This is a genomic window from Paenibacillus sp. FSL P2-0136 (assembly GCF_037975325.1).
GTDB classification, from domain to species: Bacteria; Bacillota; Bacilli; order Paenibacillales; family Paenibacillaceae; genus Paenibacillus_AQ; species Paenibacillus_AQ silagei.
Window position 1 is genome coordinate 3,516,482 of the sequence record NZ_CP150244.1, and the last position, 57,671, is coordinate 3,574,152.

Sequence of the window (57,671 nt, forward strand, 5' to 3'; positions counted from 1 at the left end):
ATCATTGATCCCGGTGCGGGTCAAGAACCTGCTCCCGGCTTGCAAGAACATATCCATGACCCAGATTGCGAACGGCTGCTACCGCCTGCATCCCACAGAATGGAATATCGGCGAAGCGGCGGGCACCCTCGCGGCCTATGCCATCAGGCAACAGGTCGAACCATCGGCAGTCAGAGAATCAGCGGAACATCTAAGGGCCTATCAGCAGCAACTGATCGAGCTCGGCGTTCAGCTGCACTGGACCCCGGAGGAGCTGGAGACTTAAGCGCACCTTCTCCGGCCATCCAGTATAGCTCAAACGTCTATAATTATATATCCAAGGTAAGGTGCCTCGTCAGCGGGGTGCCTTTTTGGTATGGGCTACCTAGTTGTCGATGTTACCTGGCAGCAAGTAGGTGGATAAACGTATCTTGTTCAGTTGGTTTTGGCAGAAACGGAGGAAGCAAGTGGAAATTGTACAACTAAATTGCTTCAGTCTCGCTCCTTAGTAGAAAATGCGAAAAATTAAGTGCCTTTTCTCCAACTGCTATCCTACTATGGCCTAATCGTCCATCAGCAAGTGTAGAAAATCCAACTGTTTCCCTGATCCATAGAAAACAAGTTCTAATCTATAAAATAAAGTATTAGACTGACATTGTATATTTGAGCTAAGGGGAAGGGATAACATGCAATTACTTGATTGGCTAAACCGCAATCGAATATGTAAATGTGAAACCTGTATAACTGAGCTTAATGTTTATGCATATGGCTCTGGTGAATCGCTGATTTTGTACTGTGTTGCATGTAATGAGTATTTTTTCAGAGCAGATCCTAGCTCACCTGTAAATAAGCATGATGTTCCTGAAGGACTTTTAAAACTATGGGGAATGGATCCTTATAATATTTATTATAAAGGGATTCCAATTAGCCAAGCATACGAGCCCAAGTGGATTAGATTGCTTCGAAAATTTTTGAGAAAATGCAAAACGTTAGTCAAATAACAGCGGCAGTCTGAGACTTTTGTCAAGTCTTATTCCGCCGCTGTTTTATCTCGAATTTTAACTATAAATTTATATATAAAAGTTCGGGCCTGTTATATACTCAATCTAGCTTTCCCAAGCAGCGCACACCATGAGATGAGGAGAACTGAGAGAACATGCCAATTCTGAACAGATTCAAAGGAAACACACACGCAGGTGCACCGCCCCAAACAGACCATCAGCTGATCGACCTATTACGAAACTATGTGGAGCGGGCTGAACGCAAGGAAGAAGAGCAAACCGATACATATTCTGCCGCAGTTCCTGATGAACTGCAAGCATTGTTAACGCGACTAACGTCCGTGATACATAAGCGTGAGGACTATTACAAGGTTCGGTTGGAAATGATCACTGAAGCGATTGAGATCTCCCTGTGGGAGATGGATGTATATGAGGGTGATCCGGTGAATCCGAATAATGAGTTCAGGTGGACGGATGAGCTGCGCCGGATGATCGGCTATACGGATGAGCATGATTTCCCCAATGTGCTGGAGAGCTGGTCCAATTGCCTTCATCCCGAGGATAAAGAGGGGGTTCTGCAGCTGTTCGCAGATCATATGCTGGACCGGACGGGCACGATCAAATACGATATTGAATACCGGCTCAAGACGAAAGCAGGCGAGTACAAATGGTTCCAGGCGACGGGCACAACCGTACGTGCCGCTGACGGATCACCTATTATGGTAGCCGGAGCTTTGCTGGATATTCATGATAAAAAAATCAAGCAGGACGAGCTGGGCGCACTGGTGGTCCGCTATGATCTGGTGAACCGCGCCCTGGTGGAAGCACCTTGGGATATGGTGGTTATCGCAGGAGATCCGGTCAACCCGGATAATGAGTTCTGGTGGTCGGAGCAATTCCGCAGAACGATTGGTTTTGAAGGCGAACATGATTTCCCGAACCTGTTAAGCAGCTGGAGCAACCAGCTACACCCGGAGGATCTGCAGCCCACGCTGGATGCCTTCGCCAATCATCTGAATGACTACACCGGGCAGACGGACTATACAGTGAACTACAGATTGCGCTCCAAAAATGGCGAGTATCGCTGGTATCACGCAGGCGGTGAAACGATCCGGGACGAGCAGGGTATCCCTCTGCGGGTAGCAGGAACGATTCGTGATATTACGCAGGAAATCAATAAAGAGGATACAATCAGACGGGTAAACCTGCAGATGGAAGGCTTGCTGACTGCGATTAACGAGATTGTTCACGGGATTGTATCGGTAACAGAGCAAGCTCAGGATATCGCCGAAGTCCAGGAGCAATCCTACAAGGCTGCAGTTGATGTGAAAGAAAAAACGAATGAAACCAAAGAAATCACCAAATTCATCAGCGAGGTCTCGAATCAGACCAGTCTGCTCGGGCTGAATGCTTCCATTGAAGCTGCTCATGCGGGGGAGTATGGCCGGGGCTTCTCTATTGTGGCAAGTGAGGTGCGCAAGCTCGCAGACCACAGCAAGATGGCTTCGAACAACATTGAGAAAACCACGCAGGAGATGAATGACCGGATCGATCATATTATCAGCACCATTAACGGCATGTCTAGTTTGACCGAAGCACAGGCTGCACTGACGCAAGAGGTTAATGCTTCTGTAGAGGAAGTAAGCAGGATGTCGGAGGAGCTGTTAGGTATTCTGCGTACTTTATAAGCGTTAACTGGAATGGAATACCATAGCCTGAGATCAAAAAGCGGAACGGAGCTTCAAGCGTTTCGCTTTTTGATGTTGCAAATTAGATTCGATATCAGAATTGACAAATCATCAGAATCCGGCTATATTGAATTTCGGTAAATTATATTTCGCGCAATTAATAGGAGGAGCATACTGATGTCCGAATCCAATCATGCTTTTGGTCAAGCACTGGTGAAATCTCTGGTGGGAGAGCGCGGACATATTCCGATCGCCCGGGCCTTGCCGGATCTGACACTGGAGCTTGCAGGTTATACAATAGAAGGAATTCCTTACTCCATCTATCAGCTGGTGAAGCACATGGGCTTCTGGCAGGATTTCATGCTGACCCACCTGGAGGGCGGCCAGCCTCAGCGGCCTACAAGCGTACAGGAGAGCTGGCCTGCGGAGAAGGCCCCGGCAGAGGAAGCCCAGCTTCAGGAGGCCATCGCACATCTGCTGCAAGGTGTCGATAAGGCGGTTGCTATCGCTCAGAGCGCACAGCTTGACGAGCCATTAGCCCATTTTCCAGGGGAGACCAAGGGCGGGCTGCTGCGCAATATCGCCTCCCATAACTCCTATCACCTGGGGGAGATTGTTCTGCTCCGCCGTCTGCAGGGTGCGTGGCCACCGCCAGGGGGCGGTTATCCTGCTTGAGGACCAGCTAATAGAAGCCACTAAGTCATTCAGATCCGAAGGAGCATATCGGCATTGCTCGTGTTCTCAAGATTTTTGATCAGTCTGATTCTGTCCTGTCCGTTTCTCTCACACGGCGTGCCTGCAATTAATTGACTGAATTTGTGTTCAAGCATCTCCCAGCCGAACGGGGTTTCTGTATCGCCAAGCGGAACAGGCATCCACTTCTCGTATGTACTGCCGTCATGTAATGTCAACACAACACGTGCAGCACAAAAATGCGTCGGGTTCTCATGCAAGTACTGCTGCACTTCCTCATCCTGGGTGACTGTTATTTTTTGAACCAATTCATGAATCTCAGGATCTTCAAAGCTTCTGAATAGTAAAGCCTCTGAATCCATGCGGCCATACTTCAGTGCTACGGCTGAAGTAAACTGCGTGCTGGCCTGAGCTCCTATGGCTGTCTTGGGTTTGGGATTGTTTAGACGATAGACGAAGGAAGACGTTCTCACATCGACGGATTTTATCTTCGAAGGTGTGAGATCATACTTATCCCGCATTTCCAGCATGGCATCCAGTGTGGCATGAAGCCCGCGCTGGCAAGCATGACGTTTGAAATAGATACTGGTTATTTTGAAGTTCTGGCCCAATCCCTCAAGCACCTGACCCGTATTACAATGACCGCTGGTACCCTTGAACGCCTGAAAAAACCCATATTTCCCTTCAAGCGCAGCATCCGGGCCGGTAAATCCGCAGGCTGCCAGTCTTACAGCCCTCATCCCTGTTAGAGCAGCCCAGCCGCTGCACAGAATTTTGCCGGAAGTTCCGTCGTTCTGGTATTCTATTAATCCTCCTGTGAACAGCGAAGCGATCCCCATGGCATCCTTGGTTCGTACGGCATCCGCATTCGTTAATTTGCTTACCAAAGCTGCAGCCGCGACCGCACCGCATACCCCTGTAGCATCGAAGCCCCGTTCCCGGTACATAAAGGGATTAATCACCTCGCCTAACCTGGCGTACACATCATATGCTGCCACAATTGCCGTAATCATCTGTTTGCCATCCTTGTGGTACAGCTCAGCCATAGTAAGCAGCAGGGGAACCAGCACGGAGCCGGGATGCCCCATGGCGTGACGGTATCCATCATCCAGATCTGCGCAACGTGCCAGCATCGTATGTACGAACACTGCGGTATCCGAGCTGGTGCGGATATCCTGCTCACCGAGCAGCGATACCCGAGTTTCACTTGTATTCATACTATCTGTCATCTGTGCGTACTCCATAATACGCTCACTTGTTTCAGAGTAACGACCGAACACCATATTCCCGTAAGCATCCAGGATCACCTGTTTACCAACCTCTATAGCCCTTGCGGATAGATCCTCATACCGGAGACGGGCCACATAATCCGCCAGTTCAACAATCATATAACTCACAACCATCCACCTCGTTATTTTGACTTCAATTTGCAGAAGTTACATAACAAAATATAAGGTTGCGGTGTTGTTTAACTCAAGCACAAGTTAACTGCACTAACTCAACTTTTGGATGCATCGTGCAATTCAAGCATCCTTACGGCTACTGGAGATATGATGCAGGGCTACAGTAGCGTTTTACTATTCTTTTCAAATCCTCCGTATAGGATGGGAAAATTTTATTTCTATGATAAATCAGCGCCAGCGGGTTAAAGTAAGCAAAGTCCGAAATCGGGAACACATGCAGATGGGAGTTCGTATTACCGGACTCATTAAGCCCATCGATACCCCTTAGATACATGGTTAGACAGAAGCTGGCTGCATAGTCTTCGGCACACAACAGATGATGGATATCAGGCTGAGTCAGTTCATTAATGCAGTTCAGTGAAATCCCCCGTTCAGACAGATGCTTGTCCAGCAGAATACGGGAATTGAAGTTTTTCTTGTTCAGAACAAAAGGCACATGCTGGAACAGGCTGAGGTCAGCACCCTGGGCAAAAGTATCAATACATCCCGGATATTGATCCGGAAAATACTGCTTCAGTAAATTGTCCGAGATCACTATATACATTTGCTCGTGGAGAATCGTCTCGTACTTCACAAGTGGAGTAACAATATTATCAACACCAGACAGAAACAGATCCAGCGAATTGTTCAATACCATCTCCTGCATCTGCGGTGATGTCTTTCGATGAATGATTAACTCGACCTTGGGATGGAGATCGTAGAACTCTTTTAACAGCTTCGGAACAATAATGGGATATCTTCCTTCAGTGATGCCGAAGTGGATGGTACCCGATTTATCCTCCTTAAGGTCCGTAAGCTGATTCTCCATATTTTGATCGAGAAGCTCAATCTGACGCAAGGTGTTCTGCATGATTTTCCCGGCGGCTGTTAAGGTTATTTTGGGCTTCCTCTCAAAAAAAGCAACACCATGCTTCTCTTCCAGCCCTTTTAAGTATTTGCTTAAAGATTGGTGGGAAATATAGAGACGTTTGGCTGCATTTGAAATGTTCAGCTCTTCGGCCAGAACTAGAAAGTATTTATAGTTATTGAGCATGAGTACCTCCTGATTAGGTCCATTCGAGATTTTGATGGGAATTGATAGTACCGGTACCATCATACTGCAGCTAATAGTTACATACAAGCAGTATATATGTGCTTTCGAGTTGCGTATGTTCATGCTAAATTATGAATGTAACCACGGATACATTAGCGTTGTAAGCGTAAGCAGGCCATTGTTGTCCTGCAGAAATTTGAAATAACAGGAGGGCATGAACATGAGCAAAGTTGCAGTTATACTGGCAGAAGGATTTGAAGAGAGTGAAACACTGACCATTGTGGATATTTTGAGACGGGCGCAGATCGATTGTCACATGTTCAGTACAGCAGGTGAACTCATTCGCGGCAGCCACGACATTGTAGTCAAAGCAGATGCAATTATTGGTGATGATGTTAAAAGCTACGACATGATCGTACTGCCCGGAGGCATGCCGGGAGCGGCTAATCTTCGCGATGACGACCGGGTCATCAGACTGCTCCAAGAGATGAATGAAGCGGGGAAATTTGTAGGAGCGATGTGTGCAGCTCCTCTTGCATTAGGCAGTGCAGGGGTGCTGGAGAATAAGAACTTCACCGCTTATGTCGGCTATGAGGACAAGATCGAAACGAGCGGCTCCTTTAAGGAAGATGTTGTTGTCATTGACGGCAATCTCATTACAAGCCGGGGACCGGCAACCTCTTATGCGTTCGCTTACGCATTGGTGGATGCATTAGGTGGAGATAGTATGGCTGTCAAGAACCGAATGGTATATTTCAACGCGTTTGATGCTGAATAGGAGGAATACACATCATGAGTAAAATAGCAGTACTGATGGCGGAAGGTTACGAAGAAGGCGAAACATTAACCATTGTAGATATCTTGAGAAGAGCCGGACTGACCTGTGATACATTCTATTTCGGCGACAAGCTGGTTAAGGGCATGCACGGCATTTATGTGGAGGGTGACAAGCCTTTTGGCGAAGAAGTTAAAGCGTACGACATGGTTGTACTGCCGGGCGGCCGTCCAGGGGGACAGAATCTGAAAGAGAATCCGGACGTTATTGCAATGGTGCAATACTTCAACCAGAACAATAAATACATCGCTGCAATGTGCTCGGGAACCGTCGTCTTATCCGATGCTAAAGTTATTGAAGGCAAAGAGGTAACGGGATATGTGGGCTATGCGGAAAAGCTGATTGGCGGTATTTTCAAAGACCAGGTCGTTGTAGCGGATCAGAATCTTGTTACGAGCCAGGGTCCGGCAACGCCATATCCGTTCGCCTATAAGATTGCGGTAATCTTCGGCAAGGATACTTCAGCTCTGCGTGAGAAGATGTTATACGATATGGCCGGGGGCAAGTAGAGACAGCTAAGAAGGCGGGGGAACTTATGAAAACAGAGGATTTGGCAAAAGAGATTATTGCCAACATAGGTCAGGATAATATTACGTATGCCACCCATTGTGCAACAAGATTGAGATTCAATGTAAAAGATGAATCTCTGGTCAATTTGAAAGCGCTTGATCGGTTGGAAGGTGTGCTCAGAGCCCAGTTCAACAGCGGACAGCTGCAGATCATAATTGGTGCAAAAGTCAAGATTGTATTCGATGCAGTAAGTGAACGACTCGATCTGGAGAATTCAGATATCGAAGTCAAAAGTGTGAAGCAGAAAAAGAACGTGATATCACGGGTTGTAGAGACGATTGCAGGTATATTCGGACCTGTAATCCCTGTATTGATCGGATGCGGCATGGTCAAGTCTGTACTGGCCATTCTGACTACCATGAAGCTCTTGGAGACAACAAGCGGCGCGTATGTAACCTTTAATCTGATTAGTGATCTGATCTTCTATTTCTTCCCCTTCTTCCTAGCGGTTAGTGCAGCCAAGAAATTCAAAACAAACGAGTATCTGGCAGTCGCCCTCGCAGGGGCGTACATGTACCCTACCATTATGGAGGGGGCGGCCAAAGCAGCGGAGACAGGTATTACCAGCATAAGCTTTTTTGGGCTACCGTTACTGCTGGTCAATTATAAATCCACCATTATTCCGATCATACTCTCCGTATGGGTCATGAGTTATGTATACCGCTTCGTGGACAAACGCATCCCGGATATGTTCAAAATCCTGTTCGTTCCGATGCTTGTGCTATTCATCATGGTTCCACTGGGACTGATCGCCATTGGGCCGCTTGGAACCTACATCGGCAAGGGTGTAGCCGCGGTTGTCACATATCTGTATACGGTGAATGGTGTCATCGGCTCCTTCCTGTTCGGAACCTTCAGACCGATTCTGATTATCTTCGGCATGCACTATGCGATTACACCCATCAACAGCCAGCTGATTGCAGAATACGGCTATTCCGTAATTTCTCCGGCGAACCTGACAGGGAATCTGGCTCAGGCCGGAGCTTGTCTGGGCGTATTCTTCTTATTGAAGCATAAAGCCAGCAAGTCAAGTGCATTATCCAGCGGTGTAACCGCATTATTCGGTATCACAGAGCCGGCGATCTTCGGATTCAATCTGAAGTACAAAAGACCATTTATCTGTGCCATGTTAGCCGGTGGTATTGGAGCTGCTTATATTAACTTCTGGGGCGGCGGTGCTACAGCCTTAATCTTGCCGGGCATCCTGGCATTGCCAACGTATATCGCGGACAGCTATATTCACATCATTATTGGTATTGCAATCAGTATTATTCTTGCTATGGGGGCTGTGCTGATCTGGGGCATTGAAGAGGATATTCCGGCAACCGCTAATGCTGCTTCCGGAGATGCTCCTGCCACACCGGTTAGCCCTGTGACCAGCGGAGCTGCCCGTCCGGCAGGACCTCTTATGATCTGCTCCCCTATTAATGGAACAATCAAAGATATCACAGCAATTGATGATCCGATCTTTGCTCTGGGCAGCGGGGCAGCCATTGAATCCGTGGATGGAAAGGTATATGCCCCGTTTAACGGAAAGGTTGTATCCTTATTTCCAACCCGTCATGCGATTGGTCTGATGTCCGATGAAGGTGTTGAGATGCTGGTGCATGTCGGAATCAATACGGTCAAGCTGAAAGGCAAGCACTTTACTGCACATGTTCAGCAGGATCAGATTATCCGGCAAGGTGATGTGCTGCTGGAATATGATGTTGAAGCGATCAGGGCAGCCGGATATGATACTGTCGTTCCCGTTATTATCTCAAATACTTTTGATTATCAAGGTGTAGAACAGGTTGCTGCCGGTCGTGTGGCCCCGACTGAGCACCTGCTGCGTATACAAGTCTGAAGGAGGAGACATCATGAGCAAGTTAGCAGAAGACTTCCTGTGGGGAGGCGCTGTAGCAGCCAATCAGGTTGAAGGGGGCTGGAACCGGCGCGGCAAGGGTGTCAGTGTTGCAGATGTGATGACAGCTGCTGCGCATGGTGTAGAGCGGAGAATCACCGATGGAATTGAAGAGAATGTGTATTATCCCAGCCATGAGGCAAGTGATTTGTATGCCCGCTACAAGGAAGATATCAAGCTGTTTCATGAGATGGGGTTCAAATGCTTCAGAACCAGTATCGCTTGGACCCGGATCTTCCCCAACGGGGATGAAGTAGAGCCGAATGAGGAAGGGCTGCAATTCTATGATGACCTGTTCGATACTTGCCTGGCCTACGGAATTCAGCCCGTGGTCACAATCTCGCACTTCGAGATGCCTTATCATCTGGTGACAGAATACGGAGGATGGCGCAACCGCAAATTGATTGATTTCTACCTGAACTACTGCGAAGCCATCTATACCAGATACCGGACCAAGGTCAAGTATTGGATGACTTTTAATGAAATCAACATGATTGTACGGAAGCCCTGGAAGCCTGGAGGTATTAAGTGGGCTGAAGGGGAGAACAAGCTGCAAACGATGTATCAGGCAGCACATTATATGCTGGTAGCCAGTGCAAGGGCTGTCAAGCTGGGTAAAGAGATCAATCCCGAATTTGTCATCGGCGGAATGTTCCTTCATCCAACGTCTTATGCAGCAACCTGTGATCCTAATGATGTGCTGGCCCATGTCAAAAAACTTCAACAAGCCTACTTTCTGCTCGATGTTCATGTCAGAGGGAAGTACCCGGCCGCGTACTATGCCTTTCTGAAGCAGCACGACCTGGAGATCCAGACAGCGCCTGAGGACGCAAGAATTCTAACCGAGGGAACGGTAGACTATATCGGCTTCAGCTATTATTCCAGCTCTGTTGTTATGGCTAATTCCACTGACCAGGATAAGAGCGAGGGGAATGAGATCAGCGGATACAAGAATCCGCTCCTGCCGGCCAGTGAATGGGGTTGGCAGATTGATCCGGTCGGACTCAGAATTACGCTCAACTGGCTGTATGACAAGTACCAAATTCCACTTTTCATCGTAGAGAATGGTCTTGGTGCCGTAGATACACTGGAGCAGGATGATAAAGTGCATGATCCTTATCGAATTGACTATCTTAGACGGCATGTGGAAGAGATGAAAAAAGCCATCCTGGAAGATGGGGTAGAAGTGATGGGCTATACCCCTTGGGGTTGCATTGATCTTGTCAGTGCAGGAACAGGAGAAATGAAGAAGAGATACGGCCTGATCTACGTTGATAAAGACAATGATGGCAAAGGCACCTTAAGAAGGGTCAAAAAAGATTCGTTCCACTGGTACAAGGAATGTATCGCCAGCCACGGGGAGAATTTATAGGCAACAATCATTCGGCATGATTTGTAACAAAAAAGAAATATACGTTTTTATGTGGAAAGTCTGCAATGCTAGGTTGCAGGCTTTTTGCTATGGAAGCAATAACATTCATTGACAGTTCGTGAAAAAGTAGATGATAATTTAGTAGATTCATCCTATAAATAATGGAAATTAGATCTATCAAATCTTCAAGGAGGCGGGCATGGAAGCAACCTATGATCTGTTTACGATTAAAACGCATTGCATGAATTTCCTGAACTACGCTTATCTCGGTATTGACAAGACTTCCCGCAAAGCTTTTGTAGTTGATCCATCCTGGGATGTATCGCAGATGATCCGTATTCTGGATTCGCATGAGGCCACAGTCACGGCTGTTCTGCTGACCCACTCTCATTTTGATCATACCAATATGGTGAAGAAGCTTGAGCTGCTCTATCGTCCTACTGTCTACATCTCCAAAACCGAGGCAGATTACTATAAATACCGCTGCAACCGGCTCCGAACCGTCGAGGACATGGACCTCATTCGTATCGGTGATTCACGGATTACCTGTCTTGTGACGCCCGGCCATACGCAGGGAAGTGTCTGTTACTGGGGGCAGGACCATCTGTTCTCCGGGGATACGGTATTTATTGAAGGCTGCGGCTTATGCGACAGTAGCGGAGGCTCGGCTGAGGATATGTTCAACAGCATCCACCGGCTCATCCGGCTGATTCCTCCCAGCACCCGGGTATACCCGGGACATTCCTTCGGCGATCCGCCAGGCAAAGAGATGAGCTATCTCTACAAAAATAATCTGTATTTCCAGATTGATGATATCAATCATTTTGTGAAATTCAGGAACCGTAAGAATAATGCCAGACTGCTTGATTTCAAATAAGCTGCTCTACAATCAGGGGGGACGGAAATGCACAGCGAAATCGTATTTATGTTCTCCGGGCAAGGCTCGCAATATAATAAAATGGGGCTTGAATTGTTCGGGAAGCAGCCGGTATTCCGGCAATCGATGGAACGCCTGGACCGGATTGTTCATCAGCTGACCGGCAAGAGCGTGATCGAAGAGCTGTATCAGAACTCACGAGGTAAGGGTGCCAGCTTCGAAAATATTGTCTTTTCCCATCCTGCAATCTTCATGGTGCAATACGCGCTGGCGGAGACTCTGGAAGCTGAGGGAATCACCCCACGCTACACGCTGGGAGTCAGTCTCGGGGAGTATGTGGCGCTGGCGGTGACTAAAGTACTGACGCCTGAACAGGTGCTGGAGCTGATTGTGACGCAAGTACGGCTGCTAGAGGATACCTGCGACAACGGCGCGATGATTGCTGTTCTGGATCATGTGCAGCTCTATCACCGGAACGCCGAGCTGAACACCCGCTCCGAACTGATCGCTGTGAATTTCGACAAGCACTTCACTATCGCCTGCAGAAGCGGGCATACCGGCGAAATCCAGCAGTTCCTCAGAGCACAGGGTGTGGCCAGTCTGAAGCTGCCTGTGAACTACGCCTTCCATTCCTCATTCATCGATGAACTGGAGAAGCCTTACCGTACATATATGAAGAAGATCGAATACAAGGCTCCTGCCCCGGGAATGACACTGGTATCGGCCATGGCAGGGGGAAGTGTGCAGAAGGTGGATGAATCCCTCCTGTGGGATGTGGTGAGGAAGCCGATGAATTTCCGCACAGCCCTGGAGGGTCTGAGTGCCGGCGGGCCGCGGTTGCTGCTCGATCTGAGCCCGTCGGGTACACTGGAGAACTTCAGCAAGTATATTCTCGGCAAGCCGCTGGCCCATAAGGTCCGGTCAGTGATTACACCGATGGCCAGCGAGCTGAAGAAGCTGAATGAGATTGTGAATGATACCTTAGAAGTCTGATTAAGCCCAATCCCTTCAAGCAGCGTTTTCTCTAAGTTATGGAGAGCCGCTGCTTTTCTGTTGTTGTAATTTGTGTATAATACATGTACAACCATACATGTAACGGAGGGAACGATGAAGCGGTTCATGCCATATCCATCCCTCTCGAAGAGGTTAAGGGCGTATATGCCCTTTCTATTCAGCGGAAGTATGCCGCTGCGGCGAAAGATTCTGCTAAGCAACCTCCTGATTGTCCTGCTGGCACTGGTGATTTTCATGGTCAGCATTCAGCGGATTGTCTTCAATCAGACCCTGGAGAGAACCACGGCAAGCTCACAGCAGGAAGTGAGGCTGGTCAAGCAGTCGATGGAGACGGTGTTCCAGTCGGTCCAGAATTTCACCAAGTTCGTGCTGATCAATCAGGACACCCAGAAGCTGCTCAGCAGCGATACCGGTACCGGCAATGATGTTGCTGCATTGAAGTCGATCTACAATACACTTGCAGCGATGCTAGTAACCGAGCCGAATATCGATTCCGTAATTATTGAATCCTTGAGCGGCGACCTCTATTACACCTCCAATCTGACAGGCGTGACCCGGGAGCGTCTTGGCATCTACCCCAGAGCAGAGATCGATGCAGCCAGAGGCGGCGCGGTCTGGGCCGATTCGCTTACGCCTGCCTTTCTGTCCGGGATGAAGCATAAGAATATGATCAGTGTAGGCAGGGTCATTAAGAGCCTGGAGAGCGGCACCCCGCTTGGCTATATCTATGTCAACATTGACGAGCGTACGCTTGCCCGCCTCTACCATAATGAACAGAACCCGGAGAGTGCTACGCTGGTCATCAACCGGGACGGGCAGATCATCTCTGCGAACGAAGCTTCAAGGGTGAATCAGCCGGTCCCGGAGGCATCCCTCGCAGGCTGGGTCCAATCAGTCCCGCAAGGGACGCGGACCCAGGAGGTTGCCGAAGACCGCTATTTAGTATCCATGCAGAGTCTCGCTTCCTATGACTGGAAGGTAGTCCAGCTGGTGACGATATCAGAGCTAACCTACGGGTACTGGAAAATCGCTCTGCTGCTGGCCGGGTTTGGCCTGATCAGCATCCTGTCGGCCGTGCTTCTGTCTATTCTGTTCGCCCGCCGGCTGACCCGGCCGCTCAGCCAGCTTAGCGAGGTGATTGTCGAGGTGGGCAGCGGGAATCTGGAGCGGCGAGCCGCCGCCGATTCTGAGGACGAGGTCGGGCGGCTCGGAGCTACCTTCAATGAAATGGTGGAGCGCATCCAGGGCTTGATGGTCCAGGTGGAGACGGAAGAGAGGACCAAACGGATGCTGGAGCTGCGGTTGCTCTATTCGCAGATCAAGCCGCATTTCCTGTACAATACACTGGATACCATTCGTGCGATGGCTGTGATGTCCGGGGCGAAGGACATTAGCAAGATGCTGAAGGCACTGGGTGAGTTCTACCGGATATCGCTTAGCAACGGACAGGAGCTGATTACGGTGGCCCAGGAGCAGAAGCATCTGGAGAGCTACCTGTATATTCAACAGATCCGTTTCCCTAAGCTGAACTACCGGATATGGATCGAGCCGGGGCTGGAGTCCTGCCTGGTGCCGACCATGCTGCTTCAGCCGCTGGTCGAGAATGCGATCCACCATGGCATTAGAGGGATGGCGGACGGAGGCTGGTGTGAAATTACCTGCGAAGCGGAGACCTCGAATGGACAGAGCCGGCTCTGCTTCACCGTCCGCGACAACGGCAAAGGCATGAGCGAAGAGCAGCAGCGGCTGATCTGGTCCGGGCATGACAGTGCGGAGAGGTACAGCTTCGGACTCCGAAACATTCAGGACCGCATCCGCCTGCGTTTCGGCGGGGTCTACGGAATCTCTCTGACCTCTGAGCCGGGTAAGGGCGTAGAAGTGAAGCTGCGCTTGCCGCTGCTTCTGCAGACGAACGAACAGGAAGAGGGGACAGTCAGACTATGAGTACAGCACCGGTAGCCCGCGTCCTGATTGTGGATGACGAATATTATTTCAGGCAGCTCCTGATCCGTCTCGTGGACTGGGAGGCCGCCGGGTTCGAGGTGGCCGCAGAAGCGGATGACGGCACGACCGCATTGCAGATCATCGGGGAGCAGCCAATTGATCTCATCATTACGGATATTGAGATGCCGAATATGAACGGGCTTGAATTCATTGGGGAGGTCCGTAAGCTGAATTCGGCGGCCAAGCTGATTTTCATCACCAGCTACGATAATTTCTCTTATGCGCAGCAGGCTATATCGCTTGGAGCGGACCATTATCTGCTGAAGCCCGTCGATGAGGATGCTGTCGAACAGGCCCTCCGCACAATCCGGGCGCAGCTGACGGAGAAGTGGGAGGCAGAGCGCTACATCAACCGGCTCAGAATCAAAGCCGGGGATGTGCAGGAGCCGCAGGCAGGCGATGCCCGTGCGCAGAAGCGGCAGAGCAGTGGCACTGCCTTAATCAGCAAGACCATCGCCTATGTGACGGCACATTACGCTGAGGATACATTGTCACTCCAGAGTACGGCCAGCGCCCTGTTTGTGAACCCGAGCTATTTAAGCCATGCGTTCAAGAAGGAGACCGGCGAGTCTTTTGTGGAATATGTAACGAACGTCCGTCTTGGGGAGGCTATGAAGCTGCTCAGCCAGGGGGCCACCGGGGAGGAAGCCCCGGCACCCAAGATTGCGACGATTGCCCGGCAGGTGGGCTATAAAGACCCGTTCTATTTCAGCAAATGCTTCAAGAAACGTTACGGAATGACCCCGAATACCGTATACAGCGGTTCCTATTCGGATACATAAAGAGCAGCTATACTCAGAGTCCGGTGTTTTGCAGCCGGGCTTTTTCATTTGATTACATTTTCGCTGATTAAAGTTAACCCTATGTAAAGCTGCCGTTAACATGGGAACGCCCCGTAAATTGAGTGTAAAGTAATCTGACATACCTAAAAATTTTACTGTTAGAACCAATATATCTCCATTCGTGCACGGCGGTTCACTTGTTAAGATGATACCTGTAAGTCAAAACCCGAAATATTGAAAGGTGGTCCAACACAAATGTTCGGAAAAAAGCTTGGGGTAGTTGCAGCATCCATCGCGCTCAGCAGTGTAGTGCTTAGTGCTTGCGGAGGAGCCAATGGTAACGAAGGGGCAACTCAGAATCAGGATGCGAAACCGGCGGAAGGCAAGGAATCTGTCTCCTTATGGATGTTCGATGCAGATCCGATGTATCAGGCTGCTGCCGAGGCTACCGCAGCGGAAGTCGGCGTGGATTTGAACTATGAGTACATACAAGACGAGACCTACAAGACCAAAATCAGTGTTGCACTGGCTGCCAATGAGCTGCCGGATGTCTTCCAGCAGCATGCCGGGAAGTCCTACCGGACACCTGTACTGCAATCGAAAACGGTAGCCCCGCTGAACGATACCCTGGATTCCACGGGACTTGGCGCGAAATTTCTGGACAACCAGCTGGTAAAGGAGGAAGACGGCAATATCTATTCCGTTCCTTCCAACATCAGTACAACCCTGGTCTTCTACTATAACAAAAAGCTTATGAGCGATCTGGGCGCTACGCCTCCGGCAACCTGGGACGATCTGCAGGCGCTTGTAACCAAGGCCGAAGCTAAAGGGATTATCCCTATCGCCCTCGGCGGCAAGGAAAGATGGCAGGGCGATCTGCTGTACAACATGCTCGTAGCGCGTCAGGACGTTAACGCCTTCGACAATGCGATTAAGGGCGATGCGAAGTTTACAGATGCTCCATTTGTAGATGCAGCGAAGCAGGTAGCCACCCTGGTAAGCAGCAATGCCTTCCAGAAGGGCTTCCTCGGCTCGGCTTACCTGGATGCCCAGGAGCTGTTCAAGAACGATAAGGCTCTGATCTGGATTGACGGCAGCTTCAACTTCGGCGCGCTGTCGAAGGCCATGGGCGATAATCTCGGATATATCGCATTCCCGAAGACTGGTGCAGAGGATGTCTACAGTGCGACGATCGGCTTCCAGAACTCGGCGGCACCTTACTCCTTGTTCGTGAACAACAGCTCTAAGCACGTGGGCAAAGCCAAGGAATTCGCTATTAAGCTGTCCCTCAAGCTCAATGATGAATTCGTACGCAAAGGCCTGCCGGGCTATGCCGCCAGCGAAGTGAAGTCGGAGTCGCAGAATGAGCAGCTCTCCGCTTATGCTACAGATATCAGCAAAACAGCCAAAACCCAGGCGATGTGGTTCGGCCTGCTGTCGGCAGATACTGGTCAGGAATACCGCGATATGACGCAGCAGCTCTATGGCGGCAATCTGACGCCTGAGGAATACACAGCACAGCTGGAAACACTGCTCCGTTCGGCAGAGTAAGACAGGTTTTACAAATATAATAGGGGAAAGGCGATGCAGTCTCTTGGACCGCATCGCTTTTCTGCACTCTGATAGGTGGATAGTGATGGAAAGAGCGCTCTCGGATAAGAAATTAATCGCTTTGTTTCTAGTGCCCGGTTTAACCGTATTTCTGGTCTTCTATTTCGTGCCGATCCTCATGACGGCGTATTACAGCTTCCAGGAGTGGGACGGGATTAACCCTATGGCCTTCGTGGGCCTGGACAATTACACCAAGATGTTCACCGCAGATAAAAGCTTCTGGAAGGCGGTATGGAACAGTGTGGCCTTCCTGCTGACAGGCGTGTTCGTCCAGCTTCCGCTCTCATTCGGCCTGGCGTTGCTGGTCTCCCGAAAGATGAAGGGACGCAAATGGTTCCGCAATATTTACTTTTTCCCGGTGGTCATGTCAACGACGATGGTCAGTCTGCTGTGGGTCAAAATCTACGATCCGAACATCGGGATGCTGAACACGCTGCTGGAGGCTGCTCACCTGGGCAGCTGGGCCCAGGCCTGGCTTGGAGATACCAAGACGGCACTCTTGTCTGTTCTGATTGTAACAACCTGGCATTATGTAGGCTATAACATGCTGATCCTGTTCGCCGGTATCCAGGGCATCTCGGAGCAGTACTATGAGGCAGCGAAGCTGGACGGAGCTGTCGGCTGGAAGGCCGTCCGTTATATCACGCTTCCGTTATTGTCTGATGTGCTGCGGATTTGTGTCGTGCTGAACGTGATTTATGCGCTCAAGACCTTTGAAAGTGTGTATGTTATGACCAACGGCGGACCGCTGCATTCTACGACCATGATTGCCCTGAAAATGTTCCAGGAAGCGTTCCTGAAGCAGAACTTCGGTTACGGCAGCGCACTTGCTGTGTTCATGGTGCTGGAGTGTCTGATCATCGCCTGGGTGCTCAATAAAGTGCTTACCCGTGAAAAAATTGAATATTAAGGAGGACCGGACATGCTGAAGAGTACTAAAAACACAGGCCTCTATCTACTGATGGGCCTCATTGCCGTCCTCCAGTTGTTCCCGCTCTACTGGCTTGTGGTCAGTGCATTTAAGGATAATTCGGAGATTATCGGTGGAGTAGTCTGGGCGCTCCCTACAGAATGGCGGTTCAGCAATTTCTCAGAAGCCTGGGTAAGCGCCAAGGTGAATCAATACTTTTTCAATAGTGTGTCAGTTACGCTGATTACCCTCTTTTTCGTGCTGCTGTTCGCTTCGATGATGGCTTACGCGCTGACACGGATGAGATTCAAATATAACGGATTGATTCTGTTCATTCTGCTCATGGGGGTCATGGTGCCGATTCATGCTACGCTGATTCCGCTGTTCATGATCCTGAAGAATCTCGGCCTTCTCAGCTCACGGCTGTCGATTATCCTGCCGTACATCGCTGTGAATCTGCCAATTGGCGTCTATATGCTGTCGGCGTTCCTGCGGAGCATGCCGAAGGAGCTGGAGGAGGCTGCGTTCATCGACGGCTGCGGGGTGGTGAAGTCCTTCTTCAAGGTCGTGCTGCCGCTGCTGAAGCCGCCGCTGGCCTCGGTTGCGATCTTCGTGTTCCTCGCTGTGTGGAATGAGCTGCTAATGGCGGCAACCTTCATCCAGAAGGAATCGCTGCGGACGCTGCCGCTCGGGCTAATGAACTTCAGCGGCCAGTACAGCATTAGCTGGGGACCGCTGGCCGCAGCAATGGTGATCTCTACGCTGCCGATTCTGCTCGCCTATGTGCTGTTCAGCGATCAGATGGAGAAGAGCTTCACCGCAGGTGCAATTCTGAAATAGAGAAAAGAGAAGGGTGAAAAGAGATGATGGAACCGGCAGCAAGCCGTAACCTGCGCAAGATCGTGATTATCGCTACCTCGGATGTTCATGGCAATCTGTGGGGCTACCGTTATGAAGACGGACTCGATACCGTAAATGACGGGCTCGCCAGAGTAGCCTCTTACGTCCGTGAACTTAGAGAGAGCGGGACGGAGATTCTGCTGATCGATAACGGTGACATCTTCCAGGGGAATATGCTGACTGACGATGTCTACAATAAGCGGCCGGATGAGATGCATCCGGTTGCGGCGGCACTTAATGCGATGGGCTATGCCGCGCTGACCCTGGGCAATCATGAGTTTAACTTCGGCCTTAGCCTGATCGAGCGAATCAAGCAGGAGCTGAGCTTCCCGGTGCTCGCGGCGAATGTCTGGGATTCAGCAGGCAGACCGTTTGCAGAGCCGTATGTGATCCTTGAGCAGCAAGGCATCCGGATTGCGGTCATCGGACTGACGAACCCCAACGTTCCGCGCTGGGATGCAAATAAGGTTGAGGGACTAAGGTTCGGACATATGGCCGAGACCGCGCAGGCGATTGCTGTCTCTCTCCGTGCGGAAGGGAAGGCGGACCTGATTGTGATCAGTGCCCATGCGGGCATGGTCGCAGAGTTCGATGAAGAGGGCGGCTCGGATGCCGCCGGACGGATTGCGGAGCTTGTCCCTGAAGCAGATGTGCTGCTGGTCGGCCATATGCATATTACCGTGAACCAGCGTATAGGGAATACCGTTATTGGCGGACCGCGGGACCGGGGGCGGGAAGTTGTACGCTTCGACCTGACACTGGAGCTGGACAACGGCCAGCCCAAGGTTGTGAGCCGCGAGGTCACGGTGGTAGATATGAGCGGCTGGGAGCCGGACCCGGAATTGCACAATCTGGTTGCCGAGGCGCATGAAGAGACCCTCCGGTTCATCGCCGGAGGCGGCGGAGGCTCTTCGATAGAGGGGGAGGGCGGCATTTTGGGCTATGCGGCCGCCGATTTCCAGCCTGAAGAGACTGCCGGCCTGCCGGCGGGACGAGTGCAGGATACGGCGGTCATTACCTTGATCCAGCGTGCCATGCTGGAGGCCAGCGGAGCAGATGTTGCCGCTACAAGTCTGTTCAACGACAAGGCGGATCTGAAGCAGGGACCGCTGACGTATGCAGACGTCTACCGCATTTATCCTTTTGACAATGTGCTGTATGTCGTAACCGTCACCGGCAAGGAGCTTAAGGCTTATATGGAAGCTTCGGCTGCCCATTTCCGGCAGTGGCAGCAGGGGGACACGGAGATTGCCGCTGATCCCGAGGTGCCGAGCTACCTCTACGATATGTTCGCTGGGATTAATTATCAGATTGATATCTCCCAGCCGGTGGGCCGGCGGATCATCCATCTGGCCTACCGGGGCAGACCGCTTGCCGATACGGACGAGCTACAGCTTGCCGTTAACAATTACCGCTACAGCAGCCTGTTGAAGGCCTCTGGACTGGTCAGCGCCGTCAAGCACTGGGAGTCGGACTGCAGCGTCCGTGAGTTGCTGGTTCATTACATCAGGGAGCGCCAGACGATCATACCGGAGGTAGATCATAACTGGTCTATTGTGGGGATGGATTGATCCCGAATGATTGAATTAAAATAGCCGAGTTCATACTCCGTTCATAATGCCGTCATGTTGAGGACATCTTAATCAAGTAGACTCTATCTATACCGCTAAGGCGAATCTACAGATAGAAGGACAGGAGAAGATGGACATGGCAGGAACCGCTGAAATAAATAAACCTGAAAAGGGACGCAAGAAACGGAGATTATGGTTGAAAATATTAGGTGGCATTATCGGAGTGCTCGTGCTGTTCATAGGCATCACCTTTATCGTTAATGTCATCAGTAACGGGATAGAGAAGAAGAAGATCGAATCGTACGGGCAATACGTCAATGTAGACGGGAAAAAGATGAATGTGCTGATTCAAGGCAGCAGTGAACAGACCATAGTTCTCTTGCCGGGGCAAGGAACCGCTTCGCCTGTGCTTGATTTCAAGCCGCTGATAGACCAATTGACGCCTTCGTACAAAGTCGTAGCCATCGAGCCTTTCGGCTATGGCCTGAGCGATGGGACGGATAAAGAAAGAACGACAGAGAATATCATCAGTGAAATTCATGAGGCTGTGGAGCAGCTCGGTCTGAAGCGTTACATTCTGATGGGACATTCCATTACAGGACTCTATGCTGTATCATATGTAAATGCTTATCCGGATGAAGTTCAAGCCTTCGTAGGAATTGACAGTAGTGTGCCCAATCAGCCAGGCATGGATGTGAAATTGCCTCTCGGAGCGATGAAGTTTGCTAAAGATTCAGGTGTAATGCGGCTGCTAACGAAGCTCAGCGGAGATTCGTTTAAATCGCTTGACTATGATGAGCATACCAAAGAGCAGATGAAACTGATCACCAATGTACACGGCAATAACTCCACACTGATGAATGAGCTTAGCCACCTTGGTTCCAATTTCAAAAACGGCTCAAAGCTGAAATACCCGCAGGATTTGCCGGTCTTGCTGTTCGCACAATCCAATAACGAGAACAACAAGCAGTGGATTCCGCTGCATGAGGAGCAGGCGAAGCAGTCTTCACAGGGTAAATTGATACCAATGGTAGGCTCCCATTACCTGCACCATACGAAGTACAAAGAAATCGTCGAGGAATTCAAGGAATACATGAAGACCGTTCAATTGAAGCAAGCCCAGTAGGGAGAATGGAATACTATAGCGCGGCGCCCCTCGGGGTGCCGTTTTTTCGTAGAAAAATAAGAATTTATATGCTTCGCGCTATAATTATCCTTCTATTTCTCGCTGAAACGGTACCGTCCTTTAAAAGGATGGCAAACCCGTTTCCACTTGATATAACTAATTATAAATGCTCAATTTCGCAACCTATTCCAATTATTGGAGTCTAATTTAAGAATCAGCAATTCTACAAATTAGATGAAATGGATGAGATGCACTTATGAAAAAATGTAGTTGGTTCTTCCTTTTGGCTGTTCTATTCTTATGCTTCCCGCTCAACGGGCAGGCCAGTGCCGCTGTGAAGACAAGTCCGACCATAATACTGGACGGGCAAGCGATCCCTATGCAAAAGAAAGACAAAGTCGAATTGATCAACGGCAGTGTGATGGTTCCCTTGCGGATCATTGCGGAGAATATGGGAATGGGGGTTCTCTGGAATCAACAGGTTGGAACCGTAACCATCCCGAAGGAATCCGGCAGTATAGTGCTGACGATCGGCCAAAAGAAAGCCCTGATCGATGGGGCCTCCCATTCGCTGGCCACCGCTCCCCGGAACCGTAACGGAACCACACTGGTTCCGCTAAGGTTCATCAGCGAAGCCATGGGTGTCCAGGTGAGCTGGGACAACAGTCTCAAGGTGGTGGGCTTGACTTCAGCCCCGCTTCCGCCGGAGCAGCCGGCCATCACTCCTGCTCCGGCAAGCCCTGAAGTCCCGGACCAGCCGGTGCCCCTGCCCGCCGGAGCCGCGGCGACTTCCACCGTCCATAGTCTCAGCTTCAGCGATGACCGCCTGATGCTTGCTTTTACCGGCGATGTCCAGCCGTCTGTACATACCGGAAACGAACCGCTGCAGATTGTAGTGGAGCTGCCCCGAACGAACTTTTCCGCAGATTTCTTACAGACAGTATCGTGGGATAGCCGCACCCAATCCGGCGAGCAGACCGTTACCGGCGTTCCCAATGTCAACAAGCTGTATTACGGGCTATTCGAACCGGACGCCGCCACCTTGCGGGTTGTGATTGCGCTCTCTGCGGATACGAAGTATACAAGTTACATCGAGGAGGATGCCGCCTCCCGGCTCCTGGTCGTCGATCTGAGCTCTGCCACAGCCGAATTGCCTCCGGCAGAGCCGGTCCAGCCGGGCAGCGGGAAGAAGACCGTTGTTATTGATGCCGGCCATGGAGGTGCGGACCCGGGAACGATCGGCATTACGAAGAAGCTGGAGAAAGATTTCAACCTTAGCGTCGCCTTGAAGGTGGAGCGCCTGCTGCTGCAGGAGCCGGCGTTCAATGTTGTGATGACACGCCGTGAGGATACCTATCCGCCCAACAAGCAGCGGGCAGAGATGGCCAATGAGCTGCAGGCCGATGCCTTCGTCTCCATCCATGGCAATTCTGTCACAGGGTCGCCCAAGGTGCGGGGAACCGAAACCTATTATTACAGCCAGGAGAGTAAAGCCTTCGCCGATATCATGCATCGGCATCTGCAAGGGACCACCGGCTTTCCGGACCGCAAGGTTAAATACAATAAATATATCGTATTGAAATATTCCAACATGCCCGCTACGCTGCTGGAGGTTGGTTTCTTGTCCAATGCCGCCGAGGAAGCCATCCTGTTCTCCGACGATTTCCAGAACCGGGTAGCGGCTGCTATCGTAGCGGGGCTGAAGGAATATTTTGGGATCGCTTGACCCCGTCTGTTCCTGCATTTATAGCTTTCAAGATCGCGGTCCGCTCCTTATAATATAGAGAGTGAAAGGAGAACCCCGCCTTAAGAAGCTGAGCGTATTTTATCTATAAATAGGGGGTTAAACGATTGAATCAGCATGACCCAAGCGCAAATCCAGCAAGCCTGTTCCGTAATCGCTTTCTGCAGACGATTTTATTATCCAGTGTGCTGCTGCAGATCGGGATCTGGGTGCGTAATTTCGCCATTCTGCTCTATGTTGCGGAGCGGACCAATAATGATCCCTACGCCATTTCGCTGATCAGCGTAGCTGAATTTGCGCCTATCTTTGTTTTTTCCTTCATTGGAGGAACCTTTGCGGACCGGTGGCGCCCGAAGCGGACGATGATCTGGTGTGATTCCCTGTCTGCGGTATCGGTGTTCGCAGTTCTGCTCAGCATTCACTTCGGTTCGTGGGAATCCGTGTATCTGGTCGCCTTCATCTCGGCCATTCTGTCACAGTTCTCCCAGCCTTCCAGTATGCGGTTATTTAAGTTCCATGTACCGGAGGAACAGCTGCAGCAGGGGATGGCGCTCTTCCAATCGCTGATGGCCATCTTTATGGTTCTCGGACCGATGTTAGGCACTTTCGTGTACAGCACCTTCGGCCTTGAGATCTCCATTGCCGTAATGGGCGTTGCTTTTCTGCTGTCTGCGCTCGTGCTTATTCGTCTGCCGGAGGATCATATGGAAGCCGGGACAGTTGCGGCGAAAGGGCAATTCCGTAAGGACTTCACCGAAGGCTTCCGGTATGTCTGGCAGAGCCAGGTGCTGCGGATGCTCGGACTTGCGTTTGTACTGGCGGGACTTGCCGTGGGCGCAGCCCAGGCACTGAATCTGTTCATCGTTACAGAGCGGCTTGGCCGAAGCAAGGAGTTCCTGCAATACATGCTTATGGTCAACGGTGCAGCCATGCTGATCGGGGGAGGGCTCGTGGCCGCCTTCGCCAAAAAAGTTCCGCCTCAGCTGCTGCTCGCCATGGGGATGCTGGCAGGTGCCGTATGTACGACCATTGTCGGGTTCTCGACAAGTATTCCGCTCACGCTGACCATCCAGTTCCTGAACGGGCTGATGTTCCCTTGTATTCATATCGGGATCAGTACGATGATTCTGAGATGGTCTAATAGCTCCATTGTCGGCCGGGTCAACGGGGTGCTGAATCCGATGTTCGTCGGGATGATGGTGGTGTCCATGTCGCTGTCGGGTGCGCTAAAGAGCGCTTTGCCGCTTAGTACCATTTACAGCGGAGCCGGACTCCTGTTCCTCCTGGGTGCACTTATGATGTTACCGATCATGAAGCATAAGGCGCCGGATCAGGCGCAGGCTGCCCAGTATTAATTTAATGATTTCTTTACAGGTACTCTTAATAAGAGTACCTTTTTATACATAACAGGCTACAACGGAGGCCCTTAAATATGACACAAATATTGCTGGTTGAAGACGATCCGGCCATTGCGCGAAACCTGGTGCTGCTGCTTCACTCGGAGGGGTTCACTGTCACGCACGCGCCTACGCGCAAGGAAGCAACGGCTGCGCTTGACGGATATATGTTTGACCTGGCGCTGATTGATATCTCATTGCCGGACGGCAATGGCTTTACGGTATGCACGGAGATCAAGGAGGAGCAGGACATTCCCGTCATCTTCCTGACGGCTTCGGGCGACGAGGCGAGTGTGGTGACCGGGCTGAATATGGGGGCGGACGACTACATCACCAAGCCTTTCCGGCCACGGGAGCTGATCGCGCGGATGGGCACGGCTCTGCGAAAAAGCGGGCGCTCCGGGTCCGCGTTTGATCTCGGCGGGCTGCATGTTGATCCGGCCAGCGGAGTTGTGAAAAAAAACGGCCGGGAGGTATTCCTCTCCGCGCTGGAATACCGGCTGCTGCTCGTATTTGTGAACAATCCCAGAACCATTATTACACGGGGCAGACTGCTGGATGAATTGTGGGACGCAGCGGGCGAGTTCGTCAATGACAATACGCTGACTGTTTATATCAAGCGCTTGCGGGAGAAGATCGAGTGCGATCCGGCAAGCCCGAAGATCATCCTGACGGTGCGGGGGACGGGATACCGGCTGGGGGGCAGCGATGCTGCGCAATAGAGAGGTCCGGCAGTTTGCCGCGGTGTTCGTCCTCCTCGCCGTTGCCGCTGTAACGGCTGGATTCGTCATGAACACGGCAGCGGGCGTCCTGGCCATAGGCTGCGCTGCTACTTTTGGCACAGCGTTCGTTGGATTTACCCGGGCCAGATACAGGAGCTTGGCGAGATTGTCCGATGAAATTGACCGGGTGCTGCATAATGCGGACCATCTGTTCATCGCTGATTCGGAAGAGGGCGAGTTATCCATCTTACATAGCGAGATTACCAAAATGACGCAGCGCATCCGGGATCAGAACCGCGAGCTGATTAAGGAAAAGGGCCATCTTGCCGATTCCCTGGCTGACATCGCCCACCAGCTCCGTACCCCGCTCACCTCGGTGAACCTGATTATGACGCTGCTTGCGAATAGTCCTGCGGAAGACGAGCGGAAAGCTTTTATACGGGAAACCGAGGAGCTGTTGATGCAGATGGATTGGCTGATTACCTCTCTGCTCAGGCTATCCCGCCTGGATGCGGGTATTGTTGTATTTCAAAGCGGGCCTATCGCCGTTAACGACCTGCTCCGCACCGCTGTTCGTCCGTTCCTGATCCAGATGGAGCTGCGCAATGTAGACTTAAGGATCGATTGCCCTTCAGGAGTAGTGATCCGAGGCGATCCGGCCTGGCTTCCGGAAGCGATCCAGAATATCCTGAAGAATTGCCTGGAAAGCGCAGGGGAGAACGGGAAGATTGAGCTGGTCTGCACAGACAATCCGCTGTATACCGAGCTGATAGTACATGACAACGGCCCGGGCTTCAGCAAGGAAGAAATCCCCCGGCTGTTCGACCGCTACTATCGCGGCAGTAACCCTAATCATGCAGGGTACGGAATCGGCCTCGCCCTCTGCAAAATGATTATCACCCGGCAGTTAGGAACCGTTACCGCACATAATCATCCGCAAGGCGGTGCGCTCTTCAGGCTTCGTTTCCCTAAGTGACGGATCTCTCACCTGAAAGTCACAGAGATGTAAGCTTGCGGCTCTATGATAGGGACAGATCAGGTGAAGGGAGAATTGCAGCATGGAGTTTTTGAGAATTGACAAGCTGAGCAAGGTCTACGGGAAGGGAGATAACCGGGTTACAGCGCTGGACGAGGTGTCTCTGACGATTGAGAAGGGGGAATTCACGGCGATCATCGGCTCCTCCGGCTCCGGGAAGTCTACACTGCTTCACATCATCGGCGGTGTTGATGTGCCGACAAGCGGCAATGTTTATCTGGACGGACAGGATGTATATGCGCAGAGCAATGACAAGCTGGCGATCTTCCGCAGGCGGCAGGTCGGGCTGATCTACCAGTTCCACAATCTGATTCCCACGCTGGATGTGGTGGAGAATATCACCTTGCCGATTCTGATGGACAAACGCAAGGTCAACGAGGAGCGGCTGAACGATTTGCTTGAGCTGCTGGGGCTGACGGACCGGAGAACGCATCTGCCAAATCAGCTCTCGGGCGGACAGCAGCAGCGGGTATCCATCGGACGCGCACTGATGAATGCCCCGGCGGTCATGCTGGCGGATGAACCCACAGGCAGCCTCGACAGCCGGAATGGACATGAGATTATTAATTTGCTGAAATTAAGTAATCAGAAGTATAGGCAGACCCTGCTCATCGTTACGCATGACGAGAATATTGCCCTCCAGGCAGACCGGATTATCGGCATCTCGGACGGCCGGGTTGTGCGGGACGAACGGGTACGGCCATGAATATTTTCAATAAGGTTACCCTCCAGAGCCTCAAAAAAAGCCGCACGCGGACCATTGTAACGATTATCGGAGTAATCCTATCCACTGCTATGATCACTGCTGTCTCCACCTTCGCCGTATCCTTGCAGAGCTATATGATCAAGGGCTCCATTGCCAAATACGGCGGCTGGCACATCGGGTTCCCGGCTGTGGATTCCTCCTTCCTGCAGGAACGGACACACGATCAGGCCGTAGCCCGTACAGCATCCTTCGAAAATATTGGCTATGCGGCACTTAGCGGCGGGAAGAACCCGGATAAGCCTTATCTGTTCATTGCTGGCGTACGTGAAGACGAAGCTTCCCCGGGTATCTTGCCCGTCACTCTGGTCTCCGGCCGAATGCCGGATAACAGCAGTGAGATTCTAGTCCCGTCACATCTGGCGGCGAACGGCGGAATCAAGTTCGCGGAAGGCGACATGCTCACACTGGCTGTGGGAGACCGGATGAACGGCAACCAGCGGCTGAACCAGCATGATGCCTATCAGGCGGATAAGGCCGCTGAAGCTTTGGTGCCCCGGGCAGAGCGAACCTACAAGGTCGTCGGAATCTGCGCAAGGCCTGCTTTTGAGGAATCCGCTGCACCAGGCTATACCCTGATTACCAGAGCCGATCCGTCAGAGCGGGCGGACAGCTTCAGCTTATATGTTACCCTGAAGCATCCGCGTGAAGTGAAGGCTTACGCCAGCAGCACCGCTTCAGGCCATGCTTACATCTACAACGATAATGTGCTGCGCTTCATGGGCGTCTCAAGCAGCGGGTTGCTAACTGCTCTACTGTACACGGTTGGTGGGATCGTCGCTTTTATTATTGTGACCGGTTCGATCTTCATGATCTACAACGCCTTCACCATCTCCCTGAATGAGCGCACACGCCAGTTTGGCATTCTCTCATCGGTGGGAGCCACAGCGAAGCAGCTGCGTAACTCTGTGCTGTTCGAAGGTCTGTGTATTGGTGCGGCCGGAATACCGGCTGGCATTCTCTTAGGAATAGGCAGCATGGGACTAGTGCTAACTGTCGTATCCAGTAATTTCGGGAATATTCTCTATTCCGGCGTACCGCTGAGCTTGAAGGTGTCCGTTCCGGCCATTGCGTGTGCGGCAGCGCTAAGTATGGTTACGATTCTGATCTCGGCCTACATTCCGGCCAGGAAGGCGGCAGGCACTCCCGTGATGGAGAGTATTCGCCAGACGAACGAGGTCAAGGTTGAAGCCAAGGCTGTGAAGACGTCCAGCCGGGCGCAGCGTATCTACGGTCTCGAAGGCACCCTTGCACTTAAGAATTTCAAAAGAAACAAGAAACGCTACCGCAGCATTGTGCTGTCGCTCATGTTAAGCGTCGTGCTGTTTATATCGGCCAGCGCTTTTGTCACTGATTTGAAGCAGATGTCGGAACAGGCGGTAGCGTTCACCAACTATGATATCGGCTTCGCCACACCAACTATGAAAGACAGTGAAATACTGGCGCTCTACGACAAGCTCAGAACCGCAGGCGGCATCTATGAGAGCTCTTACCAGACGCTGCTGAAAGTGACGGGGACAGCCCAGGCAAGCGAGCTCTCGGATGCCTATTGGGGCAAAGAGGGGGACTTGGTGAAAGCAGTCAATGATGGAAAAGCAGGAAATGCAGGAAAAACAGGTGCTCCTTCGCCGGGCCGGTCGGATGAGCAGGTATCACTGCCCGTCGATCTGCAGTTTCTGGATGACAAGGCCTACCTGAAGATTCTCGAAGGACTGGGCTTGTCTGCAGAGGAATATACGGGTCCGGACGCCAAGTTACTCGCCGTTGCCAAATCGATGAGTCCTGCCGACGATAAGCGGCTGAAGGAGGTTGACGAGTTCCGTAATTTGTTCAAGCGTTCATCCTCTACCCTGACCATTGCCCCCGAATCAGAGGGAGGGTCGAAGATTGGGCAAGGGCATGACGTAACGGTTACGTTCGTAGAGACTGTACCGCCGGATACCCTACCGGTTCCAGGAAGCCCCGGCGCAAGTCAACCGTTCTTCTTCCGGATGATCGCTCCTTATTCACTCATCGGCAAGTTTGAGACGGCGGACAGTCCGCCGGCAGTGAAGGGCCTGACTTTTCGTTCCAAGCATCCGGCACAGTCGGTCGCGGAGATGGAGAAGACGATCCAGGGTGCGCAAATTACGGATGAATATAAGCTGTATAATGTGTATGCGATGATGGATGAGAGCCGCAATACGATATTCATCATCAACGTGTTCGCCTATACCTTCATTATCATGATCTCGCTGATCGCGATTGCCAATGTGTTCAACACGATCTCGACGAACATTAAGCTGCGCCGCCGGGAGCTGGCAATGCTCCGCTCGGTGGGGATGTCTGACCGCAATTTCCAGAAGATGATGAATTTCGAGTGTGCCTTCTATGGCATGAGGGCGCTCTTGTTCGGGCTTCCCGCCGGGCTGGCCTTCTCCTGGCTGATCTACCGGGGCATGCTCATCGGCGGCGCGGACAATATCGGTTATGTCTTCCCCTGGGCCAGCATCGGCATCAGTGTAATCAGCGTGCTCCTGATCGTATTCGTTACCATGCTGTATTCGGTCAGCACAATCAAGCGGGAGAATATCATTGATGCGCTGCGGGATGATATGACTTAGGCGATCCCATCGATCCCAAGCTTGACCCTGACGTATACTGGAGGGTTTACAATGGGGGCAGGAGGGATGCACAATGGATAGAATAACACTACCTGCAAGACACAACGATGGCCGGGGATCAGCAGGGAGATGGCTGGCAATTACAGCGCTTGGGTGGCTCGCCATGACGCTGGGACTGTTCACGGCCACGGTTGCCGGCAACGCCCTCCGGGCTTCCGGTGCAACGGACAACGAAATTGCCGTTGTCCAAGCCTTGACCGCGGCGCTGCTTATTGTGCCCGCGGTCTGTCTGATTCAGCGCCGGTTCCGCCTGACCGCCAGATTGCTGCCGTTGACACCGGCTGCGTTCCTGCATATGCTGGGCGGTGCAGCGTCAGCCTTGCTGATGGGGGGAGTGGGCTTCATAATTACGGGTGCGCTGGGCTGGACCACCATTACAGCCTGGCATTTCTCTATGGACCTGCTGCTGGCTGTAGCCCTCAATACATGTATTGCCTTCCTGTACGAGGCGCTGCCAGAGGAATTGTCAATGAGAGGGATTGTATACAGCGGCTTACGGCTGCGCCTGTCTGCCTTCGCAGCTTACGGCGCTCAGGTGCTGCTGTTTGTGCTGGTGCCGGTTACGGTGAACCAGCTGCAAGCCTGGAGCGGAATAGACCGCGGAAGCAGCATTAACGCAGAATATGTGATTATGCTGTTATGTTATGGCACGATGCTTCAGCTATGGCGCAGCTTGACCGGGTCGCTGTGGGCTTCCATCGGCTTTCATCTGACGTATCTGGCAATGGCGCGGTTTGTTATTCTGCAGAGGGAACAGCGCTTGATGACGTACAACGAGCTGGAGGCAGGGACCGGTCCCGTTGTGATCCAGTTTGGTATAATCATTGTCGGCAGCGCTGTGCTGCTGGTACTGCTCAACCTGTGGCGCCGGCGGCGTCTGCGGACAGCCTCGCAGTAATAAATCATCATCCGGGCGTGCCAATGCCGGATGATTTACTGTGCCAAACCCTCTATATAAGAAGCACTAAAGTAATAAACTAAAAGCAAAAGAAGCGGAGGGGAAATTTGGAACTGTAGGAGCGTCAGCGACCGCCTTTAGGTTTGGATTTCTACCGCATTCAGCGGTATAAATTAGGAAATCCAAACCTAACAGCGGCCGGAAGTCCAAATGTTCACCGCAGTGCCGATGAAGCTTCAAGTTCAACTCTTAAGTGCTTCTTATATAGCCAATAATATTCCTATTTGGAGGGAAGCCGATGTATACCGTAGGGCAGCTGTCCAAGCTAACCGGCGTGTCTGTCCGCACCCTGCATTACTATGAGAAGCTGGGCTTGCTGCAGCCGGACAGGGATACCAGGAACCAGTACCGCTCTTATAGCGAGAATGAGATTTTGCGGCTGCAGAAGATTGCTGTGCTGAAGCAAATGCATTTCAAGCTGGGTGAAATTAAAGTGATCCTCGACAACGGTGAGGTTGCACATCATGATGTTGCTGTCTGGAGCCGTGCGCTTACGCAGCAGATGGTCTTCGTGAAGCAGGAGCAGGAGAAGCTGCGGGCGGTAGAGCATCTGCTGTTCTCCACCTTGTACGCTATGCGGGCAACCGAACAAGTAAATATTGATGAGATGCTCGGATTTATCCGTGAGCTTGAACAGCCTTCCCAGGTTCCACAGCTGCGGCAGCAGGTCTTCACCCCGGAAGAGCTGGAGGTGCTGCCGATCAGCGATGTAAGTAACCCGCTCGCTATGGAGTGGTCCGATATCCTCAGACGGGTCTCAGGACTGCTAGCGCAGCCGCCTGATTCTGCAGCGGCGCAGCAACTCGCCGCCTCAATCATAGAATACGCCGACAAGATGTTCGGCGGTGATGAGCAGCTGATTCAGAAATATTGGGAGTACATTACACCAAAGGAAGGACAAGCTGCACGGGTGTACGGGATGACAGATGAGGTCATGCAATATATAGATGCAATCATCCGTATTTATTTGGGTGAGGATCATAAATAAGCTGAAAAGAGAGTGCATAAATGCTAAGAATTTTCTGGAGATCGGCTATCGTGCTTAGTATTATCGCATTACCCGGATGTTCCGGCGCCCGGAACACGCCGTTATCAGTTCAAACTTCGCCGGAAGCTAAGCCGGAATACACGCAAAGTACAGCTCCGGCCCCGAAGTCCAGTGCAGCGCCGCAGCCGAATCAGGCAAACACTTACTATGTGGCAGTCGATGGAGCAGACAGTAATCAAGGGACCATAGATTCGCCCTGGAAGACGCTTCAGCATGCTGCGGACCTCGCAGAGCCGGGAACCCGTGTCTATATTCGCGGAGGCGTGTATCACCAGAAGCTGCACATCTCCAAGGGAGGCTCGGAGGATGCCGGTCCTGTCGTATTCACCGGTTATCCGAATGAGACGGCGGCTCTCGACGGCGAAGGCCTGCCGGTTGACGGCTTGGAGGGTCTGGTCGAGATCCATCAGGCAAGCTATGTAACGATTCAGCAACTGGAAATCCGCAATTACAAGACGGCATCCCTTGGCGAAATTCCCGCAGGCATCTATATTCACGGTTCGGGGAAGGACATCTCTGTGCTCAATAACCGCATTCATTCCATAGCCAATACTGCCACGCCTGAAGGAGACGGGCTTACCGGGAGGGATGCCCATGGTATTGCCGTGTACGGAACCGAAGCGAAGGAAGCGCTGCAAGAACTGACGATTGATGGCAATGAAGTGTACGATTTGGTGCTTGGTTCAAGTGAGGCGCTGGTCGTGAACGGCAATGTGGATACTTTTGAGATTACGAACAATATCGTTCATGACAGTGACAACATCGGGATCGACCTGATCGGATTTGAGGGAACGGCCGGAGACGAGCGGGTGGATCAGGCGCGTAACGGGACGGTCAAAGGAAATGTGGTATACGGGATTTCATCCAATCTTAATCCGTCTTATGGGAACCCTGTACCGAACAAGAGCCATTCAGCAGGCGGAATCTACATCGATGGAGGAAGATCAATCCGGGTGGAGCAGAATCGCTTGTATGATAATGATATAGGCCTTGAGCTTGCTTCTGAACACAAGGGAAGGCTAACCCAGTGATATTACGGTCAAAGACAATCTGATCTACCGCAACCGGCTGACAGGCATTGCAATGGGCGGTTATGATGAGGGACGTGGAGGCACCAGCGATAGCATTGTTGAGTCGAATACGCTGTACAAGAACGACCTGCTGGGCGACGGTAATGGTCAATTGTATCTGCAAGCTAACTTAAGCGGTAATGTCATTACCGGCAATATTATCGTAGCAGGTGATTCCGGCGTTATGATCAGCAACGAATATACGAGCAACAGCAAGAATACGGTGGACGGCAACCTTTATTATGCAGAAGGAGGGGCAGATCAGGCTGTATGGGTATGGAAAAAGAAGGAATACCCCGGCTTCGCCTTGTATCAGCGCGGCACGGGGAACGATTCCAGCTCGCAGTTTGCCGATCCGCAGTTCAAGGACGCCGCCCATGAAGATTTCCGGCTGAAACCGGGGTCCCCGTCCGATAAACACTTAACTGTGATTCTCCCCGCCAGCCCGCTTGCGGTACTCACCCGGCGTTAAGCCAGAGGCACGCTTGAACATACGGATGAACGAGTTCACATTCTGGTAGCCGACCTGAAGCGCGATATCCTGGATGCGCAGGTCGATATTCACCAGCAGCTCCTTGGCCCGCTCGATCCGCAGCGTGTTCAGATATTCGCTGAAGTTAATGCCGGTCTTCTCCTTGAAGATGCTCGACAGATAGCCGGAGGTCAGATTCAGCTTGTCGGCTACGATATTGAGATTGATGTCTTCCCCGTAATGCTTCTCCAGATACTCCAGCACGAAGCTGATGACCGGGTCCCGGGTCTCCGAGCCGCTGCGGATCGCCGCAAGCACCGGAGTCACCAGCTCCCGGAGCCATTCACTATACTGCTGCGTGGAATAGAAGGCGGCGAACGGCTCACCGGACAGGGCCGCGACCAGCCCCATTTCAAGCTCCGGCAGATTCAGCTTCATGACGGTCTTGCTTGTCTGTTCTGCCACTCCCGCAGCAAAAGCCCGGAAATCCTCCGCAGCGGCATCCTTATTCTGCAGCTGCTCCAGCTGGCGGTCCAGCCACCCGAACATCGCCTCTTCGCTGCCGGACTGCAGCAGGTTATGCAGCTCTTCCCCGTGAGTGACCTTCAGATGAAACGCCTTAGCCGACGAGGCCCGCGGCTCCACGATGATCTGTGTCTCCCCGTTCAGTCTGCGTTCCTTCAGCAGCTCGGACAGGTTGTGGTAAGCATCGGTAAACGGGGTTTCCCCCGAATACACCGGGCTGACCGCTATCGTGAGGTAGAGGGAATGCTCCTCTGCCAGCAGCTCCTGCAAAGTGCCCAGCACCTGAAGAATGGCGCTCTGCGGACCGGGATCGAAGAGCAGCAGCAAGAGCAGATCCTGCTCCGGCTGCAAGGCGACGTTCTCGGATTCCTCCCCGGTGAAGAGGCGCTGAATCAGCTGCCATAACGCCAGCGTATGCTTCTCCGGCTCCTCCGGCAGGCGGGTGAAGCTGAGCTTGAACAGGATGGAGGCATACGGGCGTTCGGAATGCAGGGCATCCTCCAGCTCATTCAGACTTGCGTTCAGCGGAATATTTTTCACCTTATGGGTATAAGCATACTGGCGGACCAGCGAATTCTTGTGCGCCAGATCGTTTTGGATGAACCGGTTGTTCTCCATGATGGAGCTCAGACGGTCGCCGATAATGGCGAACTCCTTGACGCTGCTCACCTTGCCGGGGACGCTGCCGGATTTGCGGTCGAACGCGGCGATCAGGCGCTGGAGCGGCTGGTTCAGCCGGTAGCTGAACAGGAGCGAGAACAGAAGGCTGACCAGCACCGCAGCAGCGAGCAGAACCGCGAGCAGCAGCCGCATGCCGCGCAGCCCGCTCGCGATGGCGGCAACCTCGGTGACCCGGACGTAGGTGAAGCCGGTCTGCGCCCCTTTTTGATAGAAATAATACTTGTCCCCTATCCGCTCATGAGCGCTTGTATTCACGGCATACTCCAGCGCTGGCAGCTCCGTCTCTGCGGTGGAGAAGAGCAGCCGGTCCTGCGCATCCATTATATAGAAGGGATTCTTCCCGGCATCCCCGTACGCCTGCTCCAGCCGCTGCGGATTCAGCATCACAATGCCGTAGACCTCTTCATAAGGAATAGCCTTGATCATAACCGGCATCAGCCGCCCGAGCGCACGCGTGGAGCTCATTGTTGTTTCCGTAAAAGAAGCAGCAGGGAGGACCTTCAGATACTGGTTGTCCATGGTCTGGGCGCTCCAGAAGTCCGCCGGATACTCTCCGCTGTAATAATATTTGCCGAACATGTCGGCCGCGGTACTCAGTCCCTCTTTCTCAAGAACATAGTCCTCCGCTTTGAAGTACAGAATGAAATTCTCAATGTGCATAAAAGGATTCCCGTACAGCGTCATCAGATCCGACTTGACCTCGCTGAGAATATCATACCGCCGGTTCTCCTTCAGATGGCTGAGAATGCCCAGGTTGGCTGTCCACGTATCCGACTGGGTCAGCGCCAGAATCATATTCTGCGTCAGCCGGAAGTGATTCTCGTACCCTTCCACCGTCTGCTTCAGACTCTGCTCGTTCTGCCGAACCACCTCCTGATAGACCTTCCCGCTAAGATATAGATGAGAGAACAGATTGAATGAAGCCAGCAGCAGGATGACGCTCAGGAAGCTGAGCATGAGCTTCACGAACAGGCCGCTAAGGGCAAATTGGCTGGTAAGCGGTCTCTTCATATGTATTCCCCCTTCAGGTGCAGCCGCTTGGTTATCGTTTTATCCTATCATAGCGGCACAAAGCTGACACGCACAATATGCACTTTTGCTGATTTATACGCTATTCTAGGGAAATACGCAAATAGGGCGAAAAGATATATAACATGCTGATAGCGCTTCCCAAAGACTTGCCGCTATAATTCGGAGACAAACCCCGGAAGCAGAGGGGAAGTTAGCTGACATTCAGCGAGCTGCATCATTAAGAACAAGAGGGGAATGCCTATGGCTCAAACGAGTGTAGTACAAGACAACTTACGAAAGGAAATGAAAGATCCTTACCGGCGTCAAGGGCGTCTGCTGCGGACCTGGAACCATAACAAAACGCTATGGCTGCTGTTCCTGCCGTGCCTGCTGTACTATCTGATTTTCCGGTATGCGCCGATGTTCGGCCTCGTCATTACGTTTAAGGATTATAATCTGTTTAAAGGAATCTGGGCCAGCGACTGGGTGGGGCTGAAGTATTACCGGATGTTTTTTGAGAATCCTGACTTTTGGCCGCTGATGAAGAACACCCTGCTCCTGGGTCTGTACAAGCTGGTGTTCGGTTTCCCTGCCCCGGTGATTCTTGCCATTCTGCTGAATGAAGTCCGTAAGGCCGCGTTCAAAAAGTTCGTGCAGACGGTCAGCTATCTGCCGCATTTCATCTCGAATGTCATTGTGGCGAGCATGGTGATTATGTTCCTGTCGCCGACAGGAGGCCTGATTAACAATCTGCTGGGCACGTTCGGAATTGGACCGATTAACTTCATGAATGAGCCGGGGATGTTCCGGGGGATCTATGTTCTCTCGGAGATCTGGCAGCATATCGGATGGGAGACCATCATCTATCTGGCGGCATTAACGGCGATTGATCCCCAGCTCTATGAAGCAGCCGACATGGACGGGGCCAGCCGGATGCGCAAAATATGGCATGTCACGCTGCCCGGCATCTCACCAGCGATTGTCATCACGCTGATTCTGAATATCGGCAAGGTGCTGGAGATTGGCTTCGAGAAGGTATTCCTGATGCAGAACCCGGCGATCTATGATACAGCTGACATCATCAGCACGTATGTGTACCGGGTCGGAATGGAGCAGGGGAACTTCAGCTATGGCGCTTCCATTGACCTGTTCATGGGGATTATCAGCCTGATCTTCATCTATAGCGCCAATTACATCAGCCGCCGTCTCAGTGAGACAAGTCTATGGTAGAGAAGAGGTGTGGTGATGAGATCACCGAGAATATCCTTGTTTAATATTGTCAGCACGTTCTTTCTGCTGATCGTTGTGGTGATTACGCTCTATCCGTTCCTGCACATGCTGGCGGTGTCTCTGAGCAGCGATATCAATGTCATCAAGAACACGGTCTCGTTCTGGCCCAAGGGCTTCAATGTGAAGATGTACGAGCTGGTGCTTGGAGACCCGAAGATCTGGACGGCCTATAAAAACACGCTGATCTACACCGTGCTCGGCACGCTGATCTCGCTGGTGGTTACGTCAACCGGGGCCTATGCGCTCTCCCGCCGGGATATGGCGCTGCGTAAGACCTTCACGATGCTGATCGTCGTGACGATGTTCTTCAGCGGCGGGATGATCCCGACCTTCCTCGTGGTCCGCTCCCTGAATATGGTGGATACCGTATGGGGTATGGTCCTGCCGGGCGCGGTCAGCACCTGGAATCTGATTCTGATGCGCACCTTCTTCTCGGGCATTCCCAAGGAGCTGGAGGAATCCGGGCGCATCGACGGATTGAATGATATCGGGATATTCATGCGCATCATCATTCCGCTGTCGAAGGCTTCCTTCGCCACTATTGCTTTATTTTACGCAGTCGGCATGTGGAATAACTTCATCTATCCGCTCCTGTATCTGCGCACCCCGGATTTGTTCCCGCTACAGGTGCTGCTCCGCAATCTGGTGCTGGCGGGAAGCGCAAGCTCGGGGGATGTGACCGGGATCGGGGGAGACAACCAGGTTGTTGAAGAGTCGCTCAAATATGCAACGATTATGGTCTCTACGCTGCCGATACTCACGGTATATCCGTTTGTTCAGAAGTATTTTGTCAAAGGCGCCATGATCGGTGCAGTGAAGGGCTGAACCGGTCTGAACCATAACTACTACTTAAGGGAGAGATGAAGAATGAACAAATGGAAGTCTGTAATGCTGCCCCTCGCGGCAGCGGCAATCCTGGTGAGCGGCTGCAGCGGGGGCAATAACAATCCCGCTTCGCCTGCGGCTACGGCTGCACCTGGAGGAGAAGCTTCTCCGGCCACTTCGGAAGCGAAGCAGGCCCACACCTTCACCGCACTGCTGGACAACAATCCCACCTTCCCTTATTCCAAGGACTGGCCGGTATGGGGCTGGATCAAGGATCAGACCGGCGTCACGCTGGAGGTGCAGACACCTTCCGGGAAGCTGGCTGAAGCGTTGAACCTGGCGGTGGCTTCCAATGCGCTGCCGGATCTGATGTATATGCCCAACCGCAAGGAATCGAACAAATTCGGTCAGCAGGGAGCACTCGTGGACCTGATGGAATACATGGACAAGCTGCCGAATCTGACCGCCTGGATGAAGCAATACCCGGATGAGGCGAAGGCAGCGCTCTCCGCTGACGGCAAGATGTATATGTTCCCGAACCAGGGCTTCGGAGAGACGAATCGGATGATCTGGATGTACCGCCAGGATGTTTTTGAGAAGGAAGGCATTCAGGCTCCCAAGACTTATGATGAGCTGCACACGGCTCTGAAGACGCTCAAGACGAAATACCCGGACAGCTACCCGCTGTCGGTCCGTTACGGGCAGATTCCCGATGAGATGAACATGAATATGACCGTCAACTATGGCACTGGCGAAGGGGCTTACTACGATTTCGATACCAAGGAATGGCGCTATGGGCCGACAGAGGACAGCTACAAGGAAATGGTCGGCATGTGGAAGCAGTTCTACGATGAAGGGCTGATTCCGCCGGACTTCCTCTCCCTGCAGACCAAGCAGTGGCAGGACATGGTGTCTACCGGCAAGTCTTTTGTAACCGTGGATTATATCAGCCGGGTGGACTTCTTCAATAATGCAATGCGCAAGGAGAATCCTGAGTTCAATATGCAGTTCTTGGCTCCTCCCGCAGGGCTTGAAGGCGGCAAGCAGCTGAATCCTTACTTCCATTACATGGAGGGCGGTCTGACGGTTGCTTCTACCTCCAAGAATATCGAAGATATCATGAGTTATATGGACTTTTTCTATTCGGAAGAAGGCCGCACGCTCAGCAGCTGGGGTGTGGAAGGCGAGACGTATGTGAAGGAAGGCGATACGATCAAGTTCAAGCCGGAATTCACCGATGTGATTGAAATGCGGAAAGCAACGGGACTTCAGACCAGCGGAACCTATACGTGGATTGACTTCAACGCCCATCTGTCCCTGTTCTCGGATGACCTGAAGCACGCCTATGAAGAAGCTGTCAAATATGATCCGGCCAACATGCAGCCGCGTCCGGCCTTCACGGAGAAGGAGAATGAAGTCATCTCGATCACCGGACAGGCGATCAAGAAGCACCGTGATGAGAGCTTTGCCAAGTTCGTGACCGGTTCCCGTAAGCTGGCGGACTGGGATAAATATGTTGAGGAGATCAACAATCTGGGCGTAGACAAGCTGCTGGCAACGTACAAGGAAGCGTATGACCGTGTTCAGAATATTCAATTGAGCAGCAACTAAACGGGTACTGACCGCAGGGAAGAACCGCTGAAGCACAGGCAAGGCAATCAGAGTATTCGCTTGACCATTAAAGGAGGCGCCGCTTATGAAGCATTGGCTGCAAGGCACTGGCAAACGGCTCGGATGGATTCTACCCTTGGTAGGTCTGATTGTTGTACTCTCAGCAGTGGCGGTTCCGGGCACAGCCCGGGCCGCAGGCACCATTACACTGGATGAACCGCCCGGGGGATATGTCTCCTCCGGCGGGCCGGTGGAGGTCAGCGGTACCTATACCGGACTGTACGATGTCAGGTTGTACGTGAACGGGACGGCCCAGTTCGAGGCGCTGCTGGATGACCCGGACGGGGATGACAGCGGCACCTGGTCTTATACGCTCGACACCTCACGGTATAACGGTCCGGTGGAGCTGGTGGCCCGCGGGCTGGATACCACCACCCGCTACGGGGTGTGGAGTCCGTCCGTCACCCTTGAGGTGAACAACCCGGCAGGCGTTGCGCCAGTGGTGACGATTACGGGTCCGGATGAGGGCATTGCCGTGACTGGACAGGTGGCAGTCACTGTTCAGGCAGAATCGGCTACGCCGGTCTCGGGCGTGCAGGTCCGGGTGAACCGGGGACCGTGGCAGCAGGCCGCTTATAACGGCACGGAATATGTATATGCCTGGAATACGGCGGGCATCGGTGACCGCACGATCAGCCTGGAGGCCCGGGCCACGAATGCGCCCGGACGCTACGGCTACAGCCCGACCGTCTATGCGCAGGTCGGTGCGGGCACACATGAAACGGCGGTTCCCCTGCCGGATCAGGACCGGGCCATGTGGATCTGGGAGCCGGAGAGCTATAAGCTGCTGCTGAATCCGGGCTCGCGGGAGGTGCTGGAGTCCTTCGTTACGGACACCGCAACCTTCGGATCAGAGCCGGTGACGACGCTGTATCTGGCTGTGGGCAACTACGCGGGCTACCGGGCGCTGGAGGAGCAGGAGGATGAGCTGCGCTCCTTCATGCGCTGGGCGCATGAGCGGAACTTAAGCGTCCATGCCCTTGTCGCGGGCGGAACCTCCCCGGCTTATATGGGTGCTTATGAGCGCTACCATAGTCATGCCGTACGGGAGATCGAGCAGATTATCAACTACAATCTTGCGGTGGATGCGGATGAGAAGTTCGATGGAATCAATGTGGACATCGAGCCGTATATCTCCCCGGACTTCAAAGATCCAAGCAAGTTCCTGCAAAAGGAGTACCTGGATGGTCTGCAAAAAATGATTGACCGCCGGGATACAGCCGGTATCCAGCTGCCCTTCGGCCCTGCTGTCCCTAAATGGTATGATTCCTCCGAGCAGGGGGCGAATATCCAGTGGAACGGCACGACGAAATGGCTGTCCGAGCATATCCAGGATATCTCCGATTATATCTCGATCATGGATTACCGGGATTCCGCAGACGGCACAGCGGGCATCATTGCCGGCGCAGCTGGAGAGCTGGCTTATGCCGAGGCGATCGGCAAGCCGAATTCCGTAGTCATCGGGGTAGAGACGCTGGATATTGCGAACAGCGGTGACCCGGAGACCATTACCTTCCAGGAGGAAGGCCGTAGCCACATGGAAGCAGAGCTGGACAAGGTCTACGCCGCTTCCGGGCAGAGCAGCGCTTTCGGCGGAATCGCTGTCCATCATTATGATTCCTACCGGGCATTACCTTCATATTGGGGACCGGGCGGCGTCTTCTGGACAGCGCCGGAAGACCATGAAGCACCATCTGCACCTGCGGGTACGCCAACCGCTGTTGCCAGTGACTATCAGAGTATAAGGCTGAATTACGGAATGGCTACTGACAACTTGGAGGTAGACCGCTACATTATCTACCGCAGCACAGTGCCCGGCTTCACGCCAACCTCTGCGGATATTGCCGGACTCGCCCGGGGCCTGAATTATCAGGACAAGGGACTGCTCCCGGATACCACTTATTATTACCGCATCGCCGCCCGTGATCTGGCGGGCAATATCGGGCCGGTCTCCAGCGAAGTGTCAGCTGTTACTGGAAGCACAGCGCTTAGGCCGATGATTGTGACCGACATGCAACTGTCGTATAACGGGACTGCGGCTTCCGCTACTATGAAAGTGCGCGACTATACCACAGGGGAGGTACTCGCAGGGGCTGCTATAGAAGGCCGTTTCACGTATTCAACGGGCCGTTACGCGGCGGCAGTAACAGGAGCGGACGGGCGGGCAGCCTTCACTTCAGAGGCTATTCTGTCGGGGCGTCAAGCCGGATTCGAGCCGAGAAGAGTTCAGGCAGCCGGTTATTACTATGCCAGCGCCCATGACCTGCCGCATACTACCGCATTACTGTCGCATGGCGGGCTTAGTGGATTAACGTTATCGGCAGGAGTGTGGGATAAGCCTTTTGCTGCAAGTGACAAAGCCTATACCGTTACAGTCAACAGCAACGTAACCGTGCTACAAGTCACACCGGTTACCGTCAAGGCCTCGGATGCGGTACTTGTAAACGGAATGCCCGTGGCATCGGGAACAGCCGCATCCGTTACGATCGGATCAGAGCCTGCCGAGGTATCGGTCCTGGTGTATCACGAGGATGGAACCGCAGATCTCTATCTGCTGCATATCGAGCGAAGTGCCCCGGCAGATCCGGTAATCCCGGTGACCATGGATGCCTATGTCCATGAGCACCAGCCCTCCGCTAATTTCGGGCAGGAGCCTGTGCTGGAGGTTGCCGATCTGCCGAATGCACAGGGCGGAGGGGACCGCATCTCCTTTATGAAGGCAGAGCTGAATCTCTCCGGGACGGTGATGCAGTCCGTAACGCTGAATGTCTATGTTACCGCTGCTCCAGCTTCTCCGGTTACGCTTGCTCTGAAGGGCTACACCGGAGCGCAGTGGACCGAGAGTGGAATTACCTGGAATAACCGCCCTGTCAGCGGCGGAACGAATCTCGGAACAGTCCGGGTCACCGGGTCCGGGTGGTACAGCGCGGATGTGACCGCTTATGTTGTCGCGGCAGCAGCGGCTGGACTTACGCCGACCTTTCAGTGGAGCGACCCTAATACTACGGGAATCGTTGTAACGCTGGCCAGTTCAGAGAATTCAGATAACAAGCCATATCTGTTAGTAAATGACGGGTTGTAAAATAGAAGGGGCGGTCACTTCCGCCCAATAAGGAGGAGAGGGTTCATCATGGAAGAGACGTTGACTCCGGCGGCGGAGCATCTAGTGGAGCGTATGCGCGTTCTGGTCTATAACCAGCGCAGCGAGATGGGTGCTGCAGCGGCAGGAGCAGTTGGGCAGCGAATCAGAGACTTGCAGGGGAAGTCCCAGGCTCCGGTCCGCATCGTATTTGCCGCAGCTCCGTCACAGAATGAGCTGTATGAGGGACTGGTGCGGGAGCAGGGGATTGACTGGTCCCGGGTGCATGCTTTTCATATGGATGAATATACCGGCCTGCCGGAAGACGCTCCCCAGCGCTTCGGGAATTACTTGCAGGCACGGTTGTTCAGCAGAGTCAATCCCGGACGGATCGAGCTGCTGGGCCGGACGGGCAATATTGAAGGGGAGTGCCGGAGATACGAGGAGCTGCTGAATGAAGCGCCTATTGATATCGTCTGCCTTGGCATCGGTGAGAACGGGCATATTGCGTTCAATGATCCGCCTGTAGCCGATTTCGCCGATCCGCTGCTTGTTAAAGCGGTCGAATTGGATGAAGCCTGCCGGACGCAGCAGGTGAATGACGGCTGCTTCGCCACGCTGGACGATGTCCCTACTCATGCGCTGACGCTGACCGTGCCCGCCTTGATGGCAGGCCGCCATCTGTTCGGGATTGTACCCGGGAAGGCCAAGCAGGCCGCATTGCAAGCGGCGCTTCATGGCCCGCTCAGTACCGTGTGCCCAGCGAGCATCCTACGGACTCATCCCGCCATTACGCTGTTCACGGACCGGGATGCCTTCGGCTCATGAACGGTGTGATTTCGGGAAGACATTACAGAACCGGCCTGCCGCTTGAAGTCCACGTTAACGGTGGCGTCATTGAAGCGGTTCATACGCTGGCCGAGAGTCCGCATATGGCCGATTGGCCCTGGCTTGCGCCGGGGCTGGTTGATTTGCAGGTGAACGGCGGCTGGGGGCTTGACTTCAATACGCTGCCGCTTGCACCGGAGACCGTGGCTGGACTCTCGCACCGCCTGCTGGCCCGGGGAGTTACCTCGTATTGTCCTACCCTGATTACGAACGGGCCGGACCAGCTCGTCCAGGCAGCATCCGTGATTGCTGAAGCCGTGCGGACACAGCCGGATATCGCCGGGCTGATTGCAGGCATTCATCTGGAGGGGCCCTTCCTGTCCCCGGAGGACGGTCCGCGCGGGGCGCATCCCCTGGAGCATATCTGCCCGCCCGATTGGGAGGCCTTCTGCCGCTGGCAGGAGGCGGCAGAGGGGCTGATCCGGATCATTACCGTGTCGCCCGAATGGCCGGGTGCTGCAGCCTTCATCTCCCGGTGCAGCGCCTCCGGCGTCCGGGTCTCCATCGGACATACGGCAGCCTCCCCCGAGCAGATCCGGGAAGCGGTAGCTGCAGGCGCGGTGATGTCCACTCATCTAGGCAATGGTATGCATCTCACGCTTCCGCGCCATCCTCACTATCTGTGGGAGCAGCTCGCAGCCGATGAGCTGTACGGCTGCATGATTGCCGACGGCTGCCATCTGCCGGATGCGCTGCTGAAGGTGATCCTGCGGGTGAAGCAGCAGAGGGCGATTCTGGTCAGCGATGCCGTCTCGCTGAGCGGCATGGCGCCGGGTGCCTACCGGCTGCATATCGGCGGCGACGTGGTGCTGACGCCGGAAGGAAGGCTGCATCTGGCTGGCCATCCGCGGCTGCTGGCCGGATCGGCCATGATGCTGGCGGACCAGGTGGCCTACCTGGCCCGGGCCGGGCTGGCACCGCTGGAGGAGGCGCTCGACTGCGCTTCGCTTCACCCGGCCCGGCTGCTGGGGCTCCCGCAGGCTGCCGGACTTACCGCCGGTGCCCCAGCAGATCTGATCGGCTTCCGCAGGAACGGCGGAGCCCTGGACATTCAGGCAGTGTGGAAGAATGGCCGGATTACAGCGGCCAAGAAGGACTAGGAGAGTAACAGAATAAAAGAACTGATCCCATTTCATTAACGCGATAGGGCAGGACGTTGCGTTCGTGCCGAACAATCAGAGATAAATGTAATGGAGTGGTCATAATGAGGCCATCCGGCCCAATGTAATCGAAAAACCGATCACATTGCGACCAGGGACGGCGCGTGAGCCAAATGTAGTCGAAAAACCGATCACATTGCGACCGGGGACGGCGCGTGAGCCCAATATAGTCGAAAACCGAACACATTGCGACTGGGGGCAGCGCGTAGGCCCAATGTAATCGAAAAACCGATCACATTCGGACCGGGGGCGGCGCGTGAGCCAAATGTAGTCGAAAAACCGAACACATTGCGACCGGGGACGGCGTGTAGGCCCAATGTAATCGAAAAACCGAACACATTGCGACCAGGGACGGTGCGTAAGCCAAATGTAGTCGAAAAACCGAACACATTGCGACTGGGAACGGTGCGGAGGCCCAATGTAGTCGAAAAACCGAACAAATTGCGACCGGGAACGGTGTGCGTAGGCCCAATGTAATCGAAAAACCGATCACATTGCGACCGGGAACGGCACGTGCGCCAAATGTAGTCGAAAAACCGAACACATTAATAGGCGGTTTCGTCCTTACTGATCCAATCCATAAATTTAAACCTGACGATGTACTAGGAGGAGAGAGCGATGCTTAGCTTAATACCCGAGCCAAAGCAGGTGAGGAGTACAGAGAAGAAGCCATGGAGAGCCGGCGGGGAATTCCGCCTGCGGCTGGCTATGGAAGTGGAAGATCCCCGGCTGGTGCTTCATTGCCGGCGGGCTTTTCCCGGCAGGGAAGTCACCGCCGCCGTCTCGGGAGCAGGCGAGGGATACTCGCTGCTGATTGAGGAGATTGTGAGAATCGAGGGAACGGAGGAGACTGAGAGCACTTCAGCGCAGGCAGTGCCTGGAGAAGCGGGACCGACTAACGGCCGGGCTTCGGTTGCTGATCCTGCTAAGGCCGACCTGTCCCCACTGAAGGGCCGGGCGGAAGGCTACATTCTGGAGGTTAGCGCAAGCGGTGCAGCAATCCGCGCCCTTGACGCCCCCGGACTCTATTACGGCTTGCAGACGCTGCTGCAATTGCAGAGCCTGCACGGGGACGGCAGTATTCCGGCGATGTCCATTACGGACTGGCCCGATACGGAGCTTCGGGTGATGAATTTCGATCTGCGCCAGACCTTCTCGAAGCCGGAGCGGCTGATCGAATATCTGGCTGAATTCTCCCGCTACAAGACGAACGCGGTGCTCATTGAATACGAGGACAAGTTCCCATTCCAGACGCACGGGGAATTCGCCCATCCGCAGCACGCGCTTAGCCGGGAAGAGCTGGAGGCGCTCCAGGCTGCGGCCCATGAGCATTATATCGAGATTATTCCGCTGCAGCAGAGCTTCGGCCATCTGGAGTATGTGCTGCGCCATGACGCCTGGAAGCATCTACGGGAGACAGAGGAATCTACTGGCGAGATCTGCCCGTCCCATCCGCAGACCTATGAACTGATTACAATCTTGCTGGCGGAGATGATGGATGCCCATCCTGAATCACGTTATATTCATCTGGGTTGTGACGAGGTGTACAGCCTGTGCGAATGTGAAGCGTGCCGGAAGGAATTCGGCGGCGTACGGGAACGGGCCTTCATCTCCTTCCTGAACCGCCTGATTGAATTCACGGCCAGCCGGGGACGCCAGCCGATCTTCTGGCATGACATGCTGGACAAATGCCCGCCCGAGGAGTTGGCGAAGCTTGATCCGCGAAGCGCAGCGATGATCTGGATCTATAACGGCCGCAATATACAAGCGGAGGTTACTTCCCTGACCCATAAGTTCAGAGCGCTCGGCATTGAGGTGATGGGTGCACCAGCGGTCCGCAGCTTCGACTGGGCGGAGCATCAGAACTACCCTGTCATTGACAACCGGACCGACAATCTGCTGCAGTGGGCAGAGACAGCTGAGAAGCTGGATATCCGCTGTATGGTCGCTACGAACTGGACCGGGCCGTTCAGCCTTGGCGTTCCTTATGGCGTGTTCGAGACGACCTGGTATCCGATGCTGCTTCATGCCGATCTCGCCTGGAACCGGCGGGCAGATGCTAGTACGTTCATCGACCGCTTCCTGGAGCTGTTCCATGGTATAACTCCAGAGACAGGTCATGCGCGGCTGGGAAATTACCAATTAGAGGATTACTACGATATCATCTGGAAGCTGCGGGAGGAGGTACAGCGGAATCACGGCTACGCTGAGCTGATCGCGATCATGCATGATTTCGAGGTGGCCACCGACCGCTCCAGGGCGATTCACAAGTATGCCTACCGCTGGGAGCTGTACCCGGGCGACAGCGCAGAATGGCGTTCTCTGCTGAACAATTACACACGTAACCATAACGGACGCGAAGCGGTCCGGCCCCGGATGCAGGAGGCGCTTCTGCAATACCAGCCCCGGGATATGGCTGAGCATTTCGTGAAATCGCGCTTCTATCTGCATGATTACCTGGAGCGGACGCTCTACCGGGAGATCGGGCTGGCCCAGGGAGAATGAGCACTCAATATACCGAGAGGAGGATGGAGCAATTATGCAGCTGAACGAAGCAAATCTAAAGCATGATCCGGCCGCCATGAGCCTGGAGGACAAAATAGCGCTTATGTGCGTAGTCGGCACCCCTTCTATAGCGGCAGAGTCGGAGTTCCGTGAACGGATGTCCGGAAACCGGTTCGGCGGGATTGGCCTGTTCCCTCATAATGTGAAGGATGAGCAGCAGACGCTGAAGCTGATGGCGGAGGTTCAGGCCATTGCCGGAGACTCCGGCATTCCGCAGCCTTACTATGTGTCGATCGATGAGGAGGGAGGCACGCTCTCCAAGTTCAAGACCTTCTATCCTTACATTCCCGGCAACCGTGCTGCCGGATTAAGCCTGGATGCTGAGACCGCCTATCTCCAGGGTAAAATCATCGGCAGCCAGCTCCACGCGCTGGGCATCCCGATGAACTGGGCGCCGGTGCTGGATGTGAATACGAACATTGACAATCCGGTTGTTGGGGTGCGTTCTTTCGGCGAAGACCCTGAAGTGGTGGCCGCCTTCGGCAAGGCTTATATTCAGGGGATGCACGAGACAGGTGTAGCGGTAACGGCCAAGCATTTCCCCGGCCATGGACAGGTCAGCGGCGATTCCCATGTCGTCCTCCCCGAGTGTGAACTGACGCTGGAGGAATTAATGAACGGGCCGCTGTTGCCATTTATCGCTGCCATCGAAGCCGGGGCCGATTCAATCATGATGGGACATCTCGTATTTCCTAACATTCCCGAGTCGGCAGGACTGCCTGCTTCACTGAGCCCCTTCTTTGCCGGAGACTTACTGCGCAGCAGGCTGGGCTTTGAGGGTATCATCTGCACCGATGACATCGAGATGGGCGCGATCAAGAAGAATTTCAACCCGGATGAGGTGGGCGTACTGGCCGTGCTGGCCGGCAACGACATGATTCTGATGTGTCATACACCGGAATTCCAGGAGCGGGTGATAGAAGGCATCCGCAAGGCTGTTCTGGACGGCGTCATCGAAGAGTCCAGAATTGACGAATCGGTCAACCGCATCCACCGCCTCTATGGGAAATTCCAGCAATACCAGGCGGCAGCCCGGCCTATTCCGCGCGAGAGCTGGAATGAGACGGCCCTGCAATATGCGCGCCGCACGGTCAAGATCAGCCGCGATCCGCAGCAATTGCTGCCACTGTCTCCATCGCGCCCATATATGCTGATCTTGCCGCGCCAGGAGCAGCTCACCATCGCCGACAACTCCGGCGGCCAGACAATCGGCTTGGCTGCGCTGCTGCAAGCCCGGGGCTTGTCCGTGCAGACAGAGTATTGCAGCATGAAGCCGGACGCCGCCGAAATTGCGAACCTGTGCGCCAAGGCCGCCGGCCGCACCGTCATTCAGGGGACACTGAATGCCCATCTGTTCCAGGGCCAGCTCGAACTTGCCGAGAAGCTTGCGGCGGCCGTTCCGCTCCTGAACCTGGTACTGCGTAACCCGTATGACGATGCTTACCTGCCGCAGAGTGCCGGCAGCATTCTGCTATGCTCCACCTCCGATTATTCGCTTCAGGCTCTAGCGGAAGTGTTGGTTAGACAGGCTTAATAACTCACTCAAGAGCAGACTCTCATGCGATACATGAGGTCTGCTCTCATTTGTGTTGATAGAAAACAAAGTACTATTGTTCATACATGTGAGATAAGAAGGTGTTCGTCACAGAGGAGGATCTGCAGCATCTCTGATCCAGCACGCAATCGTCCGGAATTGATCGGTATGGATCAATTTTATCGTTGTATCCATCATTGGTTTGCGGGACGGGCTGCTTTATAATTTCATTGTGCAAGCAATGTCATTCTATTAAGGGGCTGCAGCAATGAGAGAACTGAAGGGCAAACAGGTCATTCTTCAAGATCATGATTTGAGACGCAGAGAAGAGGCCAACCGCCGGTATCTGATGAAACTGACAAATGACAATCTCCTCTTTAACTATAAGGTGGAGGCAGGAAGATATGACGGCAGGGAGATTCCAGCGGATGCCCATGGGGGCTGGGAGACGCCGGTCTGCCAGATCCGTGGACATTTTCTGGGACACTGGCTGTCTGCGGCAGCGATCCGGTATCATGAGACCGGGGATATCGAAATCAAGGTAAAAGCCGATCTTATCCTGGACGAGCTGGCTGAATGCCAGAAGGACAACGGAGGGCAATGGGCTGCGCCGATTCCCGAGAAATATCTGCACTGGGTGGCCCAAGGCAAGGCGATCTGGGCGCCGCAATATAATATTCATAAGTTATTTATGGGTCTTGTCGATATGCACCATTTCACCGGGAGCCGTAAGGCGCTTGACATCGCGGACCGATTCGCCGACTGGTTCGTCGATTGGAGCAGTACCTTCACCAGAGAGAAGTTCGATGACATACTGGATATGGAGACAGGCGGTATGCTGGAAGCTTGGGCTGATCTGCTGGAGCTGACCGGGAACGATAAATACACTGTTTTGTTGGAACGGTATTACCGCAGCAGATTGTTCCGCCCGTTACTCGAAAATAAAGACCCGCTGACCAACATGCACGCCAACACGACCATTCCCGAGGTACTCGGCTGCGCCAGAGCTTACGAGGTTACCGGCGAGCAGCGCTGGATGGATATTGTCACGGCTTACTGGAAATGTGCGGTCACTGAGCGGGGGATGCTGGCTACCGGCGGCAATACGGCAGGTGAAGTATGGATGCCGAAAATGAAGATCAAGGCCCGCCTTGGAGATAAGAATCAGGAGCACTGTACAGTGTATAACATGATCCGTTTGGCAGAATTTCTTTTCCGGCACACCTCGAATCCGGCCTATGCGCAGTATATCGAATATAATATGTACAACGGAATTATGGCGCAGGCCTATTACCAGGAATACCATCTGACCGGCAACAAGCACAGTGATCCGGCAACTGGGCTGCTCACGTACTTCCTGCCGATGAAAGCCGGGCTGCGGAAGGACTGGAGCACGGAGACAGACAGCTTCTTCTGCTGCCACGGAACGATGGTCCAGGCCAATGCGGCGCTCAACAGAGGCATCTATTATCAGGAGCAGAACGATATCTATGTCTGCCAGTATTTCCGTTCGGAGCTGACCACCGAGATCCACGGAGAGAATGTGCGGATTCAGCAATCCCAGGATCATATGAGCGGAAGCATGCTGAACTCCTCGAACACAGCCGGGCAGCAGGAGCTGAATGAGATTACTGCACTTCATGAGAACATGCCGGATTACAGAAAATATGACTTCACCGTCCATGCCAGCTCTGTCAGCGAGTTTGCTGTCCATCTGCGGATTCCAGACTGGATCATGTCAGAAGCTGTGATCTATGTGAACGGCGAGCTGCACGGGAAGTCTGCGGATCACTCCGCCTTCTATACGATACTGCGAGAGTGGCAGGACGGCGACCGGATCAGCATCATTCTGCCTCTAGGCATCCGTTTCATCCCTCTGCCCGACGACGAGCAGACCGGCGCATTCCGCTATGGCCCTGAAGTACTGGCTGGCATCACCGAGAATGAACGGATCCTCTACACCCCGTTAGCGGATGCAGCCGGTGAGATCATCATGGAGAACGAACGGGAGTGGGGGAGCTGGCGTTACTTCTTCAAGACCACCCGCCAGGACCCGGGCATTCAGCTCAGAAGAATCCGCGATATCGGGTACGAGCCTTATCAGGTGTATTTCCCGGTAAAATCCCCCCACAAAGTGGGGTTTTAGCTTCGATGTCTATTCAGGTACTTTGCGGGGACCCCGGAACATATACATTCTTGTCTATTTAAATAAGCATAGGCGTTATTTAGCAGAACAACCACCTGTATCCTTGCAGGTGGTTATTTTATGCGTAAATTTATTTTTTGAACGATCGGTCGTTAAATTATTGACAATTCATTAGGTTAATCCTTATAATGACATTAATTCAATCGAAGGGAGCCTGAGGGTTATCAAGAAAAAAGAGATTACATCCAGTTACATCATCCAGGCAGCATTTGAGCTTTTTGCTGAGTATGGAATAGAGAAAACGAGTTTGGGTTTAATTTCAAAAAAAGTGGGGATCACCAAATCCTCTATTTATTATCATTTTGCTACAAAAGAAGAGCTGATCAGCCGGACCTTTGAGCATATTTTCCGGGATCATCATTTTACAGCGTATTTTGATACGAAATCCGTTAATAAGGACAATTTTGCAGAAATCCTAATCAGCGGCGGTCTAAACATGCTGCCAAGCGGCGAGGAAGAGTATCGCTCCACTTTAAGGGTGCTCAGTGAGTTTGCCATGCTGGCTGAACGGGATGAGCAATTTCGAGCTCCATTCTTGAGCATCCAACAAGATTTTGTAACCGGTTTTGTTCAACTTCTGTCGAAGGGCGCTGAATACGGGCTTATTGCTTCTTCAACCATCGGGGTTAACGCAGCCATTCTTGCTCTGCTTATAGATAATTTATCCAGATGCAAGATGATGAGGATGGATCTCGAATATGAGCTGATTTGGGAAGAGGCTGTCCGAAGAATGATACTTCGTGAAGATCACCAATAACATACAGGGGGCAGATACACTTGAAACATATTATTATTACAGGTACATCCAGAGGAATCGGTGAATCCCTGGCTAATCAATTCATCGACCCGTCCCACCATCTGATATGTATATCCAGAACGGCTAACCAAGGACTCATGGAGCGAGCGAAGCAACTGGATTGTCAAATGGATTATTTTAATTATGATTTAACGGATATCAGTGGTCTCGATCAGCTTTGTGAAGAAATATTCAGCCGAATTGATCTTCATTCCAGCGGGGAAGCCGTCTATCTAATCAATAATGCCGCCATGCTGACGCCTGTAAGCCCGATTGATAGGTTAGAAACGGGACAGATCATAGAGAACCTCCACTTGAATCTGTTAGCACCCATGGTGATTACCTCCAACTTTTTACGACTTACTAAGCATCTGAATGTGGACAAAAGAATCCTGAATATCTCCTCAGCTTCTGCAAAGTACATACTGCCTTCACAAAGCGCCTACAGTACTGCCAAAGCTGGTTTAGACTCTTTTACCAAGTGTATAGACATCGAACAGAAGCTGGCTAAGTATCCGGCAAAAGCTGCAGCAGTGTATCCCGGCATGATCGACACAAGCTTGCAATCGGATATACGGTCCGTTCCCGCTGAGCTGTTCCCCTATGTTAATGAATTCATTCAGCTCTCTGCCGAAGGGAAACTGCAATCACCGGAATACACAGCGTCTAGATTAATTGAAATTCTTGTACATGATGATTTCGGAAAGACTGTTATTATTGAAACCATCGATTAATGCCGAGAGAGAGGTGATGACCATCAGTCCCTCCAGAAAATTAAGCAGCTTCAGCCAGCTTGATGACTTCATAACATACGGCGGTTATATGGAAATACCGGAGAATCACGGACGGACACTTCAGGAGCTTATGCTTGACTGTCAAGTCAGCTACAGAAGTGAGCACGGGCTCAGCCTGGAATTTGAGTTCCGGCAATGCAGGTTAACGGTGGTTTACGCAAAAAAAGGCTATTTCGGATCGCAGCTTGACTTCAGCCGCAGAGGACGAAGAGTTACGGAGAGGGACATGCACCTATGGCAGAATTTCGGGGGTTACGTGGCCGGGCTGGGGCTGACGTCTGTCAGCTTCAAGCAGAACCGGAAGAGCGTCAGAGCGCAGTTGAGCAACGGATTGCGGGTTATTTTCCAATACTCGGCGGACCATGGCGATAATCTGCTGGATCAGATCACCAGCCGTTACGGCAACCAGAGAAAATTGAACCGCATTATCGCTGAACCAATGATCCTGGATATGCAGAGCATGGGTTATACGGTCAGCGAATACCTGAAGCACGGCGGTTTCTTCAAGCTGCCGGGGCAGCGGAACCTCCAGTTCCCGGAGCTGCTCACACTTTGCACCGCCAAAGAAAGTCACAACAGTATCACAGGCACAATATTAGGATTTCAATTTAAGCGTTGGCTGCTGGAGATTTTTTATGATGAGAAGCTGCAGTTCACAGGCGAGAATATGAAATTCATCGGGGAACACGGAGAGGATAGGAAAGAGGAGGGGCAGCAGCATAACGAATTCCTCACATGGGGAGATTTCCAGGCGTTTGCCCGGTATCACGGCATTCAGATCTTAGAGCAATGCCGCAGCCTGGATGTCATGATCGTCTTCCTGGATACAGGGGCCAATGTGCATTTTAATTATTCCGAAGACCTGGAGGATTATGTTGTCACTGTGTTAGAGGGCGACGGTATGCGCTTGCGCGACAGCTACAGGAGAATTTATAAGGATTAATACGTTGTATTCATACAAAACAAAAACCACCAGTGAAGATTTAGAACCTTCATCGGTGGTTTTTTTGCGTATAGAATGAACCTTTTGCCGTGAAAAATTTGACTTTGGAAATTCAATTGCCATTTTTTTGCGCATCTGCACGTTGAATAGAGTATTTCCATTCATCTACTTCACGGGGATCAACACCACACAAGTGACTGATTAGAAGCGCCAATGTAACGTTCGGGAGTACCACACCGTACTCAATATTCTGGTAGTTGCGCAAGGTGCATTTCATAGTGTCGTTAATCTGATGTACGATGGATTCTTGGGTATACCCTGCGGCTTTCCGTGCATCCTTTATCCTCAAAATGCAATATCTCCCTCAACTTTTCGGTATGTTTTTATGATAGGGGAGGAGACCCGTTAATTTAACGCTTTATAATACACGAAATATATTGCGTATAATGTTTTTAGGTATATAATAATAGATGTAAACGGGATAATTAGTAAAATATCCCTTTATATTGACCGCCGTTTGATTCAGCCTTAGTATCAACTATACGTATGCTTTTAATCCTATTTTATGGGAGGAGGTGTGTTGGTTTGGGATCGGTCAATTCGATTCGGGAAGAACTGCTCGCGTATACGAACAGAAATCAAATGATACATTCCCATTTTGCAGAGTTAGCGGGTCTCAATTCAGGTACGCTCAGCCGGATCTTAAAAGGTAAACATCCAATCTCTATGGCACAGCTTGCTGCGATTACTGCTGGAATGAAGCTGCCGGAAGACTATTTTTTTGAAGACTATATCGATGAATGCTTTTCTTTTGTAGTCTCCATGCGGAGGATCCGACCCTTTATTTTCCGATGTGCAGAACTAGATCGTTTGGATTGTATTGAACAGATTGTGAACCGTCTGCTGGAGGATTTGTCTTATGCATCTTTACTGTTTGAATTCGCTGAACTTTTGTATGGGGACAATAAAAGCCAAGCTGCAAGGATACTGTATCAGGGTGTGAGCGAAGCCGAAAAGTATCAGCATTCCGAACGGTTAGCATTATGCCAGTACCGTATATTTCAGATTGAATTAGAAGAACAACAGGATCTGGAGGAGAAGTTACGTGCAGCCACTCAATTTGAGTTGTATGTCAACCGCTTAGACGCAGCCGATCAGCTCGATGCAATGAAACAGCTAATGCATATTTATGGTCTGGTACACAAGTGGAAGAGAGTAGACGAACTCGCTAAGGAAATGCACCGGATTGCATCCGTTCAATATGAGCTGGAAGGCCGCCGATCTAACACAATAGAAGAAAGGGTGAAGCGTCCTGATCGTCCTTTTTACTATTATATCCTGTACGCATACTTAGCCAGATCTACTGCCAGCGAAGAGTGCGGCGACTACAAGAGGGCATTATCCTTTGTGAAATTGTATGCAAATGGTGAACGCTGGGTTCAGGAGAATGATGAAGAATCCCGGCAGGTCATTGCACAATTTACGGAATGGGCCGTAGCTAACACTTATCTGTACCGGTTAATGTCCGGAGATTTGGATGTAATACATGAGTACGCAGACTATATAGCTAATCAAGAGGATGAAATATTTGTGGCAGTGCGTTATATGGTTCAAGCGGCGAATGTATTTAAGCTTAATATCGACAGTATCTTAGAGCGGTTCGCGGCATACATACCTTATGAATCCAGCAAGACAGAGTTCGGTGAATACAATCAGGCCATCCTGCAAGAGAGCTACGCGCAATTCCTCATCGACCTGGCAATCTATTTTTTCAATCACAGCAAGAGTAAGGAACAGGCATTGAACACGGTACTGAAAGGCTTGGAAATATCAATTACGATCAATAGCAGCAAAAATATCATTGTTTTTATGAGTCTTTATGAGCAATATAGGGAATTTACAGATCAGGAACTGGAGGAAAGATTCAAAAATCTATCAAGTGAGGTGTATCAGCCTGTAGTGTTTCAATTGTTATTTCAACGACGATAACCTTGGTAACTACACTGGGACATGGTTGGGAACTTAATCATTTTCGCGAAAATATACAGGGGTGCTCCTGACATTTCGGGGGCGCCTCTTTTGTTATGTTCTGAAGTTATTTTGTGCAATGCAAAAGACATCCTATTATCTGTCATAAAACCCTAAGATAGCATAAAGGGAGGATTCTATGGTGAACAGAAATATGCTCGTGCAAGTCCGGATTGAACGTGCCCGGAACCGACTTCACATTCTGGCGGAGAAACATCATGATCTTCAGCACCCTGCGGTCCTTAAGCAATCCATGGTATTGGATGAATTGATTAACCAGTATAATATGGAGGGAGAGCAGCAGAGATTAATAGAGAGCAGGAAATTACTTGAGAACAAACATACTTTATATTGAAGATAATGAGAAAATCGGCACTTGGGTCAAAGACGAGCTGGAGCAGCGGGGATATTCGGTACAATGGCTGCAATCCGGTGAGGGAGCCGAGGCTGAGGTTACGCAGTATGATGTCGTTATTCTGGATATCATGTTACCGGGCTTAGATGGATTCACTATAGGCAAACGGTTAAAAAAGGCGGCCCCCGCCGTTCCAGTGCTGCTGTTGACCGCCCGGACCTCCGTCGATGATAAGGTAGAGGGCTTACAATTCGCGGATGACTATGTGACGAAGCCCTTCCATACCGATGAATTGGTGGCCAGGCTGGAGGTATTAATCCGCCGGAGCGGCGGAGTCTCTTCGGACCGCATTACACTGGGCACTCACATTGAAGTGGACACGAAGCTTCAGACCATTTATGACAAGCGTACAGGAGAAGAGATTATTTTGACAGGGAAGCAGCATCAGATCCTGATGTATTTCCTGCGCCATCCGAATCAGGTTCTGCCGAAGGAACAGCTCTATGAAGCTGTCTGGGAGGAAGCCTATATCCCTGGCGACAAGACCTTGCTGGTGCATCTCCACCGACTGCGGCACAAGCTGGAGCGCGACCCGGAGACCCCGGAGATTATTGAGACGCTGAAGGGAATCGGCTACCGGGTGAAGCTATGAAGCAGCCCCGTTCCTTGTTCCGGCATTTTCTGAAGCTGCACTTTCTGTTCATCTTGCTGCCGCCCCTTGTGCTGATGGTATTCTCATCCTTCTTTGGCACTTCCGGGACAGAGCCAAGATTCAATACGCTGAACCTTTTTTACATTACAGTGCTTATGTTCACTTGTATCATTGTCGCGTTCGTTGTTCTATCCTGGCTGTTCTTCTGGAGACTCCGCAAACGTCTGACCCGCTTACAAGAAGCTATGTCCGCTACTCCCGCTGCTGCGGATTCCTCGCCTGATCCTGTCCTGATTCAAAAGGACCGCATGGATGAAATAGACCAGTTAGGCGGTTCCTTCAACCGGATGATCCGGCAGCTGGAAGACAGCCGCAGGCGGGAGCAGGAAGAGGCAGGGCTGCGGCAACGGCTCATTGCCAACATGTCCCATGACCTGCGGACGCCGCTGACCATCATGCGGGGACATGTCACCCGGCTGAACAAAGAACCTATGAGTCCAGAAGGACAGAGCTCCTTAGCAGAGATCAACCAGACCATTACCCGGACCGGAGAGCTGATGGATGATTTGCTCTCATACACCTTGCTTACCTCAGGAAAATATCCCTTCGAGCCTGCTCCCACAGACATGGGGCGCCTGGTAAGAGCCTCGGTTGCTGCGTGGTATCCGGTTTTTGAAGAACATGGCATTCAGGTCGATGTTGATCTGCCCGCAGAAGAGACCTTCCACTGGACAGCAGATCCTCGGTGGATGACCAGGGTGCTGGATAATCTGTTTCAGAATATCATCCGCCATGCAGCGGACGGCAAATATGCTTCTATCGCTGTGGATGTGCAGCAGGAACGGATTCTTGTCGCTGACAAAGGCCCTGGCATGGATCATTCTGCATACGGTGGTGGGGCGGGAATAGGGCTATCGACCGTACATTACATGCTGAATACAATGACCCTGAAGGCTGATTTCAACTCCAGCGGGCACGGGACGAGGGTAGTCATTGGCAAAATGTAACCTGAAATTAACCCGGAAGTAAACGGCCTGCCCACCGGGATGTAACCTTGCATCTGTATACTTAGCACCATAACGAAAGGATGTGTTATGGTTGCTTACCATCAATAACTTAGTCAAACGCCGCGGTACGCAGAAGATTCTATCCGGGATCACCTTCGAAGCCAGACCTGGAAGAGTCACAGGATTCCTGGGACCCAACGGGGCCGGCAAAAGCTCTACACTCCGTATCCTGCTCGGATTGGATCATGCCACCTCCGGGAGCGCCTTGATTCATGGCAGGCCCTTCGCAGAATTAGAGCACCCACTGGCAGCCGTAGGTGCCGCGCTGGACGGATCTGGAGCCCATCCGATGCGGACAGGACGGGCACACCTGCGCTGGATCGCTTGCGCCGCCGGTCTGCCCCGCTCACGGGTCGAAGAGGTGCTGGATATTGTCGGTCTTACCACGGCAGCGGG

At 52.4% G+C, this 57,671-nt stretch carries 47 protein-coding genes (2 of these 47 running past the window's edge); 44 read left to right on the forward strand and 3 right to left on the reverse strand.

Going from position 1 to position 57,671, the window contains the following annotated elements; translation table 11 throughout:
- The 4 genes from NYE26_RS14665 to NYE26_RS14680 all read left to right on the forward strand — a co-directional run.
- Positions 1-265, forward strand: partial view of an FAD-dependent oxidoreductase gene (locus NYE26_RS14665; RefSeq protein WP_339256839.1) — the 3' end only. 1,322 nt of this gene lie to the left of the window's left edge; only the last 265 of its 1,587 coding nucleotides appear in the window; its start codon lies off the left edge, out of view; its stop codon occupies positions 263-265.
- A gap of 400 nt (positions 266-665) precedes the next feature.
- Complete coding sequence (locus NYE26_RS14670; RefSeq protein ID WP_155991517.1) at positions 666-980, forward strand: hypothetical protein; 315 nt, start codon at positions 666-668, stop codon at positions 978-980.
- Positions 981-1,135: 155 nt separating this feature from the next.
- Complete coding sequence (locus NYE26_RS14675) at positions 1,136-2,668, forward strand: PAS domain-containing protein (RefSeq protein WP_339256842.1); 1,533 nt, start codon at positions 1,136-1,138, stop codon at positions 2,666-2,668.
- A gap of 177 nt (positions 2,669-2,845) precedes the next feature.
- Positions 2,846-3,343 carry a DinB family protein gene (locus NYE26_RS14680; RefSeq protein WP_339256844.1) on the forward strand — a complete coding sequence of 166 codons (498 nt, stop codon included), beginning with the start codon at positions 2,846-2,848 and terminating at the stop codon, positions 3,341-3,343.
- A 29-nt stretch (positions 3,344-3,372) separates the two neighbouring features.
- On the opposite strand, the gene NYE26_RS14685 is transcribed toward NYE26_RS14680, so the two are convergent.
- Both NYE26_RS14685 and NYE26_RS14690 read right to left on the reverse strand, forming a co-directional pair.
- Complete coding sequence (locus NYE26_RS14685; protein WP_339257487.1) at positions 3,373-4,749, reverse strand: MmgE/PrpD family protein; 1,377 nt, start codon at positions 4,747-4,749, stop codon at positions 3,373-3,375.
- Between the two features lie 151 nt (positions 4,750-4,900).
- A complete protein-coding gene (locus tag NYE26_RS14690; protein ID WP_339256846.1) occupies positions 4,901-5,857 on the reverse strand; it encodes a LysR family transcriptional regulator in 957 nt (318 codons plus the stop codon).
- A 220-nt stretch (positions 5,858-6,077) separates the two neighbouring features.
- Between NYE26_RS14690 and NYE26_RS14695 the strand changes: the two genes are divergently transcribed.
- From NYE26_RS14695 to NYE26_RS14805, 23 genes are all read left to right on the forward strand, one after another.
- Positions 6,078-6,635: a DJ-1 family glyoxalase III gene (locus NYE26_RS14695; protein ID WP_339256848.1), complete on the forward strand. Its 558-nt coding sequence runs from the start codon at positions 6,078-6,080 to the stop codon at positions 6,633-6,635.
- A gap of 14 nt (positions 6,636-6,649) precedes the next feature.
- Positions 6,650-7,201: a DJ-1 family glyoxalase III gene (locus NYE26_RS14700; protein WP_339256850.1), complete on the forward strand. Its 552-nt coding sequence runs from the start codon at positions 6,650-6,652 to the stop codon at positions 7,199-7,201.
- Positions 7,202-7,227: 26 nt separating this feature from the next.
- On the forward strand, positions 7,228-9,108 hold the full coding sequence (locus tag NYE26_RS14705) for a glucose PTS transporter subunit IIA (RefSeq protein WP_339256852.1): 1,881 nt from the start codon (positions 7,228-7,230) through the stop codon (positions 9,106-9,108).
- Between the two features lie 13 nt (positions 9,109-9,121).
- Positions 9,122-10,537: a 6-phospho-beta-glucosidase gene (locus NYE26_RS14710; RefSeq protein WP_339256854.1), complete on the forward strand. Its 1,416-nt coding sequence runs from the start codon at positions 9,122-9,124 to the stop codon at positions 10,535-10,537.
- 199 nt (positions 10,538-10,736) lie between these two features.
- The gene (locus NYE26_RS14715) at positions 10,737-11,414 is read left to right on the forward strand and encodes an MBL fold metallo-hydrolase (RefSeq protein WP_036726939.1); all 678 of its coding nucleotides are present in this window, start codon (positions 10,737-10,739) and stop codon (positions 11,412-11,414) included.
- Positions 11,415-11,441: 27 nt separating this feature from the next.
- Complete coding sequence (locus tag NYE26_RS14720; protein ID WP_339256856.1) at positions 11,442-12,407, forward strand: acyltransferase domain-containing protein; 966 nt, start codon at positions 11,442-11,444, stop codon at positions 12,405-12,407.
- A 165-nt stretch (positions 12,408-12,572) separates the two neighbouring features.
- The gene (locus NYE26_RS14725; RefSeq protein WP_339256858.1) at positions 12,573-14,372 is read left to right on the forward strand and encodes a sensor histidine kinase; all 1,800 of its coding nucleotides are present in this window, start codon (positions 12,573-12,575) and stop codon (positions 14,370-14,372) included.
- On the forward strand, positions 14,369-15,214 hold the full coding sequence (locus NYE26_RS14730) for a response regulator (protein ID WP_339256860.1): 846 nt from the start codon (positions 14,369-14,371) through the stop codon (positions 15,212-15,214). Before NYE26_RS14725 ends, NYE26_RS14730 begins: the two co-directional genes overlap by 4 nt.
- A 255-nt stretch (positions 15,215-15,469) precedes the next feature.
- Positions 15,470-16,765 (forward strand): extracellular solute-binding protein, encoded by a 1,296-nt coding sequence (locus tag NYE26_RS14735; protein ID WP_339256862.1) that lies wholly within the window; start codon positions 15,470-15,472, stop codon positions 16,763-16,765.
- Between the two features lie 85 nt (positions 16,766-16,850).
- Positions 16,851-17,735 carry a sugar ABC transporter permease gene (locus NYE26_RS14740; protein ID WP_036690801.1) on the forward strand — a complete coding sequence of 295 codons (885 nt, stop codon included), beginning with the start codon at positions 16,851-16,853 and terminating at the stop codon, positions 17,733-17,735.
- Between the two features lie 12 nt (positions 17,736-17,747).
- A complete protein-coding gene (locus NYE26_RS14745) occupies positions 17,748-18,575 on the forward strand; it encodes a carbohydrate ABC transporter permease (protein WP_339256865.1) in 828 nt (275 codons plus the stop codon).
- 23 nt (positions 18,576-18,598) lie between these two features.
- Complete coding sequence (locus tag NYE26_RS14750) at positions 18,599-20,206, forward strand: 5'-nucleotidase C-terminal domain-containing protein (protein ID WP_339256867.1); 1,608 nt, start codon at positions 18,599-18,601, stop codon at positions 20,204-20,206.
- 136 nt (positions 20,207-20,342) lie between these two features.
- A complete protein-coding gene (locus NYE26_RS14755; protein WP_339256869.1) occupies positions 20,343-21,332 on the forward strand; it encodes an alpha/beta hydrolase in 990 nt (329 codons plus the stop codon).
- Positions 21,333-21,588: 256 nt separating this feature from the next.
- On the forward strand, positions 21,589-23,058 hold the full coding sequence (locus NYE26_RS14760; RefSeq protein WP_339256871.1) for an N-acetylmuramoyl-L-alanine amidase: 1,470 nt from the start codon (positions 21,589-21,591) through the stop codon (positions 23,056-23,058).
- Positions 23,059-23,183: 125 nt separating this feature from the next.
- On the forward strand, positions 23,184-24,431 hold the full coding sequence (locus tag NYE26_RS14765) for an MFS transporter (RefSeq protein ID WP_339256873.1): 1,248 nt from the start codon (positions 23,184-23,186) through the stop codon (positions 24,429-24,431).
- Positions 24,432-24,508: 77 nt separating this feature from the next.
- Positions 24,509-25,195, forward strand: a complete 687-nt coding sequence (locus NYE26_RS14770; protein ID WP_339256875.1) for a response regulator transcription factor — start codon at positions 24,509-24,511, stop codon at positions 25,193-25,195.
- On the forward strand, positions 25,182-26,171 hold the full coding sequence (locus NYE26_RS14775) for a HAMP domain-containing sensor histidine kinase (RefSeq protein WP_339256877.1): 990 nt from the start codon (positions 25,182-25,184) through the stop codon (positions 26,169-26,171). The genes NYE26_RS14770 and NYE26_RS14775 overlap by 14 nt, the downstream gene beginning before the upstream one ends.
- An 82-nt stretch (positions 26,172-26,253) precedes the next feature.
- On the forward strand, positions 26,254-26,937 hold the full coding sequence (locus tag NYE26_RS14780) for an ABC transporter ATP-binding protein (protein WP_036726914.1): 684 nt from the start codon (positions 26,254-26,256) through the stop codon (positions 26,935-26,937).
- A complete protein-coding gene (locus NYE26_RS14785) occupies positions 26,934-29,597 on the forward strand; it encodes an FtsX-like permease family protein (RefSeq protein WP_339256879.1) in 2,664 nt (887 codons plus the stop codon). The genes NYE26_RS14780 and NYE26_RS14785 overlap by 4 nt, the downstream gene beginning before the upstream one ends.
- Positions 29,598-29,670: 73 nt before the next feature.
- Positions 29,671-30,555 carry a CPBP family glutamic-type intramembrane protease gene (locus NYE26_RS14790; protein ID WP_339256880.1) on the forward strand — a complete coding sequence of 295 codons (885 nt, stop codon included), beginning with the start codon at positions 29,671-29,673 and terminating at the stop codon, positions 30,553-30,555.
- Positions 30,556-30,853: 298 nt separating this feature from the next.
- Positions 30,854-31,603: a MerR family transcriptional regulator gene (locus NYE26_RS14795; protein WP_339256882.1), complete on the forward strand. Its 750-nt coding sequence runs from the start codon at positions 30,854-30,856 to the stop codon at positions 31,601-31,603.
- Positions 31,604-31,623: 20 nt separating this feature from the next.
- A complete protein-coding gene (locus NYE26_RS14800) occupies positions 31,624-32,694 on the forward strand; it encodes a right-handed parallel beta-helix repeat-containing protein (RefSeq protein WP_339256884.1) in 1,071 nt (356 codons plus the stop codon).
- A 52-nt stretch (positions 32,695-32,746) separates the two neighbouring features.
- Positions 32,747-33,205, forward strand: coding sequence for a hypothetical protein (locus NYE26_RS14805; protein WP_339256886.1), 459 nt, complete (start codon positions 32,747-32,749; stop codon positions 33,203-33,205).
- Here the strand turns inward: NYE26_RS14805 and NYE26_RS14810 are convergent.
- Positions 33,155-35,422 carry an AraC family transcriptional regulator gene (locus NYE26_RS14810; protein WP_339256888.1) on the reverse strand — a complete coding sequence of 756 codons (2,268 nt, stop codon included), beginning with the start codon at positions 35,420-35,422 and terminating at the stop codon, positions 33,155-33,157. The genes NYE26_RS14805 and NYE26_RS14810 overlap by 51 nt on opposite strands.
- Positions 35,423-35,725: 303 nt before the next feature.
- On the opposite strand from NYE26_RS14810, the gene NYE26_RS14815 reads away from it, so the two are divergent.
- The 17 genes from NYE26_RS14815 to NYE26_RS14895 form a co-directional block, all read left to right on the forward strand.
- Positions 35,726-36,652, forward strand: coding sequence for an ABC transporter permease subunit (locus NYE26_RS14815; RefSeq protein WP_339257489.1), 927 nt, complete (start codon positions 35,726-35,728; stop codon positions 36,650-36,652).
- A gap of 15 nt (positions 36,653-36,667) precedes the next feature.
- A complete protein-coding gene (locus NYE26_RS14820) occupies positions 36,668-37,537 on the forward strand; it encodes a carbohydrate ABC transporter permease (RefSeq protein WP_209870928.1) in 870 nt (289 codons plus the stop codon).
- Positions 37,538-37,579: 42 nt separating this feature from the next.
- Entirely contained in the window at positions 37,580-39,148 is a 1,569-nt protein-coding gene (locus NYE26_RS14825) for an extracellular solute-binding protein (protein WP_339256890.1), read from the forward strand.
- Between the two features lie 85 nt (positions 39,149-39,233).
- Entirely contained in the window at positions 39,234-42,290 is a 3,057-nt protein-coding gene (locus NYE26_RS14830) for a DNRLRE domain-containing protein (protein ID WP_339256892.1), read from the forward strand.
- Positions 42,291-42,338: 48 nt separating this feature from the next.
- Positions 42,339-43,115, forward strand: a complete 777-nt coding sequence (locus NYE26_RS14835; protein ID WP_339256894.1) for a glucosamine-6-phosphate deaminase — start codon at positions 42,339-42,341, stop codon at positions 43,113-43,115.
- A complete protein-coding gene (locus tag NYE26_RS14840; protein ID WP_339256896.1) occupies positions 43,112-44,275 on the forward strand; it encodes an amidohydrolase family protein in 1,164 nt (387 codons plus the stop codon). Before NYE26_RS14835 ends, NYE26_RS14840 begins: the two co-directional genes overlap by 4 nt.
- 678 nt (positions 44,276-44,953) lie before the next feature.
- Positions 44,954-46,840 carry a DUF4838 domain-containing protein gene (locus NYE26_RS14845; protein WP_339256898.1) on the forward strand — a complete coding sequence of 629 codons (1,887 nt, stop codon included), beginning with the start codon at positions 44,954-44,956 and terminating at the stop codon, positions 46,838-46,840.
- Between the two features lie 34 nt (positions 46,841-46,874).
- Positions 46,875-48,434: a glycoside hydrolase family 3 N-terminal domain-containing protein gene (locus NYE26_RS14850; RefSeq protein WP_339256900.1), complete on the forward strand. Its 1,560-nt coding sequence runs from the start codon at positions 46,875-46,877 to the stop codon at positions 48,432-48,434.
- A 268-nt stretch (positions 48,435-48,702) separates the two neighbouring features.
- On the forward strand, positions 48,703-50,580 hold the full coding sequence (locus NYE26_RS14855) for a beta-L-arabinofuranosidase domain-containing protein (RefSeq protein ID WP_339256902.1): 1,878 nt from the start codon (positions 48,703-48,705) through the stop codon (positions 50,578-50,580).
- A 256-nt stretch (positions 50,581-50,836) separates the two neighbouring features.
- A complete protein-coding gene (locus tag NYE26_RS14860) occupies positions 50,837-51,397 on the forward strand; it encodes a helix-turn-helix domain-containing protein (RefSeq protein ID WP_339257491.1) in 561 nt (186 codons plus the stop codon).
- A gap of 20 nt (positions 51,398-51,417) precedes the next feature.
- A complete protein-coding gene (locus tag NYE26_RS14865; RefSeq protein WP_339256904.1) occupies positions 51,418-52,170 on the forward strand; it encodes a (S)-benzoin forming benzil reductase in 753 nt (250 codons plus the stop codon).
- Positions 52,154-53,173 carry a hypothetical protein gene (locus NYE26_RS14870; RefSeq protein ID WP_339256906.1) on the forward strand — a complete coding sequence of 340 codons (1,020 nt, stop codon included), beginning with the start codon at positions 52,154-52,156 and terminating at the stop codon, positions 53,171-53,173. Before NYE26_RS14865 ends, NYE26_RS14870 begins: the two co-directional genes overlap by 17 nt.
- Before the next feature lie 585 nt (positions 53,174-53,758).
- A complete protein-coding gene (locus NYE26_RS14875) occupies positions 53,759-55,162 on the forward strand; it encodes a helix-turn-helix transcriptional regulator (RefSeq protein WP_339256908.1) in 1,404 nt (467 codons plus the stop codon).
- Positions 55,163-55,355: 193 nt separating this feature from the next.
- Complete coding sequence (locus NYE26_RS14880) at positions 55,356-55,556, forward strand: aspartyl-phosphate phosphatase Spo0E family protein (protein ID WP_063830924.1); 201 nt, start codon at positions 55,356-55,358, stop codon at positions 55,554-55,556.
- On the forward strand, positions 55,531-56,208 hold the full coding sequence (locus NYE26_RS14885) for a response regulator transcription factor (RefSeq protein WP_339256910.1): 678 nt from the start codon (positions 55,531-55,533) through the stop codon (positions 56,206-56,208). Before NYE26_RS14880 ends, NYE26_RS14885 begins: the two co-directional genes overlap by 26 nt.
- Complete coding sequence (locus tag NYE26_RS14890) at positions 56,205-57,215, forward strand: HAMP domain-containing sensor histidine kinase (RefSeq protein WP_339256912.1); 1,011 nt, start codon at positions 56,205-56,207, stop codon at positions 57,213-57,215. Before NYE26_RS14885 ends, NYE26_RS14890 begins: the two co-directional genes overlap by 4 nt.
- Positions 57,216-57,306: 91 nt before the next feature.
- A protein-coding gene (locus NYE26_RS14895; RefSeq protein ID WP_339256914.1) for an ATP-binding cassette domain-containing protein crosses the window boundary here: on the forward strand, positions 57,307-57,671 show its 5' portion. The gene runs 349 nt beyond the window's last position; 365 of the gene's 714 nt are visible here — the first part of the coding sequence; it begins with the start codon at positions 57,307-57,309; its stop codon lies off the right edge, out of view.

Coding starts and splice junctions, on each gene's coding strand:
- NYE26_RS14670 (WP_155991517.1), top strand. CDS start 666: ATGCAATTACTTGATTGGCTAAACCGCAATCGAATATGTAAATGTGAA.
- NYE26_RS14775 (WP_339256877.1), top strand. CDS start 25,182: ATGCTGCGCAATAGAGAGGTCCGGCAGTTTGCCGCGGTGTTCGTCCTC.
- NYE26_RS14850 (WP_339256900.1), top strand. CDS start 46,875: ATGCAGCTGAACGAAGCAAATCTAAAGCATGATCCGGCCGCCATGAGC.
- NYE26_RS14760 (WP_339256871.1), top strand. CDS start 21,589: ATGAAAAAATGTAGTTGGTTCTTCCTTTTGGCTGTTCTATTCTTATGC.
- NYE26_RS14735 (WP_339256862.1), top strand. CDS start 15,470: ATGTTCGGAAAAAAGCTTGGGGTAGTTGCAGCATCCATCGCGCTCAGC.
- NYE26_RS14685 (WP_339257487.1), bottom strand. CDS start 4,749: ATGATTGTTGAACTGGCGGATTATGTGGCCCGTCTCCGGTATGAGGAT.
- NYE26_RS14890 (WP_339256912.1), top strand. CDS start 56,205: ATGAAGCAGCCCCGTTCCTTGTTCCGGCATTTTCTGAAGCTGCACTTT.
- NYE26_RS14825 (WP_339256890.1), top strand. CDS start 37,580: ATGAACAAATGGAAGTCTGTAATGCTGCCCCTCGCGGCAGCGGCAATC.
- NYE26_RS14770 (WP_339256875.1), top strand. CDS start 24,509: ATGACACAAATATTGCTGGTTGAAGACGATCCGGCCATTGCGCGAAAC.
- NYE26_RS14755 (WP_339256869.1), top strand. CDS start 20,343: ATGGCAGGAACCGCTGAAATAAATAAACCTGAAAAGGGACGCAAGAAA.
- NYE26_RS14705 (WP_339256852.1), top strand. CDS start 7,228: ATGAAAACAGAGGATTTGGCAAAAGAGATTATTGCCAACATAGGTCAG.
- NYE26_RS14790 (WP_339256880.1), top strand. CDS start 29,671: ATGGATAGAATAACACTACCTGCAAGACACAACGATGGCCGGGGATCA.
- NYE26_RS14695 (WP_339256848.1), top strand. CDS start 6,078: ATGAGCAAAGTTGCAGTTATACTGGCAGAAGGATTTGAAGAGAGTGAA.
- NYE26_RS14745 (WP_339256865.1), top strand. CDS start 17,748: ATGCTGAAGAGTACTAAAAACACAGGCCTCTATCTACTGATGGGCCTC.
- NYE26_RS14750 (WP_339256867.1), top strand. CDS start 18,599: ATGATGGAACCGGCAGCAAGCCGTAACCTGCGCAAGATCGTGATTATC.
- NYE26_RS14880 (WP_063830924.1), top strand. CDS start 55,356: ATGCTCGTGCAAGTCCGGATTGAACGTGCCCGGAACCGACTTCACATT.
- NYE26_RS14710 (WP_339256854.1), top strand. CDS start 9,122: ATGAGCAAGTTAGCAGAAGACTTCCTGTGGGGAGGCGCTGTAGCAGCC.
- NYE26_RS14785 (WP_339256879.1), top strand. CDS start 26,934: ATGAATATTTTCAATAAGGTTACCCTCCAGAGCCTCAAAAAAAGCCGC.
- NYE26_RS14690 (WP_339256846.1), bottom strand. CDS start 5,857: ATGCTCAATAACTATAAATACTTTCTAGTTCTGGCCGAAGAGCTGAAC.
- NYE26_RS14820 (WP_209870928.1), top strand. CDS start 36,668: ATGAGATCACCGAGAATATCCTTGTTTAATATTGTCAGCACGTTCTTT.
- NYE26_RS14840 (WP_339256896.1), top strand. CDS start 43,112: ATGAACGGTGTGATTTCGGGAAGACATTACAGAACCGGCCTGCCGCTT.
- NYE26_RS14715 (WP_036726939.1), top strand. CDS start 10,737: ATGGAAGCAACCTATGATCTGTTTACGATTAAAACGCATTGCATGAAT.
- NYE26_RS14730 (WP_339256860.1), top strand. CDS start 14,369: ATGAGTACAGCACCGGTAGCCCGCGTCCTGATTGTGGATGACGAATAT.
- NYE26_RS14795 (WP_339256882.1), top strand. CDS start 30,854: ATGTATACCGTAGGGCAGCTGTCCAAGCTAACCGGCGTGTCTGTCCGC.
- NYE26_RS14805 (WP_339256886.1), top strand. CDS start 32,747: ATGGGCGGTTATGATGAGGGACGTGGAGGCACCAGCGATAGCATTGTT.
- NYE26_RS14675 (WP_339256842.1), top strand. CDS start 1,136: ATGCCAATTCTGAACAGATTCAAAGGAAACACACACGCAGGTGCACCG.
- NYE26_RS14780 (WP_036726914.1), top strand. CDS start 26,254: ATGGAGTTTTTGAGAATTGACAAGCTGAGCAAGGTCTACGGGAAGGGA.
- NYE26_RS14740 (WP_036690801.1), top strand. CDS start 16,851: ATGGAAAGAGCGCTCTCGGATAAGAAATTAATCGCTTTGTTTCTAGTG.
- NYE26_RS14845 (WP_339256898.1), top strand. CDS start 44,954: ATGCTTAGCTTAATACCCGAGCCAAAGCAGGTGAGGAGTACAGAGAAG.
- NYE26_RS14720 (WP_339256856.1), top strand. CDS start 11,442: ATGCACAGCGAAATCGTATTTATGTTCTCCGGGCAAGGCTCGCAATAT.
- NYE26_RS14810 (WP_339256888.1), bottom strand. CDS start 35,422: ATGAAGAGACCGCTTACCAGCCAATTTGCCCTTAGCGGCCTGTTCGTG.
- NYE26_RS14855 (WP_339256902.1), top strand. CDS start 48,703: ATGAGAGAACTGAAGGGCAAACAGGTCATTCTTCAAGATCATGATTTG.
- NYE26_RS14680 (WP_339256844.1), top strand. CDS start 2,846: ATGTCCGAATCCAATCATGCTTTTGGTCAAGCACTGGTGAAATCTCTG.
- NYE26_RS14700 (WP_339256850.1), top strand. CDS start 6,650: ATGAGTAAAATAGCAGTACTGATGGCGGAAGGTTACGAAGAAGGCGAA.
- NYE26_RS14800 (WP_339256884.1), top strand. CDS start 31,624: ATGCTAAGAATTTTCTGGAGATCGGCTATCGTGCTTAGTATTATCGCA.
- NYE26_RS14830 (WP_339256892.1), top strand. CDS start 39,234: ATGAAGCATTGGCTGCAAGGCACTGGCAAACGGCTCGGATGGATTCTA.
- NYE26_RS14835 (WP_339256894.1), top strand. CDS start 42,339: ATGGAAGAGACGTTGACTCCGGCGGCGGAGCATCTAGTGGAGCGTATG.
- NYE26_RS14815 (WP_339257489.1), top strand. CDS start 35,726: ATGAAAGATCCTTACCGGCGTCAAGGGCGTCTGCTGCGGACCTGGAAC.
- NYE26_RS14725 (WP_339256858.1), top strand. CDS start 12,573: ATGCCCTTTCTATTCAGCGGAAGTATGCCGCTGCGGCGAAAGATTCTG.